The organism is Cupriavidus sp. 96C5-1 (genome assembly GCF_057798855.1).
Genome location: NZ_JBYOJU010000033.1, coordinates 1 through 57,362, shown reverse-complemented (window position 1 = coordinate 57,362; position 57,362 = coordinate 1). Strand labels below are relative to the sequence as shown.

The window sequence follows — 57,362 nt, the reverse complement described above, 5'->3', positions numbered from 1 at the left end:
TCGCGTCCATCTGAGCCAGGTCGGCGGCATTACCCCTGGCCGCAAGCTGCAGCTCTTCGCCGAGCAGTACGGCGTGCGTACCGCCTGGCACGGCCCTGGCGACATGTCGCCCTTGGCGCATGCGGCGAACATCCATATCGACCTGGCCGCACGCAACTTCGGCGTGCAGGAATGGTCGGGGACGGAGCCGCCGAACTTCGTCATTCAGGAGATCAAAGGACCGAAGGAGGCGCTGCTCGATGTGTTCCCGGGACTGCCGGAATTCCGCCAGGGCTACGTGTATGCGAACGACAAGCCGGGCCTGGGTGTCGATCTCGACGAGGTCGAGGCCGCCAGGTATCCCTGCGAACACAACGTCACGACATGGACGCAAACGCGGTTGGCGGATGGCACGTTGCAGACACCTTGATGCGGCCGCAATGAGACCGGAGCCTTACGAGTTCACTTTTCAGGTTCGGCTCGTAGAAGCTGGTGGCCGGCAACGGCAAGCTGCAGCCCATGGACGTGTACACACGGCGGAAGGCGACCGAACAGATCAGACAGGGGCGCGACCAGGCAATAGCGAGCCGCACCTTTGGGATCATCCAGCATCTGGTCTTCCTGAACTGTTCGCGCCGGCCAGCGTGACCCGTTCGCCATGCTCGACGCGATAGCAAGACGAGGTCGGACCGAACGTGTGAGAACCCGACGATTCTGTTGGTGAGTCATCCTGTTCCCAGGCTCAGTGACCAAGACCGCTCCTTGCGATCTGCTGCTCCACGAACTGGGCGAACAGTGCATGCAGACGCGTCGTCGGATGAAGCTCGTCGGCGAACATGTATGTCTGGTCGGCATTGGCCGTCACGTAGGTAGCCGGTGAGCACAGCAAGGCCGTGTCCTTGGGCGTCTTCACAGGGTCGCAGGCGACGCCGGTGTTTGACACGACGAAGCCATTGGCCTGAAAGTTCGCGATGATCTGGTTCTCCCATGTAAAAGAATCGATCTGGATGACCTTGCCTTGCAGGCCATCGGCCTGCAAGGCAGCGTTCAAGCTATCGTTGAACATTTGCGATAGTTGCGTCAGGTTTGCCCCGCCGTCGGGCGAGGCGAAGCCTTTGGGCGATAGTCCGATATTTGGAACATTGACCACCACGACATGCGTGGCGCCGTTCTGGACGATCTGTGCGACAACTTGAGCCAGGGTGGTTGCCGCTGTCTGCACGGTCTGTGCCGCGGCCGGCAGCGCCCCGGCGCGAAGCACGTCGTTCGAGCCAGCAAAGACCAGCACCAGTTGATTGGAGTTGAAGCTCCCGTGAGCGGCCAAATGGCTCGAAACCTGCTGGTTGACGGGCATTTCGACGTTGCCGATCACGTCCGCAAGAAAATCGTACAGGTTTGCCGGCGTTGCCACCGTGGCGCCGCCCTCCGCATAGCCGAGGCCGCCTTGCGCACTCAACGCATGAGTGACATCGATCGTAAACGCAGCGGTGAGCGTATCACCGTAGTATTGCGCAACATCCTGAGTCCACACCTGCCCCGGATTGGTCGTGAAACGCCCCCCGCCGACTGCGCTAGCGATCGGCGCAAAAGTCCCAACGTCCGACAGACTGTCGCCGAACGAGACGACTTGCAGGTGAATGCCGCCCGATGGGGCGGCCGCGCCACCCGAGCCGCCTCCACCCCCACCGCATGCGGTAAGCAGTGAAATCACCATGGCAAAAATTGCAACACGTACCTTGTCATTGCTTCCTTGCATAGCGCCTCCACCGTTGGTCGGCCGGGCAGATGCCCGCATGCGGCGAGCTTATCGCCAGCCTGCATATCGCCTTGCAACTCTGGGACCGGACTCAGGACACTCGCCAATTTTCATTGTAGTTGCGCTGATCCGCCTAGCTTAGGGCGCGGCAGCGTAGCAGATGCCGAACTGCGCTCGCATCTGGCCCAGTTGGTGGCCGCCAAGCGCACTCAGCGCACACCGAGCCGGTCGTCTGCGATCAGGCAGCGGCTGATCGACGCCATCAGGCCCGTGCGCGCCTTACTGGTGGCCGTCGCCAAGCTGCCCTGGCAAGCCACCGGCGAACACACCCGGGAATTGAAGCTCCGGGCAAGCTGTGCCACCTGTATGCGAATGCCGTTCGAGGTTTACCCGATGATGTGACCGCCCCTCGCCCAGGGCCAGCCTGGCTCGATGCGATCAGCGGTGCCGATCGCGAGCGCGCCTTCCGGGCACCTTCGATCCACCTTGAAGTCCAGCGCTCAGGAGACCGCGCCAAAGCGGGGCGGCGGCCGACAAGACATTTGAACGCAAATGAATTGTATGGAACAATTCGCTGACCATGCCGCCGCCGACCGCTGCGGACAAGGCAGCATGGCCCTGGGCGCAGCATATCGATGCCGACGATGCATATGCCGATGTCCCGAGTCCGCGCATTCTTGTGCCAATCGAAATACTGCCGCGAGGGCCGATCGATGAACCTGCCGGTGTTCGACTACGCTAACGCCGCCGATGTCCGTCAATTGTTCGGGGCGCCTGCGCTCCAGTCGAGCGAGCACAGCAGATGGGATGGGCTGTCCTTCGAGTTGCGCAGCGGCGAGGCTGCCTTCTCGACGGTCGAGCATGTTGTCGAGAACCACTACTTCATGGTCAAGCTCGATCCCGGCACGCGCGCCGAGCGCCGCCTGGATGGCAGGTGGTACCCGGAAACGCAGCGGCACGGGTTCACCGCCTTCGTCCCGCATGGCTGCCCACACGAGACCCGCTATCCTCACAAGCTCGGCAGCCTGTACATGATCACCGTCGGCCGCTCGGTCGTCGACTCAGTCTGCGCGGAACTGGGCATGCCCGGCTTCCAGGGCGTGCCGGCGCCGGCGCTGTGCGCCGACAGCCTGTTGCTGGCGACGGGACACCAGATTGCCCAGGAACTGGCGCGGGGCAACCCTTGCGGCCAGCTCTTCGCCGACATCACCGCCCAGTCGCTTGCGCTCTATCTCGTCTCCCGGCAGCTGCCCGCATCGCGCCCGCGCCTGCCGGTCGAGACCCTGGCGGCGCATCGCCTGCGCAGGGTCGACGAGTATATCGAGGCGAACATCGACGCCCAGATTACGCTGCAAGACCTGGCCGAAGTGGCGGGACTCAGCGTGTTCCACTTCAGCCGGGCCTTCAAGGCCGCGGCTCAACGCACGCCCTATCAGCACGTCCTGGCGAAAAAAATCGCGCGGGCCGAGCACCTGCTGGCGTTCTCAGAACTGCCGCTGGTGGAGATCGCGCTGGCAGTGGGCTTCGTCTGTCAATACACGTTTACAAGGCAATTCCGCAAGTCCACCGGCATCACCCCGGCCGCCTTCCGGCGCGGCGGAAAAATCATTCGCAAGATTTGAGTCTTTCAGCAAGATATGACATCTGCCTGATCCGGCGTCTCATCTAGACTGCTTCTGCATTCTATTCGCTCCATACACCAGCTTAGGAGACAGGAGGTGGCAATGACAGGCACAGCAGAGACGATCAAGGTCCGTGCAGCGCGGCACTCGGTGCAATCGGCCGAGGCCTTCCACCAGATGCCCAACGAGTACCAGGCGCTTGCCACGCATCTGATGCTGGTCCACACTGAAGGAGAGTTGACCGGCGCCGATGACTACACGCGCATCTTCTACCCGCTTGCGCCGACGGCGCTCGAGAAGTTCGTCTGCTGCGAGCGGGCCGCCGAGGAGATGAACCACTACATGCTCGGCGCCGCCGTGCTGCAGGAACTGGGCATCGACACCAGCCATATGCTCGGGCAGGACATGATGGAGCGCCCGCTCTACCCGAACGAGCTGGTGCGCGGGGTCGAGACCTGGATGGAACGCGGCATCTTCTCCTTCCTTGGGGAGGCGGTGGTGCTCGACCACCTGCTGGAGTTCGCCGAGTCCAGCTACCAGCCGTTCGCCAAGATATTCATCGACCAGATCATCAAGGACGAGCACATCCACGTCGCGCACGGCTATCGCATCGTCAAGCAGGCTTGCGAAGCGCCGGCGGGCCGCGCCGCGGCGCAGGAGGCCTTGAACCGCTTCTGGCCCATCGTGCTCGATCTCTGCGGCAAGACCGATTCGGTGCGCACTCCCCTCTACGTGGAGTGGGGGCTGCGCCAGACCACCAATGCGGAACTGCGCGACCGCTTCATCCGCAAGACCCGGCCCCGCCTGCAGTCGCTCGGCTTGGCCGTGCCGGACGACCTGGTCAACCGGAGATATCTGTGATGCCGGCGGATCCCGCGGACAAGAGCGGCGCGGCGGCGCGCACGGCCCGGCTGGAGCGCAAGCAATGGCTGGCGCAACGCCTGGAGACGCTGCTGGAAGGTGACCCCGCGCTGGAAAACCGGTTCAAGGCCGTCAGGGCCTTCGGCAGCGGCGTCAGGATCTCGGAATACCACCTCACCAATGCCTGCAATATCCGCTGCGACGGCTGCTGGTTCTTCGCCTTCGGCCATGACAAGGCCTCGACGGAAGCCAAGAGCCTCGCCGCGTGGGAAGACTTCATCGATGCGCAGCGGCAAAAGCGCGTCAATGCCGCCTTGCTGATCGGAGGCGAGCCGACGCTCTTCCTCGATCGCATCGAGGCCTTCGTGAAGCGGATGCGGTACGTCACCATCTCGACCAACGGATACAAGGCGCTGCCTAACGACGAGCGCTTTCGCAACGTGGGCATGCTGGTTTCCGTGTTCGGCGGCGGACCGCTGGATGACGAGCTGCGCGCCATCAAGCCCGGCGGCAGGCGCTTCACGGGCCTGTTCGACCAGGCCTTGCGCAATTATCGCTACGACCCGCGGCCCACCTTCGTGTTCGCTGTCACCGAACGCAGCGTTCCCTATGTGCGGGAGACCGTGCGGCGCATCCACGAGAACGGAAACCGCGTGACCATCAACTTCTACAGCGAATACAACACCAGCCACCCCTTGCGGGCCGCTAACCAGCGCCGGCTGCTGGATGAAGTGATGGAAGTGAAGCAGCGCTATCAGGACACCATCCTGAGCCATCCCGAGCATATCGCCGGCGTGCTGACCGGAAAGGCGTGGTGCGGCGAATTCTCGGGCCAGACCTGTCCGAGCGTGAGCAGCGACCACGCTGCGAACAGCGAGCGGGTCCGCAACGGGAACGCGGTGCTCCCCTTCTTCAATACCTACAAGCCGGACCTCGAAACGCTGGAGGTCTGCTGTACCTCGGGGCACTGCGACGGCTGTCGCGACAGCCAGGCGGTCTATAGCTGGCAGGTGGTCTCGCTGGAAAAGAGCCTGCAATCGAAGGAGAATTTGCAAACATGGATCGAAGTGGCAGAGAGCTACTGGAGCCAGTTCATCTGGACCCCGTTCCACTGGAGCAAGAAGGACGGCGCGAGGCTGCAGCGGCCAACGCAAGCAGCTGCCGCGGCGGCGCCACGGCACAGCGCGGTAGCGGCCTAGGCGAAGCCCCGGACCACGACGGCGGCGAGGAGCGCCCGCCGCCCGGCCCCGCCATCCGCTTCCCGGCGGTACCGGCAGAAAGGGAAAAGTGGCAGCGGACCTTCAATGAAGGCGCCATCATCCAGCACCTCGGTGCAACGGTCTGCCTGCGCGATGCCTACCGGGCGCGGCTCTCCGTGGCCAGGCCCGCGCTGTTCCATCAAGGCGGGCTCGGCACCGGCGCCATCAACGGCGCGACGATCGCCGCGCTGATGGACTGCGCGATGTCCATCGTCGGCATCGTCCACTTCAAGGGCCGGAAGTGCGGAACGGTAGACCTCTCGGTCCACTTCCTGGCGCCGCTGCGATTCGGCGCCTTCTCGGTCGACTGCCATGCGACGCGCAGGACGCGGGGCATGGTATACGCGGAGGCCGGCATCCTCGACGCACGGGGGCGCCTGGTGGCAAGAGGGATCGGGATCGTCAGCCGGGCCGACGAAAGCGACAGGGAACGCGAGCGGGGCGGGCGCGAGGACGGCATCTGGCACAGCCCAGACGGCCTGCTCAGGTAGGGGAGAACAACGATGCTGGTTTCAGACTACATTCTCGATGAGGTTGCCGTGCAATTCGGAAACACTGTCATTGCCCCAGGGCATACATTTCACCGCGATCTGTTGGTGACGCGCGAAGACATTGCCAAGTTCGCCGGACTCTGCGAAGACTTCAATCCTCTGCACCACGATGAGGACTATGCCAGGACGACGCGGTTCGGCTCGATCATTGCAGCCGGCCCGCACATCATGAGCCTGTTCACCTCGATGGTGGCGACGCACTTTTCAGAGATCACGCCGATGGTCGGCGTCGACTTCTCCTTCTCCTTCCTGTCTGCCATCCGCGCTGGGGACACGCTGCGCATGCACTGGACCGTATCGGCCCTGACACCGAGCGAGAAGATGAAAGGCACCCTGGCGCATCTCGAGGGCGAAGTCCGCCACGGCAAGGGCGTTGCCATCAAGGGGATGGGGCTGGTCCTGTTGATGGACAAGCTCTGAGCGCCGCCGGCGCAGGAGTCCGCTCCGGCCGGGGCGAAGCGCACGAAAGGCACGGACCGGTGGTGGACGCACACCGCCCATCTACCGCTCGCCACCGCCGGTGGGCGACGGCAAAGAGCCGCAACCTGGCGCGGTCTCGGTTTCGACCGCCATGGTTGACCACGGTCCGGTACCCGACGCAAAGGCGGCGACAGCGGTATCAAGGGCTTCGAGGCTCTCCTTGGCGTTGGTGACAGGGAAGCTGCCAGCCTCCACGGCGCTCGGCTTGCCTTGATCGTCGCGTACATGGACCAGTGACAGAACGGTGCGGCAGGCTTTGCCTGGCCAGACTGACGGCATCCGCGTAGCTCCCCATATCAGGAAGTCCGAGCGTGGATCGTGCGCGTAGGAATTCGTGTCAAAGATATCGACGACCGAAAGCTTGCCGATAGTCAGCGTGACGTTGTCCGTTTCCCTGTGACCGGCGAGGGGCCTTCGCCCTTGCTCTGACTCCAAATATTGGGAGGTCTCAACAGCGATTGAACCAGCTAGAATCGGGCTTCCCCATTCCACGGGGGCCTGAATCTGCACGTCTCTATCGATGTTGCCGCATGCAGCGATCTTTCCAAACCAGCCAGACGATGGCGAAGACTCCCACCGAGCGAGCAGGTTGGTTCGGGTGACCAGATCGGCGCTTGCCTATGCCATCGGCTCGCATCGGTAGTCCGGGCCGGACGGCCCTTTCGCTCCAATACAGCGATGGCGTTGGTATGCGTGCGTTTGGCGGTCCCAAACCGGCTGAAGCCTGCCCGAGCGGATCCTGTTCCGTGGCCAGCGTTGCTGCACACCAGCCTAAAGGAAAACGATATGGAAACACGAACTGCCTATCTCATTCTGACCGTACTTGGGGCCGCGCTACCCCTTTACTTCTTCATGCCCTTCCTGCTTGAGAACGGCCTGGATGTTCGCCTGTTCCTGGCGGAACTCTTCGCCAATGCCATTGGCAGGTTCTTCGCGATGGATGTACTGGTATCCGGGATCGTCACAATCGTCTTTACGCTGTCAGAGTCGCGTCGCCTGGCAATCAGAAGTGGTCCGCTGTGCCTGCTGGGGCTGCTCGTCGGTGTGTCGGTGGCACTACCATTGTTCCTCTTCGTTCGCCATCTGCATGTCGCAAGCCGGAGGTCCGCAGCGGCCCAGCGGACTGCCGATGCGGCGTCCTACAGGAACGATGGATAAGTGGTGGCGGGTTTTACACGACGCTCGTCTTCACAAGGTTGCGCCCGCTGGCCTTCGCCGCATAACACGCACTGTCCGCTGTCTGTATCCAGGCATCCCACGCCCCGCCCTTCCGGTCGCTCCAGGCCACACCAATGCTCGCGGTAACGCCAATGCGCACGCCGTCGATCGCAACGGACATTGCTTCGATTCGATGGCGAAGCCGTTCAGCGACCGCTCTGGCATCTTGCTCGCCGACGTTTGGAAGAAAGAGCACGAACTCCTCGCCGCCGTATCGCGCAAGGACGTCCCCCTCCCGCAGCCCATCTCGGACAGCTCTAGCAACCGACGCCAGCACGTGGTCCCCCACGGGATGTCCAAATCTGTCGTTGATCTGCTTGAAGTGGTCCACATCCAGGATCGCGAGAGCGCTGTTTGCGAGCGGCGCTGCGGGAAGGCGCCCGAGGAACCATCGGCGGTTGCCGATGCCGGTCAGCGCATCGGTATCCGCCGCAAGCTGAAGACCCGCCTCGCGCCGCTCCCTGACGAGCGTCACAACCAGCAGCGCAATCCAGAAGTTGAAGAAAATCTGAAGAAAAAAAGCAGTCGCAAAGTCAAGTTCCGATGGAATATCAAGAACGATGCAAACGAGGCGCACAGCATAGATCAGCGCACTCGCCAGGAGACACGCAGCCAACGGGCGACGCGCAGGCAGTAGCTCTCTATGTCGGTCCAGCCATATCTCGACTGCCGAAGCCGCCAGGGATATCACCGCGGTCAAGTGAAAGACGCTCGCCCGCTGAGCATTGACAAGGGGGAAATCCGACTCTATGCCAATGACGAACCATCCCACGGGCACCAGTATGAGAATCCAGTAAAGGCTCCGGCGGCGACCACTTAAGCGCCGCATGCCGTCCCAGAGCAGCGGATAGGCGACCATCCCCAAAAGAAGGCTCAAATGCGTCCACAGCCAAGACGGTAAGGCGGCTCGCTCCCCAAACGCAGCCAGCGCTGCACCGATTGCCAAAGCAATAAACGCAACGGCGAGACGACCTAAACCCATGGGCCGGGACGAACGCCTGCGGCTATGCAAGATCGCTGCGGCGCCTGCAATCAACGAGGTACTGTGCAGAAGAATAATGGTGCCTAGATCGAAAGTCAGGTACATACAGCCACTTCGGTTCCCAATATACGAATTATCGAAGAAGCATATTCCAAAAAGATGACTGGCGCGATTAAGATTGGCCCCAGCCCAAATCTCGCATGCCCGGTGGCTCGCAGCCAATCCGGTTAGCGATGCCTACCTCGGCATCGAAGATGATCTCATCCGCCGGTGATCGAGACCTGGTTGCAACAAAAACTCCGGCCAGCGTCCGTGGGCGTAAACTCTCGCGTCGTCGATGCGACACTGATACTCATCCTTGGTCGTCAACTCCTGGACGCAGGAGGCAACGACAGGGAGATGGTTCGGGTCGGCGAGGGGATGCCAGTGCGCACACCCAACGACGTCAACAGTGGGCGCAACGGCAACGAGGCGACCTTCCCTAACCAGGTTGTGCCCGCAACAACGTACTTGAAATGGATTGATCGTTTAAAATGGCCGGCATTGTCACTCAGTCAGCCGTCGGTCTCTTTTCATCCTCAGCGCGCTTGACGAAGTCCTTGCGATGGTTGTGCAAGCGAGGCACTTGAGTACCTCGACAAGCAAGCGCAGCGCCGTGCAGCCGCTTGGTCATGAAACGGCTGGCCACCCGACCGTTTCCTTGCACGGCAATGTCCTTCTGGCAAGGTGATGGTTGCCATCGGAACGCGCACCGATTGACCAATCTGTGCCTCACACATCAAAGGAAACCTGCCCTGTCGCTGCAACCATCCGTTCGACGTGATCTACTGATCCTGTGGCTTGCCATTGCCGCGGTCGCTCTCGTGCTGGGGTGGCTGCTGCTGATACTCAGCCGCCAAGGCGCCGGCCCCCAGATTGCGCATGCGCGCCAACTCGCCTCGACCAGCTGCCAAGCGCTGCAAGCGGGTGCGGCACGCGTTCGCCAGCAACTCCCGTCCGCGGACGATCGGCACCAATCCATGGCACCCGCAGCCGCACAGGCGGTGCTCGATCTGGTGCTGCGCGACCAGCCGGGCATGGAGGGCGGCTTCTGGCGCGCGGACGCGGGCGTGGTGGCCTACGCTTTCCCGACCTACGATGGCACCGGAATCAAGCGCGATGTACCGAGTGCCGAGTTGGAACGCATTGCCTCCACGGCCCAGCGCGCGCAGGATTCCGCAGGCCTCGTGACCGACGTCCGGCCGGGGTTGCGCGGAGCCGTGGCTTTCGCCGCTTGCCCCGTGCAGACCGATGACCGGCGCCTGATCGCCTGGACCCTGTTGCGCGTACCGCTGTTGGCCGCGGAAACGGTCAACACCTTGATCCTCGCGGTGAGTCTGCTGCTGGCGCTGGTCGTGGTCTCCGGCGCATGGCTGGGCTGGATGATTTCACGCTGGCAGCGCCAGTCGGTCCATCTGCGAGAGCAATTGGCCCAGTCCGAACGCCTGGCCACGCTGGGGCGCGTTTCCGCCGGGCTCGCGCACGAGATCCGCAACCCTTTGGGGACGATGCGCATGAAGGTGGAGAACGCGATGGTTGCGCCGGCGGACCTGCGCGAAGCCCGTGTGGCTGGCGCACTGGAAGCCGTGCTGTCGCAAACGGCGCGCCTGGAAACGCTGGTGTCGAGCCTGCTGGCGTTGACGCAACCATTCCGCGCCGAGCGCCAAGCAGTCGACCTGCTGGGATGGCTGGAGGAGCGGCGCAATGCCCACGCCGAAGCCGCGCAAAAAAATGGCGTACGAATCACACTGGCGGTTGAGCCGGAACTGGCCGCCAGCGCGAGGGGGGTTGCGCTGTTCGACCCGGCGCAGATGGCGCGGGTCTTTGACAACCTGCTGCTCAATGCAATGGCGCACACGGGAGAGAGCGGGCAGATCGAGCTTGGTGCGCGCCGCATGCGCCGCGGTGCACTGCTGCTGTGGGTGGCGGATGATGGTTCCGGCATTCCGGCCGACTTGCGCGATACGCTGTTCGAGCCTTTCGCCACCACCCGCGCTGGAGGCACCGGCCTGGGACTGGCGCTGGTGCGCGAGATCGTGCAGGGCCATGGTGGGCGGGCCTATCTCGCCGAGTCGGCCAAGGGAACGCGCATAGAGATGGAGCTGCCATGGCCCGCATCCTGATCGTCGACGATGACGCCGCGTTCCGCGGCAGCCTTGCAGAAATGCTGCAGGACCTGGGCCACGCGGTGCTGCAGGCCGAAGCCACCGATGCGGGCCTGCACAGGCTGCGCACCGAGGACGTGGATGCCGCCATCGTCGACCTGCGGCTGCCGGGAGAGGATGGCCTGGCGTTCCTGCGCCGTGCGGCGCGCATCTCGCAGGTGCCCTGCATCATGCTCACCGCCTATGCGAGCGGCGGCAACACCATCGAGGCGATGCGCCTGGGCGCGTTCGACCATCTGACCAAGCCCGTGGCCAGGGCCGCCCTGGTCGAAACGCTCGAGCGGGCCTTGCGGCGAGAAGCCGATACCCCGGATCGGGATCAGGCGGCCGGAGCGCCGCCTGCCGCAAGAGAGCCCGTGGATGGCACCGAACTGGTCAGCAGCAGCGAGGCCATGCGCCAGGTCTTCAAGCGCATCGGTCTGGCAGCGGGCAGCGATGCCACGGTGTTGGTGCTCGGCGAAACGGGCACGGGCAAGGAGTTGGTCGCGCGTGCCCTGCATCGCAACAGCGGCAGAGCCGCCGGGCCCTTCGTCGCGGTGAACTGCGCCGCGATTCCGGCCGAACTGATGGAGAGCGAGCTGTTCGGTCACGTCAAAGGCGCGTTCACCGGTGCCGTCAGCGAGCGCATCGGGCGCTTTCGCGAGGCCGATGGCGGCACCCTGTTCCTCGATGAGATAGGCGACATGCCGCTGTCCACGCAGGCGAAGATCCTGCGGGTGCTGCAGGAACGCGAGATCACCCCCGTCGGCGCCAACCGCGTCCAGCCCGTGGACGTGCGCATTGTCGCGGCCACGCACCGGGACCTGCCCGCCGCGGTCAAGGAGGGGCGCTTCCGGGAAGACCTGTGGTACCGCCTGCAGGTGGTGCCGCTGTGGCTGCCGCCGCTGCGTGAGCGCCTGGGCGACGTGCTGCTGCTGGCCGAACATTTTCTGCGCCTGCTGGGCGGTGACTCGCCCAAGCGGCTGAGCGCGGCGGCGGCCCGGCTGCTGCTGGCCCACCCCTGGCCCGGCAACGTGCGCGAACTGCGCAATGCCATGGAACGCGCGGCCATCCTCAGCCACGGAACCGTCATCGATGTCGAACACATCGGGTTGCAGACGCCAGCTGCGCCTGCCCCGGGTCTGGACATTGACTGGGACGGCCCTATGGAGCTGGCCGTCGCCCGCGTGGAACGCGAAATGATCGTGCGCGCTCTGGCAGCGACGGCCGGCAACCGCGCGGAGGCGGCAAGGCGCCTGGGGCTGTCTCGCCAGCAGCTCTACCGCAAGCTGGCCGAGTTCGACTTGGACTGAAGCTGACGCACGGAAGCCGGTGTCCGATTCCGTGACACCCTGGCGTCACTGGAGCGGACGGTGCACGACGTCCGATGCATGCAATTCATTGATTTCATGGGAAATCTGCTTAGGCATGGTGCTTGCGCCACAGGTTGGGTGTTCTTCCCAACCCAAGGAGTTTCTCCATGTCCAGGCATTTCATCGCCATGTCTGCTGCGCTCGCATTCGGCCTGTGCAGTCTGAGCGCACATGCCATGCCGCCCGGCCCGGCACCCGATCTGCCACCGGCACCGCCTCAGCGGCTGGATGCCCCCGGCCTGATGGGCCAGTACGCGGTGGAAGGCCAGGTCCAGCGGATGCTCATCAATCCCTACGGTGAGGTCGACGGGCTGCGCCTGAGCGACGGAACCATCGCCAAGTTTCCGCCGCACATGGCCGATGCGCTCACGGCCACGGTCAAGGTGGGGGACGCCGTCCGCATCATCGGACAGGCGCAAGCGCGAGGCACGATCAGGGCCGACGCCATCGTCCACACCGGCAGCGGGCGCACCGTGTACGTCCAGCCACCGCCGGTGGGCGAAGACCGAGTCCTGCCACCACACCTGCGCGCCCAGCGTCTGCAGCCCCAGCAGGTGGAAGGCCGCGTGGAGACCGTGCTTACCGGTCGGCGGGGCGAGGCCAACGGCGTCATCCTGAGCGATGGCAGCATCGTGCGCTTCCCGCCCGAGAGCCTGCGACTTTCCGTGCAGACAGGCGCGCCATTCGCGGCGTCCGGGCTGGGCACGCGCAATGCGTTCGGCACGTCCCTGGAAGCCATCAGCATGGGCACCAGCCTGTCCGCCCTGCAGCCGCTCTACGACCGCGCGCCGTAAGAACAAGCTCCCCATGCGCTGAGCCGGTGCGGCGGATGCCCGCACCGGCTCAGCGCAGCGTTCCCGTTGATTGGAATCTTCCCGATGCCTCCCAAGCTCTTGCCCATCGCCTTGCTTCTCGTATCCAACGCCTTCATGACGGTGGCCTGGTATGGCCACCTCAAGTTCGGCGACCGTCCGCTTTACCTGGTGGTCCTGGTGAGTTGGCTGATCGCCCTGGCCGAGTACTGCTTCGCGGTCCCCGCCAACAGGATCGGTCATTCCATCTACAGCGCGGCCGAGCTCAAGACGATGCAGGAAGTCATCACGCTGGTTGTCTTTGCCGTTTTTTCCGTCGTCTATCTCGGCGAGCGGCTCACGCTCAACCATCTGGTGGGCTTCGGCTTCATCTGCCTGGGTGCCTTCTTTGTGTTCAAAGGCCCTTTGAACTAGGAAACGATGATGGCGACGCGCTACATGCATGGACTGCCCTCTGCCGCGCAGGCTCCCGGGGCTCGCGTCCTCCTGCAGGCGGCGCTTGGCATCACGTTCTGCGCCGCGCTGGGTACGGTGCATGCGGGAAGCGAGGGCATGCCCGCGTCATTCCAGCCCGCACCCACGCCGGGAGCACCCTGGGGCATCGGCATGCCCGCGCCCAGTCCCCATGCGCCAGGCGCGCCTGTGCTGCCGCAGGGGCCGCAAACGCTGGCCACACTCAGCGTTCATGCGCTCATGAACCATCCCGCCACCCGCGCCGCCTGGGCCGGCGCGCTGGCGGACCTTGCCGCGGTTGAGGCCGCCCGCGCATTGTTCGCCCCCGTCGTAGATCTCAAGGCGCCCCTGTCCATCTCGCGCGATCCGGGCGCTGCCGACCCATCCGTTACGCGCAGCCTGTCGGCCACGCTGGGCCTCAGCTGGGTTCTGTTCGATTCGGGCAGCCGTGCCGCGGGCCTGGAGTCAGCACGATGGCAGGCCGCGGCCAGCCAACTCGCGTACAACCGCGAGTTGCAGCGGGTGGTGAGCGCGGTGGAACAGGCCGGCTACGCTTACCTGGGTGCCCGGCAATTGACGGTCGCGTTGCAGAGCAGCGTGGACGCCGCACAGGCCAGCCTGAGCGTGGTGCAAGCGCGCCGGCGGTCGGGCCTTGCCACCGTGGGAGAGTCCGCGCAGGCCGAGGCCGCGCTGGCCGATGCGCAGGTCCAGCTCATCCAGGCGCAAGCACAGGCACGCAGCGCGGCGGGAAGCCTTGCGCAGGCGGTGGGTATCCCGGTCGGCATCCCGATTGATCTGATCGACGACGTCGACGGTCCTTCATCCCAGGCAGATGCCGCGCCCCTGGCTGACGTCGACCGGTTGATGACGAGGGCGCGCCGGTCGCGAAGCGACCTCGGGGCGCTTGACGCGCAGGTCCTGCAAGGCCAGGCCCGGGTCGCAGCGGCGCAGGCGGCCGGCCGGCCAAGCCTGTCGCTCGGGGTCCAGGCGGCCCGACAGTGGAGCCATCCCTCCAGCGCCCGCAGCACGCAGCAGATCAGCCTCACGCTCAGCGTCCCGCTCTTCGACGGCGGCCTCGTCCGGGCCCAGACCGCGGCGGCGCGCGCGCAACTGGAGCGGCTGGTCGCCCTGCGAGAGGAGCAGGCGCAAGCCATCGACCTGGAGGTCTGGCAGAGCTTCCAGGAGGCCGATAGCGCCGGCGCGGTCATCACCGGCGCCCGCAGCGTGCTGCAAAGCGCGGCTGTGGCGGAGTCCGCCGCGCGCGAGCGCTATCGCGCAGGCGTGGGCAGCTTGCTCGAACTCATCGTGGCCCAGCGCACCAGCGCCCAGGCGCGCGTCGGTCTCGTGCAAGCCCGCTACGCAGCCCGGCTCGCGGTGGCAAAGCTGGGCTACGTGGTCGGCGTTGCCAGCGTTTCGGCCTTGCGCTGAATTTCCCAACGATCTTTCCCAAAAAAAGCCGCCATGACCGACAAGCCGATCGCAGAGACCGAGCCGCCCGACACTGCGCAGGGCCGGCGCACCTTTATCACCGCAGCGTTCCTGGCGTTGGTGTGTCTCGGCCTCGCCGTCGCCGCGGGGCTTTTCTTCAGGCCGGCCGCCAAACCAGCTCCCGCCGCGCCGCTGGCCGTGCAGGTTATCGCGGCTGCCGTTGCGCCAACACCAGTAGTGTTGCAGGCCGTGGGCAAAGTGACCGCGCAGGCATCGGTCGAGGTGCGGCCGCAAACGTCCGGCGTGCTGCGAAAGGTGTGGATCTCGGAGGGGCAGCGGGTCGTCGCGGGCCAGCGCCTGTTCGAACTCGACGCGCAGCCGTTGAAGGCCACGCTGGCCCAGGCCCAGGCGCAATACGCCCGCGATCTGGCCCTGGCCGACGACGCCGCCGCCGCGCAGGCGCGCCTCGAACCCCTCGCCAACCAGGAGTTCGTGACCGCGCGCGAGTACGAGTCGGCTGTCAGCAGCCAGCGGACTCTGCGCGCCGCCGCTGCGGCAACGCGCACGCAGATCGAACAGGCTCGGATCGCCCTGGGCTACGCGACCATCACGACGCCGATCGCAGGCCGTGCCGGCGCCGTGTTGGTCAAGCCGGGCAACCTCGTTTCGTCCGGCAACGGCACAGCGCTTGTCGTCATCAATGCCCTTAGTCCCGTCGATATTGCCTTCTCGTTGCCCCAGGACGATGCGCGGCGCCTGCGGCAAGCCATGAAGGCGGGCGACCTGGACGTTGAAGCGCGTGACAGCCGCACGCAGGCGCTGCGCGCCAAGGGCCGTCTCGTGTTCTTCGACAACGCGCTGAACGACGCTTCCGGGACCATCCTGCTCAAGGCAAGGTTTGCCAATGCCGACGAAGCCCTGTGGCCTGGCGAGTTCCATGCCGTGCGCATCGTGCTCGGCATGCAGGATGACGCGGTGCTGATTCCCGAACGGGCGCTGCAGCAGGGCCAAGCAGGCGCGTACGTCTATGTGGTGGATGGCAACAAGGCACGCATCCGGCAACTCAAGGTGGACCGCGTGCTGGACGGACAGGCGGTGATTGCCAGCGGGCTGCGCGGCGGGGAGATGGTGGTCCTTGCCGTGCCCGCGAGCCTTCGCGATGGCACCGCGGTCACGCCGCAGCGTGCCGCCTCACAGGCGACAGCAGCGGTCGCAACAGTGGCATCCGTGCCCACCACGCCATGAACTTCACCGCCGTCTTCATCCGCCGGCCGGTGCTGACCACCGTCCTCATGGCGGCGCTCGTCGTCTTCGGCGCCTTCTCGTTCTTCAGGCTGCCGGTGAATGAGTTGCCAAACGTCGAGTTCCCGACGATCAGCGTCGAGATCAGCCTGGCGGGCGCCAGCCCGGACACGATGGCCAACTCGGTTGCCACGCCACTGGAACGCAGCTTCGGCGCCATCCAGGGCCTGGATTCCATGTCGTCGACAAGCAGCACCGGCAGCACCCGGATCGTGCTGCAGTTCAAGCTCGACCGCAGCGTGGACGCGGCGGCCCAGGACGTGCAGGGCGCACTGGCGCAAGCCGCGCGTCAGCTGCCGCCGGGGATCGACGCGCCGCAAATCCGCAAGGCCAATCCCAGCGACGCGCCAATCATGCACCTTGCGCTCAGTTCGAAGACGATCGGCATGGCGCAGCTCAACCAGTTCGCCAAGGACCGGGTGGCGCTGCGCCTGCAGACGGTGAGCGGCGTCGGCCAGATCGACATCAACGGTGCGCAGCGTTACGCCGTTCGCCTGTACGTGGATCCGCAGGCGCTGGCCGCGCGAAAGCTGGGTTTCGACCAGTTGACGGCAGCGCTGCAGGCCGGCAACAGCAACCAGCCCACCGGTACCCTGGACGGGGCCGCACGGACCTATACGGTGCGCGCCGATGGCCAGTTGCAGGATGCCGCTGCGTTTGGCCGGCTCGTGCTCGCTTGGCGGGACGGGCAGCCCGTGCGGCTGGCGGGCGTCGGCCGCGCAGAGGACAGCGTGGAGAACCTCAAGACCTCCGCATTCGTCAACGACCAGCGGGCCATCGAGATCAACCTGAAGCGCCAGCCGGGTGCCAACACCGTCGCCGTCACGCGCGAGGCGAAGAAAGTCGTCGAGGAAATACGCGCCAGCCTGCCAGGCGACGCGCGCCTGGACGTCCTGTACGACCGCGGTGACTACATCCAGCACAGCGTGAGCGACGTCGAGTTCACGCTGGTCATCTCGCTGGTTCTGGTCGTGGCCGTGATCATGTTGTTCCTGCGCAATCTTTCGGCCACGCTGATCGTCGCGCTGGTCCTGCCGACGTCGCTGGTCGGCACCTTCGGCGTGATGGACCTGCTCGGTTTCAGCTTGAACAATGTGTCGCTCCTGGCGCTCACGCTGGCGGTTGGCCTGGTCGTTGACGATGCGATCGTGGTACTGGAGAACATCGTGCGCCACCTCGAGGCGGGCATGACGCGGGAGGAAGCCGCTTTCAAGGGCGCGCAGGAAATCGGCTTCACCATCGTCTCCATCACGCTTTCGCTGGCGGCAGTGTTTCTGCCTATCGTGTTCATGGGTGGCATTGTCGGCCGGCTGTTCTCCGAATTCGGCGTCACGATGGCGGTTTCCGTCCTGCTCTCCGGCCTGGTGTCGCTCAGCCTCACGCCCATGCTGGCCAGCCGCTTCATGGGCACGGCCAAAAGCGACCTGTTCATCTTCCGCTGGTTCGAGTCCGGTTTTGGCCGGCTGCAGCATGGCTACCGCCACAGCCTGGCATGGGCGATGTCTCACGGCTTGCTCGTCCTGGCCACTTCGCTGGCCGTGGTCATCGGCACCTGCGCCGCCTACGTCGCGGTCAACAAGGGATTCATCCCCAAGGTGGACTCCGGAAAAATTGACGGCAATACGCGAATGGCCGCCGGCACACCCTATGCGGATTTTCTGGCGCAGCAGCAGCGCGTGGCCACCATCGTCCGGCAGAACCCGAACGTGGCCGCGGTCATGTCCGTCGTCGGCAGCAACGGGGCGGTGGGCGCGAGCGGACGGTTACTCATCGGCCTCAAACCGCTGGGTGAACGAAGGGACTCGGCCGATGAAGTCATCCAGCAGGTGCGACAAAAAGCGCAGGCGGTACGCGGCATGGAGTTGCTGCTACGCAATCCGCCGGCCATCGAGATCGGCCCGGGGTCGAGCACGGCGTTGCAGTACGTGCTGCAGTCAGCCGACTCGGCGGCGTTGTACGCGGCATCGGACAGGTTCATGCAAACGCTTGCGAACCTGCCGCAGCTGCAGGATGTGAATACCGACCTACAGCTGCGCAACCCCGAAATTCGCGTGGACATGCTGCGCGACCAAGCCGCAGCCTTGGGCATTTCGCCTGCGCAGGTGCAAGACACCCTCCAAAGCGCCTACGGAGGCCGGAAAGTCGGCACCATTTCCGCCGCGACCGACCAGTACCCCGTGATCCTCGAAGTGGAAAAACGCTTCCAGTCGGATGTCAATGCGCTCAATTCGCTGTACCTGACGCAGTCAGGTGCCAGCGTCGGCAATGAGCCGGTGCCGCTCGCGGCCGTAGCACGCATCGGCGCCGGCGTGGGACCGGTGGCGGTTAACCACTATGGCGGTCTGCCCTCGGTCGCGCTGTCTTTCAACACGGCGCCAGGCGTGGCTCTGGGTGAAGCCGCCACCACCGTCAACGAGACGGCGCGCAAAGAATTAGGCGCCCAAGTGAGCGGGCGCTTCACCGGTAGCGCCAGGGCCTTCGAGGATTCGCTGCGCGACCTTCCGGTGCTGCTGCTGGTAACGGTGATATTGATCTATATGATCCTCGCGGTCCTCTACGAGCACTTCATTCACCCCATGACCATCCTGACCGCGTTGCCCATGGCTGTCTTTGGCGCTCTGGTGATGCTATGGGGCACTGGCGAGGAACTGAACCTTTTCAGCTTCGTCGGGTTGATCTTGCTGGTGGGGCTCGTGAAGAAGAACGGAATCATGATGGTTGATTTCGCTCTGGACCTGATGCGCGGGAAAGACAAAGCCAAGGCGGCCGACGCGATGCTGGAGGCCAGCGTCACCCGCTTCCGCCCCATCATGATGACTACGCTGGCAGCGTTGCTCGGCACCATGCCGATCGCTCTGGGCATCGGCGCGGGCGCGGAATCCCGGCGCGCGTTAGGTATTGCGGTTGTGGGAGGGCTGGTGTTCTCGCAGTTATTGACGCTCTACATCACCCCCGTATTCTTCGTCGCGATGGAAAAACTTCTCGCGCGTCGGTGATGACGTCACAAAGGAAACCTGACCTGTGGCTGCAACAGCTGGGTCGGACCGACCTTGCGGACGTCAATGCCTGGAACGAAGCCAGCACCGGGTCACGCAACAGCTTTCGGCAAGGGCACATCCGGCGATCAAGGCGCATTGCGCACGCATCCAGCTACGCAAATGACAGCAGGGTCTGCTGCTATCCCCCCGAAGCGCCGAAATGCACGCGAAGGGCCAGGTAGACAGCGGATATCGCCAGGGTCACGAGTGTGACCGGTACACCCACTGTCGCATGGCGACGCCAATCGATTCCGATGTTGCGCCTGGCGGCGGCATCCACGACGATGATGTTCGCGATGCTGCCGACAATGAACAGGTTGCCGGACAGCGAACTGACCAAGGCAAGGAGCGGTCCAGCCATCTCGTGATGCGCCAGCGGCAGTAGCAGCATCACGGCCGGCACATTCGATACGAGGTTCGACAGAGCAAAGGTGGCCCCGAATAGCGGCGCAAGCTGGTCGAGGTGAAGACCGGCAGCGGCGAGGTCGGCGATGACGGCGGCGGTGACGCCGGATTGCTGTAGCGCATGATTGACGACGAAGAGCGCCATGAACAGGATCAGGAGTTCCCAGTCGACGAGGCCAAGCGTCCGCGTGGAATGCATCTTGCGGCTCATCAACAACACGCCCGCGCCGATGAGGGCCACGTGCTCGCGCGGCCAGGGCCCGACAAGGAAGGCCACAAGTAGCACTGCCGCAACTGCGAGGCCCTTGGTAGTCTGCCAGCGGTCCAGCGGCACCTCGTCGGTACGCCGTGCCGCCTCGTCGAACGTGCCCGCAGCGCTTGCGGGCGCCGACCAGCGCCCCTTTACCTGCCAGGTAATCAATGCCCATGTTGCCAACAGGCCAAAGGTGACTGGCACCATTGCCTCGCCAACATAGGCGAAAAACGGCATGTGCAACGTCTGGCCGATCAGCATGTTCTGTGGGTTCCCGATCAATGTGGCGGCGGAGCCAATATTGGAGGCACAGGCAAGCGCCAGCAGATAGGGCATTGGCTCGAGGCGCCGCCGTTGGCAGGCATCGATCAACACTGGGGCGACGGCCAGGCAGACGATATCGTTGCTGAAGATGGCCGACAGCGCCGCGACGCCAAAGATAAGCGCCCCGAGCAGGCCGGGCGGGCTGAATGACAATGAGACGAACCGGTGCGTGACCCAGTCGTAGAAGCCACCCAGGCGCATCTGAGCTGACACCACCATGAAGGAGAACAGCAGGATCACCGTCGGCAGATGGATGGAGCCCGCTGCCTCTTCCAGACTCACGGCATCGACGCTGATCAAGGCAATCGCACCAAGCAGTGCCACTCCCGTCCGGTCCAGTTGCAGGAATGGGAGTCCACCGAGAATCATTCCCAGGTAAACGACGAGAAAGATGGTGACGATGGTGGCAGTCATTTGGTTGCGCGGGTCAGCCCCGTTGGATGGAATTGGAGCGCCAGGGTGGCCGCGCGCGGATCGATGTGGATGACATCGTCGATGCGCATCTGAGGGCGCGGGACGGCGGCGCGTACGCGCTGCGCCACGCCGACCGTGAATCGCAGACACTGCGGGCCGGACAGGGGTCGCCGCAGGTGTATACCGCTCACGCCGATAAAAGTCAAGGTCACGAGGGCGATCTTGCCCGGATGGCGAGCCTCGTTCACCTCGGCGCCGAACTTGCCCGCATTTCTCGGTTGTCTGTCCAGCGCTGTGATGCTGGCTGGCCCGTCGAGATCTTGTCCCCGTCTCGAACGCTGAGCACCGGTGCGCGGCTTGTCTTGATAAGAAAGACCGAACTCAACCGCTGACGCGGTAGGGGTAGTCGACGGCCCGCCGGCGCGGCGGCGCGCAGCGGGTGGGCAAGGAGATCCTCCGGCGCGCCCCCGAGTGCGGAACGCAGGCGGCATCTGATGCCCGTCGCCTAATTTGATTTCATTGCCCCCCATGGCCGAAAGGCCGTGGGGGGTTTTGTTCCCTATACAAGTCGAAGCAACTACCGCAGCTCGGTCTTGCGCTGGATGATGCGCGAGACCAGCCCGTAGTCGACCGCCTCTTCGGCCGACAGCCAGCGGTCGCGATCGATGTCGGCCAGAACCGTGTCGATCGGCCTGCCCGTTTCACGCGCGATCTCATGCGCGATGCGCTGGCGGGCCTTGATGATTTCCTGCGCCTGTATCGCGATGTCGGTGGCCTGCCCGCCCGCGCCGCCGCTGGGCTGGTGGATCAGGAAGCGCGTGTTGGGCAGGCACACACGCCGCTCGCTCGGTGCGGCAAGGTAGAGGTGCGTGGCGGCGCTGCCCACCCAGCCAGTGCCGATCATGTTCACCGGCGCGGAGATGAAGCGCACGATGTCATGGATGGCATCGCCCGACTCCAGGTGGCCGCCCGGCGAACTCACGAAGATGTCGATGGGCTTCTCGCCGCTGTCGGCGTCGAGCGCGATAAGCCTGCGTGTCACGTCGGCGGCCACCGCGTCGGTGATGGTGCCGAAGATCAGTAGCGTGCGAGACTTGAATGCCTTCTCCTCCAGGTAGGCGTTGTGTGGCTCGGCGGTGGCAGCGGACTTGCTGTCGTCGTTGGTTTCCATTGAGAACATGGGCAGCATTGAGAAAGCTCCTGTGGGTTGAAATGACTTGACGAACAAGCCCGCGGTTTCGTGACATCGCCCGCCATGTGGCAAACTGTGCCAATGCTCGATGAACACTATCTCTCTCAGTTTCCCGCCCTCCGGGCCCGGCTGGTTCGCATGGCGACGCGCATGCTCGGTGGCCGGGCGGACGCCGAGGACGTGGTGCAGGACACCTACCTGCGCGCACTGGAGGCGGGCGACAAGCCAGAACTCGCTGCGACGCAGGCGTGGCTGACCACGGTGATGCGGAACCTGGCGATCGACCAGTTGCGGCGGGACAACTGGATGCAGCGCTGGCTGTGCAACGCCGAAGCACAGGCCATCGCGACCGAAGCACCGTCGGCCGAGGCCGATGCGGCGCAGGCCGAATCCATCGAACGGGCGCTACGCCTGCTGGCCAGCAGGCTGGCACCGGCCGACGGCGCCGCCGTGCTGCTGCGCGAGGTCTTCGAGGCCAGCTTCAGAGAGATCGCCGAGGGTAGCGGCAAGACCGAGGCCGGTTGCCGGCAGCAGCTGCATCGCGCGCTGTTGCGGCTGCGCCAGGCGCAAGGCGGGCACAGGAGCGCAGAAGAAGCCGAATCGGAAGCAGTCTTCCATCTGTATCGGCAGGCGCTGCGGGACTGCGATCCGCGGGCGCTGTTTGCGATCTTGCGGCAACCGCCAACGCGTGCCCTGGGGGGGCCGGCCTCTGCGGCCGTTCAACCCGAGTCGCAACGCACGACGTGCCAGGTGATGCAGATCGGCGGCCGGCTCGCTCTTGTGCTGGCGCTGGGCGGGAAGGTGTTGTGCGTGCTGCCACTGGGTACGCAGCAGACACATTGCGCATTGGAAGCGGCCCCAGATTAGCTGGCGGCGGCACGATGCAAAGCACGGGCTCGATCATCAAGCGGCACCTCTCGGCCTGAAACCTCACAAGCGTGGGGATTAACGGTGAACCGTCCAGATAATCTATCAGGTAAATTATTTGCCGCTTGGATCACAATTCCCCCAAGACCATGCCGCACAAGTTGTGCCAGCGCCGCAAACAAAAAGAGCCACCGATCTGGTGGCTCCGTTCCCCCGCAAGAACAGTACGAATTCATCTGAAAGACGATCTCCCGGCACGCTAGGGTGCGCATCGAGATATTCTGTCTAAAAGATCACAGCCGGATCTCAGCGGTAGTCAAAAGTAATCGACGCCGCACCTTTGCATTCACATCCTATTCACTACAGGGATCCAGCGGCCGGCGAAGTATGCCGATGAATTGTGTCATTCAAGAGAAATGCTGGTGCGCTATACATTACTTGGATGCGTTGAAAATGTCGTTGGTTGGTCGTTCTACGGATCTGTTTCATTGTTCATTTATGACCGGGTCGTTATTGGCGATATTTCCTGCTCGATGCGCGCCGATGCCCGTACGAGCCGAGTGCGGCGACGCGGGCAACGTTTGCGCGGCGCCGCGCATGCGCTTCAGATCCGCGCGCTCGGTGCGGCCAGAGGCAAAGCGCGCGGTCGCGTGATCGGCCTCGTAGGACAGAGCAACCAGATCCTCTCCGCATGGATCATGCCCGGATCGAGCGCGCCCTTCACCCGGCCATAGAGCCCGTTCCAGGCGATCTGCGTCTGCGGCTATTGGCTGGCCCCCGCATGGCACGCTGCGCGCTACGGCGCGATTTCCCTGCGCAGCCGCTCGCCGCCCAGCGGCATGTCGCGCAGGCGCTTGCCGGTCGCATCGAACAAGGCATTGCCGATGGCGCCGGCGGTGGGCCCCATCGCCGCTTCGGCCACGCCCAGGAACGGCTTGCCCGGGCGGTCGATCAGGTGCACGTTGATGGTGGTGGGCACGGCGGAGAAGCGCATGATCGGGTAGGCACTCCAATCGAAGCTGCCGATGCCGCCGGTGTCGAAGCGCAGCTGCTCGTACAGCGTCCAGCTCGCGGACTGCAGGACGCCGCCCTCGATCTGGTTGCGCACGCCATCCGGATTGACGACCTGCCCGCAATCGACGACCACCTCGGCATGCTCGAGGCGCACCAGGCCCGTGTCGCGCACCACCGAGAGTTCCAGCGCGATCGCCATATAGCTCATCAGGTTCTTGTACTGGGCGAACGCAAAGCCGACACCGTGGCCTGGCTTGCGGCCGCGCCTGGGCCAGCCGAACTTGGCCGCGGCAAGCTGGATCACATCGCGCGCACGCGGGTCTTCCATATGCCGCAGCCGGAACGCCACGGGGTCGGTGTTGGCCGCGGCAGCCAGTTCGTCCATGAAGCTCTCTATCGAGAAGATGTTCATGTGCGCGCCCAGCGAGCGCATCGCCGAGGTGCGCAGTGGCATGGTTGGCGAGAAGTGGTTGACGATGTGCGAGGCCGGGAGCTTGTAGAGCGGAATCGCGTTGCGGTCGCCACCGCCCTCGGGCTGCAGCATCGGGACCGAGGGCGCGGGGGCGAAGGGCCTGGCCAGCAGCGTGGCGGGCAGCAGCCGGCCCGCGTTGACCACGCGCTCGTTATGCGAGCTGCTCCACAGCGCGTAGTCCCAGCCGACGATATGGCCGCCGGCATCGAGCGAGCCCTTGACCTCGGTGACCATGGCCGGCGTGTAGTGGTCCCACAGGTTCTCCTGGTCGCGCATCCACTGCACGCGCACCGGCTGCCCGGGTAGGCCGCGGGCCAGATAGGCTGCGTGCGCCGCGGCGTCGTCGGCGCCGTTGTGTCCATAGCAGCCCGAGCCTTCCCTGTGGATGCAACGCAGCTTGTCCTTGGGCATCGACAGCATCTCGGCCAGACCGTCGCGCAACGGGTAGACGCCCTGGGAGTGGGTCCATACGGTCAGCACGCCGTCCTGCATCAGGGCGACGGCGCACGACGGGCCGATCGACCCGTGCATCAGGTAGTGCTTGGAGAAGGTGGCGGTGAGGGTCTTGACGCCCGGCGTTGTTGCAGCACTGGAGTTAGCGATCTCGATGTGCTGCGTGGAGATCTGCTTGAGCTGCGCGATCACGTCGGCCGAGCGGGGCAACGTGCGCCCCGTGCTCCAGCGGCAAGCGGCGCTCAGCGCGCGCTGAGCCAGTACTGCCTGCCACTCGCCCTTGGCTACCACAGCAAGCAGGTTGCCGTCGCGCACGATGGCGATTACGCCGGGCATGGCCTTGACGGCCGCGTCGTCCAAGGCGAGCAGGGCGGCGTCATAGGCCGGCGGAAGCACGGCTCGCGCATGTACCATGCCCGGCATCTCCATGTCCTGGACATAACTTGGCTTGCCTGTGACCTTGCCGGGAATGTCGAGCCGCGGCATCGGCGTGCCGATCACGGAGAACGATTTCGGGTTGCGCAGCGGCGAAGCGGGCGTCGCCGCTCGGTGCAGGTTCAGCACCGGCAGCAGCTGCCCGAACGACAGCGAGCGCCCGTCGGGCGCGGTGATGCGTGCGTTGCCGACCGACAGCGACGCCGCATCGACACGCAGCTGCCGCGCGGCCGCGTCTGTCAGCAGCGCGCGCACCTGGGCTGCGGCGTTGAGCAGGGCGCTGCCACTGTCAGCCATGGTGTGGCTGCCGGCGGTCAGTCCTTCGTCCGGAGAAGCGCCGGTGTCGGCGGTCAGGAAAGTGATCAGCGCGGGCGCCATCTGCAGCTCTTCGGCCGCCACCTGGAGCAGCGCGGTGCGTACGCCGGTGCCCAGCTCGACCTTGCCGGTGTACACGGTGACCCGGTTGTCGGGGGCGATCTTGATCCAGGCGTCGAGATAGGGGTTGGTCTTCAGGCTGCCCGCCAGCGTCTGGTACTGCCGCGAGACCTGCACTGCCGCGCCCTCGTCGGCTAGCACCGTCTGCGCCATGGCCTTGCGGCCCGGCAGCAGCGTGAAGCCCACTAGCAGCGAGCCCGAAACCAGGAAGGCGCGGCGGCCCGTGTCGACGTCGTCATGGTCGCTCATCGCGCGCCCTCCTTGCTGCTCTCGGCCTTGTCCACTGCGCCGGGTATGCCGGCCACCGAGCGGATCGCTGCCAGGATGCGCATATGCGTGCCGCAGCGGCACAGGTTGGGCTCCATGTGCGCGCGCAATTCCGCTTCGGTGGGATGCGCATTGGCTTCCAGCAGGGCCTGCGCGCGCATAATCATGCCTGCGATGCAATAGCCGCATTGCGCCGCCTGGTGGTCGATGAATGCCTTCTGCAAGGGGCCCGGCCTGTCGGAGGTGCCCAGGCTCTCGATAGTGCGCACCGGGCGGCTGCCGATCGATGCCACCGGCACCAGGCATGAAAACACTGCCCGGTCGCCGACGATGACGGTGCAGGCGCCGCACTGGCCCAGGCCGCAGCCGAACTTGGCCCCGTGCAGGTGCAGTTCGTCGCGCAGGGCGTAGAGCAGCGGCATGGACGAATCGATGTCCAACTGGTGGCTGGCGCCATTGACGGTGAGCTTGATCATTGCGATTCGTCCCCTTTCCTGAGAGTCGCTATGGTGTCCTGCACCCCGGTCCACGGTGGCTGCCGGGAGTACGTGGCGCGCAGGTAGACTGCCAGGTCGGAGAGCTGCTGGTCGTTGAAGGCCTGCGCGAACGCCGGCATGTAGTGGATGGCGTCCTCGCCGTTCCACGGCACGCCCCGCAGCATCATCTGGATGGCATTGCGCGGCGTAGCGGCGTTGACCGCGGAACTGGTGGCCAGGCTGGGGCGGCCGCCCATGCTTTGCATCGGCGATCCGGTGCCGTGGCAGGAGGCGCATGCCCCGATGAACAACGCCGCGCCGCGCACGATTGCACCCCGATCAGGCAAGGCCGCCGCAACCGGTACCACCGCTGGCGCGGGCGCTGGCTTCTGCAGCGACATCAGATAGGTCGCGATGGCATCGATGTCCGTCTCCGGCACGGTGGCCAGTTCGCTCGTGACTGGCAGCATGGGCCCAGCGGCCGCGCCATGCGCGCCGGAGATGCCGGTGCGCAGGTAGGTGGCCAGCTGCGCCTTGGTCCAGGGCACGGGACCGTTGGCAAGGCGGTTCAGCGGCGGCGCCTCCCAATTGTCCACCACGCCGCCGTCGAAGGCGCGGCCCGGCTTTTCCCCGCCGATCGCGTTGAGCGGCGAGTGGCAGGCGGCGCAGTGGCCCAGTCCGTCAACCAGGAGGCGGCCACGGTTCCAGGCTTCGTCCTGGGCGGGATCAGGCTGCGTTTCAGCGGGCCGCAGGAACAGCACGTTCCAGAAGGCCACCAGCGGGCGGAAGTTGAGCGGGAAAATCAACGCGTTCTCGGGCGGCCTGGCGACGACCGGATCGCGGCGCATCAGGTAGGCATAGGCGGCCTCGATGTCGTGGTCCGACATCCTGGTGAAGTGGATGTACGGGAACGCCGGATAGAGCTGGTGGCCGTCGCGCGAGATGCCGTGACGCATGGCGCGCGCGAAGGCGTCAAGCGACCAGTTGCCTATGCCGGTTTCCGGGTCGGGCGTGATGTTGGTAGAGTAGATCGTGCCAAACGGCGTGACGAGCGGCAAGCCGCCGGCATAGGGTTTCCCGCCTTTGGCCGTATGGCACACGGCACAGTCTCCGAGCGCGACAACCCGCGCGCCCTGGAGGGTGCGTTCGCGATCGAACGACGACGGTGCCGGCGTCGAGACCGGCGCAATGGCTGGTTCCCACATGATGTACAGGACGACCAGCAAGGCGGCCAATGCCGCCCCCGCGACAGCGAGGATGAGCGGCCGGCGTGTCATGACAGCCCTGCCGGAAAGAGATGCCAGATCATTGCAAGGCGCCTTTATTGTGAGGGGAAGCGACCGGGCCAGTGCGCCGTGGTTGCCGTGGAGGGTGGACCACACAGGGGCAAGACGCACCGATTCAGAATAGCGAATGGCGTCCATGCCGCCAATTCAGCGGATCGTCTCGGGTGCACCATACCAAGGTATGAAAAGCGGGCCGCCTCGCTGCTAGTCATGGGCGGGCCGGCTGGGGCAGCAGACGCACGCCAAGCGCGGCGAGTGCCGACAGTGCGGACAGGCCTGCCACGCCGGCCCAGCCCACGTGGGCCAGGGCCATGCTGCCGAGCGCAGCACCGACGGCCATGCCGGTGAACATGCTGACGAACAGTACGGCGTTCAGCCGGCTGCGCGCACCGGGGTCAATGCCATAGACGATCGTCTGGTGTGCAACCAGCGTCACTTGCACGCCAAGATCGAAGCCGATTGCGCTGGCGCCGATCAGCCACAGCTGGGCATGTGACGACAGCAGCGGCGAAATCAGCATGCCCGCGAACGACAGCGCGGTCAGTGCTGCGCCGAGTCGCGTCACCAGTTCAGGTCCACGGCGGTCAGCAATCCGGCCGGCAAGCGGTGCGCCAAGTGCGCCCGCCGCACCCGCGAGCCCGAAGGCGCCGGCGGCTTCGCTGCCGAGGTGGAACGGGGCGCCGTGCAGCATCACGGCAAGGGTCGACCAGAAGGCGCTGAATCCCACCGACAGCAGCCCCTGGGCGACAGCAGCGCGGCGCAGCGCACCGTGTTGGCGCCACAGCGTCGCGAGCGAAGCGAGCAGAGCCCGGTACGGCATCGTGGTGGTCGGGGCGAAGCGCGGCAGTCCGCGTGCCGCGACGAGCGCGATTGCCGCGATGCTCGCGGCCGCGATCATGAACATCGTGCGCCAGCCCGCATGCTCGGCGACGAAGCCGCTGATCACCCGCGACAGCAGAATGCCGAGCAGCAGCCCGGTCATCACGGTACCGACGACCTTGCCCCGCTCCGCCGCGGGCGCCAGTGTGGCCGCGGCCGGCACGATGTCCTGCGCCATGGTGGCGGACAGGCCGATCAGCAGGCTGGTGCCGAGCAGCATGCCGATGCCGCTGGAGAGGCCCGCCAGCAGCAGCGCAAGGGCCAGCACGGCGGCCTTGGCCAGAATGATGCGACGGCGGTCGTGCCGGTCGCCCAGCGGGGCAAGCAGCAGGATGCCCATCGCATAGCCCAGCTGCGTCAGCGTGGGAATGAGGCCGACCGCCGAATTCGAAGCACTGAGGTCGCCGGCGATGGTGCCCAGCATTGGCTGGCTGTAGTAGAGGGAGGCTACTGACAGGCCCGCTCCGGAGGCGAGCAGCAGGACAAGCGATGCCGGCAGGGAGGCCGCCGGTGCAGCGGATGCCGATGCGCTGTCGGCCTGATTTGCGCTGAACGAGGTCATAGTGCGTGTTCCTGAGGGGAGTTCATTCCAGCCGGCGGATGCAGCAATGCCGGCATGCGGGTTCGGATCTGGGGGGGAGGTGTGCAGGACCGGATTCGGGACTGCGGTTGGCCCCGTGACTATGCGGCGGCTGTATAGTCGATGTAGCCGCCAGCGCCGCCGCCGAAGAACGAGTTGGTATCGGGCGAGTTCAACGGCAAGCCGTCGCGCAGCCGGGCAGGCAGGTCGGGGTTGGCGATGAACGGCCGGCCGAAGGCGATGATGTCGGCGCGGCCGCTGGCGAGCGCGTGCTCGGCGCTGTCTCGGCCGTAGCCGCCCGCCAGCATCAGCACGCCGCGGTAGGCCGCACGCAGTTGCCGGATGATCGCGTCCCAGCGCGGATCGGCATGCGCCTCCCTGACCGTGCCGACCATGGCCGGCTCGACCAGGTGCAGGTAGGCCAGGCCGCGCGTGTCCAGCTGGCCCACGATATGACCGAAGGTATGTTCAGGCGACTCGTCGCCCATGCCCATGAAACGCCCCATTGGGGTCAGCCGTACGGCAACGCGCCCGGGCCCGACCTCATCGGCGATCGCATCTACCACCTCCAGCAGCAGCCGCGCCCGGTTCTCGATGGTGCCGCCGTAGGCGTCGTCGCGCTGGTTGCTGTTGGAATTGATGAACTGGTCCAGCAGGTAGCCGTTGCCGGCATGGATCTCCACGCCGTCCATGCCCGCGGCGATGGCGTTGCGGGCGGCGCGCCGGTAGTCCTCCACGATCTCGCGAATGCCATCGAGCGTGAGCGCCTGCGGCACCGGTACATCGCCCCAGACGCCGTTGCCATCTGCATCCATGATGAAGGTCTTGCCGGGGGCGGGCAGTGCGCTGGGCGCCACGGGCAGCGCGCCGCCGGGCTGGAACACGGGGTGTGACACACGGCCTACGTGCCACAGCTGCATGAAGATGACGCCGCCTTGCTCGTGCACGGCATCGCTGACCGCCTGCCAACCCTGGACCTGCGCTTTGCTATGGATGCCCGGCGTCCAGGCATAGCCCTGGCCCTGCTGCGAGATCTGCGTGGCCTCGGAGATGATCAGCGCGGCGCCGGCACGCTGTCGGTAGTACTCGACGTTCATGGCCGTAGGCACGTTGCCGGGCTGGCCAGCGCGCGAGCGCGTCAGCGGCGCCATGGCGACGCGGTGTGGCAGGGTATGGCCGCCGATGCGGATGGGGGTGAAGAGGTGCGGGGTCATGGAGGTGTTCCGTCAGGTGCGATGGGTCGATCGGCGGAGGCTGGCTGGCTTTTTTTGCCGCGCTTGCTGTCTCGGAAGAGATGACCTGAAGGTTAGGCGTCCACGCACCGACGGAGAATGGGGCCGCCGCGCAACGTTGCGTTGCGCCGGTGGCAAGGGCAGGGCATAGCGGGAAGTGCGGATCAGCTGCCCGCTTCGTTCCGGCCCGTGGGACCGGGAATGCGCGAGAGAAAATCGAGGAACGCGGCGATACGCCGCGAGCCGCGCTGGTTGGGCAGGTAGAGCGCGGAGATGGCCGAGCTGGCGCGGTTGGGATTGACGGTCCAGTCGTCCAGGACGGCGGTCAGGCGCCCGCTCTGGACATCGTCGTCGACCAGCCAGTCGGGCAATAGGGCAATGCCGCCGTTGGCCAGCGCCAGTTCGCGCAGCACTTCGGCGTTGTTGCTCTTGAAGGTGCCCGGAACGGGCACCTGGATCTCCTCGGTGCCGCGCAGGAAAGTCCACATCTGCTGGCCCGCGCCGTAGGTGAAGCGCAGGCAGGTGTGCCCGGCCAGCTCCGCCGGCGCGGCCGGGATGCCGCTCTGCAGGAAATAGCCCGGACTTGCCACCACCCGGCGCTGGAATGTGCCGATCTGCCGTGCCACCACTTCGTCGTGCGACGCGGCGCTGCCCAGGCGGATGGATAGATCAATGCGCTCGCCGAGCAGATCGACGATCTCGTCGGTCAGCATTACCTCCAGCTCCAGCTTCGGATACTGCGCGAGCAGACTGCCGAGGAACGGCGCGATGCAGCGGCGCCCGTACGCTACCGGCAGCGACACGCGAAGCTGCCCCACCGGCGTATCGCCGCGGTCGGCTATGAGCGCATCGGCTTCCGCCACCGCGTCCAGGATCTTGCGCGCCCGCTGGTAGTAGGCCGCGCCGGCTTCGGACACCGTGACCTGCCGCGTCGAGCGGTTCAGCAGCACAGTGCCCAGTTCCTCCTCCAGGCTGTCCATCATGCGGGTCACGGACGACGTGGCCAGATTGACCCGGCGCGCGGCCGAGGAGAACCCCTTGGCGTCGACCGTCTCGACGAACAGCTTCAATGCCAGCAGCTTGTCCATGGGTAAGGCTCCAGCAGTGAGGGCATCGCCCGTCCCGGGCAGGGGTTCAGTGTTCGGACTCGCGCAAGGAACGCATGACGGCGGGCGCGCCGTGCAGGAACATGTCCACCTTGCGGCGGATCACCGCGGCCATGTCGGCGGGCACCTTGAGGCCGTATACCCACTTGCGTACGCCGAGATAGAAAATCGCCGCGTGCAGGCCCCAGATCATCTCGACCTCGGCTTCCAGTTCGGCCGCGTTGCGGGGCTCGGGGATGCCGTACTCGGCGCGCACCTCGGCCAGCACGGGCAGGAAGACCTTGCTGCGCAGCTTGTTGAGGTACTTGTTGTTGATGCCTTCGCGCGTGAGGCCGGCAAAGATGAAGACCCGGATCCATTCCTCGCGCAGGATCACGCAGGCGTAGTCGAGGTAGAACGCATACAGGCGTTCGGTCAGCGGCGTGGCGCGGTCGGCGATCTGGCGCTCCCAGTCGGGCCGCCACTGGAACACCTCGCTGTAGACGCGGTCTATCAGCGCCTCCTTGCTGGCGAAGTAGCGGTACAGCAAGGGTTGCGTGACGCCGATCTGCTTGGCGAGATCGCGCGTGCTGCCGGAAAAACCATTGCGCGTGAAGTGCTCGATGGCCTTCTGCACGATCTGCTGCTCCCGCTCTTCGGGGAGCAGCCGTTTTGCGGTCTTGGCCGGGGCAGGGGTCTCCGGCGGCGTTGCGTCTCGTTTCATTCGTTCACCTGTGACAGGCACGTCCCGTGCGGAGCGCTTGCGGCATTGTACCAATCAGGTGATAAATTGTGAGGCGCGGCCGTGCAGCCGGCAGTGCCGCCGGCTGCACAGGGCACGGGACCTACTGCGGCTTGACCAGCCCGAGCTCGCAATCGACCAGCTGATTGTTGAAGGCGCCGCGTTCGCGCGCGCCGCGCGCAGACCGGTCGGTGACGGAGAACACGTAGATACCCGCAAAGGCCACCAGCATGGAGAACAGCGCCGGATACTCGTAGGGGTAGATGGCGCTCGCATGGCCGAGCACCTGCACCCACACGGTCGGGCTCAGCACCGTCAGCACCACGGCGCTCAGCAGCCCGAGAGAGCCCCCCGCCACGGCGCCCCGCGTGGTCAGTCCGCGCCAGTAGATCGACAGCAACAGCACCGGGAAATTGGAGCTGGCGGCGATCGAAAAGGTCAGGCTGACGATAAAGGCAATGGTCTGCTTCTCGAACAGGATGCCCAGCAGGATGGACAGCAGGCCCAGCACGAGCGTGGTCATCCGGGAGACACGCATCTCCTCCTTGTCGGTGGCGTTGCCCTGGCGCAGGACCTTGGCATAGAGGTCGTGCGAGATGGCGGAGGAACCTGCCAGCGTCAGGCCCGCGACCACGGCCAGAATGGTCGAGAACGCCACGGCGCAGATGAAGCCGAGGAAGAAGTTGCCGCCGACGGCATGGGCCAGGTGCACGGCCACCATGTTGACGCCGCCGATCACCGCGCCGGAAGGCGTGTGGTAGGCCGGTTCGCGTGCCACCAGCGCGATGGTGCCGAAGCCGATGATGATGATCAGCGCGTAGCCGAGGCCGACGATGCCGGTGGCATACAGGATGCTCTTGCGCGCCGCCTTGACGTCGCCGACGGTGAAGAAGCGCATCAGGATATGCGGCAGGCCGGCGGTGCCGAAGATCAGCGCCAGGCCGAGCGATACCGCCGAGACGGGATCGGAGACCAGGCCGCCCGGACTCATGATGGCCGCGTGCTTGCCGTGGGCATCGATGGCCTGCGCGAACAGCGCATTCAGGCTGAAGCCGAAGCGGCTCATGACCATGAACGCCATGAAAGCGGCGCCCGCGAGCAGCAGCACCGCCTTGATGATCTGGATTCAGGTGGTGGCCAGCATGCCGCCGAAGAACACATAGACCACCATCAGCACGCCGACCAGCACGACTGCGGCGGTGTAGCTGAAGCCGAACAGCAGCTCCACCAGCTTGCCGGCGCCCACCATCTGCGATACCAGGTACAGCAGCACGATGACGATGGAACTGGACGCGGAGAACGCACGGATGGGGCGCTGCTGCAGGCGGTAGGAGACCACGTCCGCCAGCGTGAAGCGGCCCAGGTTGCGCAGCGGCTCGGCGATCAGGAACAGGATGATCGGCCAGCTGGCGAGGAAGCCGATGGAATAGATCAGGCCGTCGTAGCCACTGGTGAAGACCAGTGCGGAGATGCCCAGCAGGGAGGCCGCCGACATGTAGTCGCCGGCAATGGCCCAGCCGTTCTGCAGTGCGGTGATCTTGCCACCCGCGGCATAGTGGTCGGCCACGCTGTGGTTGCTCCTGGCGGCCCAGCGCGTGACCACCAGCGTGGCGGCGACGAACATCAGGAACATCGCGATGGCGATGACATTCATGCCCTGGCCCACCGAGCTTTGTGCCGCGAACGCTGGCAAGGCGGAAAGCAACAGGGCCGCGGCAGTGGCGGAAATGGAGAAAATGGCGGTTCGTTTCATTCTGCTGCCCCTTGCTTGATCTCGCCGATGCGCTGGTCGTACACGGTGTTGGTGCGATGCACGTACACCGCCACCAGCAGGAAAGTCAGCGCGAACATGCCGAAGCCCACGGGAATGCCCACGCTCATGGGCTGGCCCAGGGTCAGCTGGCGGCCCAGCAGCGCGGGCCGGAAGGCAAGCGTGAGGATGTAGCCGAAGTACACCGCCAGCATGATGGCGGTCAGGGCCCACGCGAACCTGCGCCGCGCGCGCACCAGGGACTGGAATGCCGGATCGGCGAGCAGGGGATTCGGTGGGGGCGCTGCGAGCGCGGCGCTTTCGCGGGCGGCAGCGGCAAAGGTGGGGGCGGTGTGTTCCAAGGTTGTCTCCGGTGGGGGCGGTTGTTCTGGCAGGGGGCGGTGGCGCGCTCAGAAGGGCGTCGACACTGCCGTCTCGCGCATGACGGCTTCCTGCGTGCGATAGCGCTCGGCCATCTGGCGGTCGGTCTCGTTCTTGAGCTGCGCCTGCATATAGGCGCCGAGGTGGCGCGCGTGCTGAACGATGGCCGCGCCGACCAGCACGCGCTCGGTGCTGTAGCTTTCGAGTGCGGCACTGACGCTGTCATGCGCCTGCAGGGCCTTGACCAGCGAAATGGCGTCGCCCGCTGCCTTGGTCACGCCCATGCCGCAGTGCGGGCGTGCCACGAAGGCGGCGTCGCCGAGCAGCGCCACGCGACCGAAAGCCATGCTCGGCACCTCGAGGTCGAAGATGGGCTGGAACAGCGGCTGCGCGGCCTTGGTCACGACCTCGCCGAACTGGGGCGCCAGGTTGGCCAGCGCGGCTTCCTCCATGCTCGCCAGCACGTCCGGGCGGATCAGCCCTGGCGGGATGCCGCCGGACCAGCGCTTGCCGCTGGCGTCGGTCAGCAGGTCGGGCAGGTCCACGTCTTCGCTGGTGGCGCGGTACCACACGAAGTTGTAGCGGCGCTCGCCAACCCGCGTGCTGTTGCCCTGGCCCGCCACCGGGTAGCCGAGGATCTGCTCGCGCGGCGGCAGGCAGAAGGCGAACTTCTCGAACAGCATGTCGCGCGTGGCTTCGCTCAGGCTGGTTTCGTCCACCAGGCCGCGCCAGGCGATGTACCCTGCGTACTGTAGCCGTGCCTCGGGCAACAGGCACTCGCGCAACGCGGAGCGGAAGCCGTCCGCGGCGACGACAAGATCGGCGTGGTGGATCGAGCCGTCGTCCAGCATCACCACGGCGTGGCCGGGCTCGCTGCGCACCGACACCACATTGGCGCCAGTGCGGTACGTGCCCCCGGTGAAGGCGGACCGCAGCACGTGGTACATCTTGCCCCATGCCGTCAGCGTTTGCGGCAGCTCGCGCTGCGACAGCACGCTGCCGTCCTGGCCCAGCGTCAGCCTGGACCTCACCTGCACGCCGATGGAGTCGTCCACCTCGACCCCGGCGGCGGCCAGCGCCTCGAACAATTCCGGATGCGTGACGATGCCCGCGCCGCGCCCGGCAAGGGCTTCGGGAACACGCTCGCATACTTCCACCTCCCACCCGCCGCGGGCGAGCAGGTTGGCCGCGAACAGCCCGCCCAGCGAGCCGCCCACGATGATGGCCTTCGGCCGTGTCGATAGGGTTGTCATGGTCAGTCTCCTTCCACTGCCGGGAAGGACGCACGCGCGCCGTTGCCCGGGATTTCAAGGCCCGCCACCTCGGCGGCGGGGTAGTTCAATTCGATGGTGACGCCGGAAGGGTCCTCGATGAACACCTGGTGCAGGCCCAGGCTGGGGACGGTGCGGTCGCGCCACGGGATGCCCTCGGCTTCCAGCTTTGCCCACATCTGCGCCACGCCGGTGGCCAGGAACGCGATGTGGTCGAGGGTGCCGGTGCCCGCCGCCGAGGGGGCGCGCTCGCCTAGGTAGGCGGACAGTCCGTCAGGGTTGTCGGGGTCGACACCGATGATGTGGACAGTGCCGAAGTCACCTTCGTCCCCGCCCATGTACAGCCATGCGCCGGGGAAATCGAAAGGCGGACGGTAGCCTTGCTTGAAGCCGAGAATGCGTTCGTAGAAGGCGCAGGATTGCTCGAGGTCCGTGGTGCGGATCGAGAAGTGCGCGAGCTTGCGGATTGTCATGGTTTCCTTCTTTATTGATCGATCGATTAGTGATCGTTTGATAAATTGTAGGGCAGCCGAATGGAAGGGCCAAGAGCCGGCAGGGGGAGTACTTACCCTGATCGGCGGGGGCGCGCAGGCTGCGCCACTTCTGCGCAGCGCAGCTCTGTGCTCTTAGTGCATTGCGATCCCCATGATGCGGTTACCCATGCGGATGCCCCACCGGATCATCTGCTCGCCTTGCGCGTGTTCGCCCTGCTGCCAGATCTCTAGCGCGTGGTCCGGGTCGGCGGTGCCGTCAAGCGCCTTGGCCAGCGCCACGGCATTGGCCGCGGCCTTGGCGGTGCTGCCGGCGGTATGGGGACGGGGAATGAAGGCAGCATCGCCAGTCAGCAGTACGCGGCCGAACACCATGCGCGGCACCTGCAGGTCCTGGATGGCCTGGACGAAGATCTGATCGGTGTTGTCGATCAGCGCGCGGAACGCCGGGTTGGCGCGCGCAGCCGCGGTCTGGCGAAACCAACGCTCCTGCTCAGCCGACAGCATGCCCGGCGGGATCGAATGGCTGCGGCGTTTTCCGTTGCGATCGGTGAGCACGGCATCGAGCGCCACGCCGGGCTCGGCCTTCAGGTACCACAGCCAGTTGAAGCGGCGCCGTCCGGACGCCGTGGCGCCGTCGGCACCGGGAACCATGTACTGCAGCATCATCGAGTCGCGGTCTTGCTGGAACACGAAGTTCTCGTGCAGCAGCGGCCTGGCCGCGGCGGGCAGGCGGCATTCGTCGACCAGGCCGCGCCAGACGACATAGCCCGCATAGCTCGGGGCGACACCGGGCAGCATGAGCTGGCGCACGGTAGAGCCGGCGCCATCGGCGCCGACCAGCAGGTCGCCGTGTGCCTTGCGTCCGTTGGCAAACGTGGCGTGCACAGTGTGCTCGTGCTGCTCGATTCCGCTGAGCGCTGCGCCGCGGTGATAGTGCTCGGCCGGAAAGTGATCGAGCAGGGCGGCATACAGCGTGTTCCACGAGGTCTGCGTTTGCGGCATCAACTGTCGGTCGAGCACCTCGCCGCCGTGGTCGAGGAACAGCCGGTCGTGCGAGCGCACGCCGAGCGCACCGTGCGCGGAGATGCCTGCGAACGAGAACGCGCGCAGCACCTCCGGCTGCAGGACAATGCCGCCGCCGCGGCTGTCGAGGTCCGCTGTGGAGCGCTCGAACACATCGACCTCCCAGCCAACGGCGCGCAGCGCGGTGGCTGTGAACAGGCCGCCCAGCGAGCCGCCTATGACCAGGGCTTTGCGCGGGGTGGGGGAGGATTTGCCGTTGGTGTCCATGTGCAGCTCCGGATCGACAGGGGATGGACAGCATCGTAGAAGGGCGTTGGCCGCAGGAGAATGCACGTCGGAAGCAAGGCAGCTTTGCGTGGACAGCAACGGGAAGGGCGGCGGCGCCCCGCGAAACTGGCGTTGCGCTGCCGGCAACGCTGGTTTGCGCGGGCATGCCATTCCGGCAGTGCGGCCCCGTGCCTACACTCGCTTCATCTTCAACGCAAGGAGCCGTCATGAAGCCCGTCGACATCCAGATCACCTATGACTTCATCTGCCCGTGGTGCTGGATCGGCCATCGAAACCTGAAGGCCGCCATCGCCAACATGGCGCCCGAGGCCGCACCCGCGATTTCCTTTCTGCCGTACGAACTCAATCCCGGCATGCCGGTGGAAGGCGCCGATCGAAAGGCCTACCGCACCGCGAAGTTCGGCAGTTGGGCGCGCTCGCAGGCCATGGACGCCGAGGTGGCGATGGTGGGCCGGCGTGCCGGCCTGGATTTCCACTACGAGCGGATCTCGGTCACGCCCAACACCCGCTTGGCACATCGGCTGATGGCGTTTGCCCAGCAAACTGGCGACGCTGCCAAGGCCGATGCGCTGTTCGAGGCCGTCTTCGCTGCGTACTTTGCGCGCGGCGAGCACATCGGCCTGATTGATGTGCTCGTGCAACTGGCGGAATCGGCCGGCTTCGATGCGCAAGCGGTGCGGGCCTATCTGTCAGGCACCGATGGCGAAGCGGAAGTCGCGGCTGCCGAGGCGCTGGCGCAGCGCGAGGGCGTCCGCTCCGTGCCGGCCATCCGGATCGGCCGCACCGCTATCGGCGGGGCTCAGCCGCCTTCGTTCCTGGAGCAGGCGTTGGGCGCGGCCGTGGGCGAGGCCCTTTGAATGGGATAGCTAGTGGGCAGCACGAAGAACCTGGAGAAGATTGAAATGGACAAGCAAGCGACCCTTCATTATGTCTACGACCCGTTTTGCGGCTGGTGCTACGGGCTTGCGCCGCTGGTGTCGGCGGCTGAAGAAGCCGGCCTGAAGGTGGTCCCGCACAGCGGCGGGATGCTGGCGGGAGAGCGGGCGCAGAAGATGTCCACCGAATGGCGCGATTTCGTTCGCCCGCATGAGGAGCGCATCACCGCGCTCAGCGGGCAGCCGTTCAGCGAGACATACCAGCAGGGCACGCAGTTCGACTACGACGTCAAACTCGATTCCGGCCCCCCGACCGCGGCGATGCTGGCCGCGGAGTCCATCGCAGGTGCCGGACTGAAGATGCTCGAGCGCCTTCAGACCGCGTACTACGTCGAAGGACGGCCGATCGCCGAGCGTGCGGAACTGCTGCGCATCGCCGACGAACTGGGCCTCGATGCGGCGTCGTTCGCAACCGCCTACGACCAGGCAAGTCCGACGCTGAACGGCCACTTCGAGCAGACGCAGGCTTTCCTCGGGGAGATTGGCGGACGCGGCTACCCAGCACTGGCTATCGAGCAGGACGGCAAGGTTTCAAGGCTGCGCCTGGGGCGGTATTTCGGGAAGCCGGAGTTGTTCCGGAAGGCAATGGAGGAGGTCTTGGCGCAATGAGAAGGGGCTGGAATTCGTCATTTCCATCGAGACGCCGAGCGACTTGCCACCGCTGTTTCGCGAGAACGTCGAGGCGACAAGCGCAGCTGTTTGCCTATGCCGTCCGGGACCTGGCGTCGGCGCGTATGGTGTCCGGCCGAGTCGTGATCCTGGGCGGCGCAGCATCGCTACCTCGGCCCCACACCGCGGCAAGTACGCCGTGGCTCCGGCCTTGTCGTCGCGCGGTCTCCATTCAGCGGTCAGATTTGCCGGGTGCCTGGGAGGATGTTCAAAAAATATGAATTATTTGTCCGAAATAAGTATCGGGAAGTGATTGGGTCGTACATTAAAGTACGCAAAATGGAAGGCGTAGCAACGAAAACGCCGCGCCTGAAAAATTCAATTTTTTTAATTAAAAAGGATGTGATCATGACCAAAGCCAAGCTCGAAGTGCTGACCCCGCAGAACAGCCAGCTGATCTTCATCGACCAGCAGCCGCAGATGGCCTTCGGGGTACAGTCGATGGACCGCCAGGCATTGAAGAACAACGCGGTCGGGCTGGCCAAGGCCGCCAGGATCTTCAACATCCCCACCACCATCACCACGGTGGAGAGCGAATCCTTCTCCGGCTTCACCTACCCCGAGCTGCTCGACGTCTTCCCCGGCCAGAAGACCCTGGAACGCACCTCCATGAACTCCTGGGACGACCAGAAGGTGCGCGATGCGCTGGCCGCCAACGGCCGCAAGAAGGTCATCGTCTCCGGCCTGTGGACCGAGGTCTGCAACACCACCTTCGCCCTGTCGGCCATGCACGACGCGGACTACGAGATCTACATGGTGGCCGACGCCTCCGGCGGCACCAGCAAGGAGGCCCACGACTATGCCATGCAGCGCATGGTCCAGGCCGGCGTCGTGCCCGTGACCTGGCAGCAGGTGCTGCTCGAATGGCAGCGCGACTGGGCCCATCGCGACACTTATGACGCCGTGATGAAACTGGTCAAGGAGCATTCCGGCGCCTACGGCATGGGCGTGGACTATGCCTACACCATGGTCCACAAGGCGCCCCAGCGCACCGCCACCCCGCACGAGTCCATCGCCCCGGTGCCGGCGCGCTGAGCGGCGAGGCGCACGGCCGCCCCGGGGGGAGCACCGCCCCGGGGGCGGTGCTCCGTGGTTCCGGATCCGCTGCAGGCAGGTCTCGGATATCGACGGCACCCCGCGGCGAACATCTGAGCAAGGCTTTCGGCGGCGCGGTCCAGCGCCAGGCCGGGTAGGTGAATCCGCGGCACGATGCTGCTGGCTCGCCTAAGATACGGAGGGGGCGGCCGGTTGGTGAAATGTGCTACGCCTTGCTTACTGCGGCAGCGCGCTGCCGGAGCGACAATGTCCTGGTAAGCCTGCTATCCTCCAAGCACTGGTCGATTTCATGCTGCCATGCACCAGAAAGCGGTTCATCGCCTCGTCAAATTATGCCCGCCAATACAACTGACACTGTCGCGAAGGCGCTTTCCATTCCACTCGATGCTTTCGGCTGCGCCGCGGAGAAGCTCGCGGAGGACCAGTCGCTGGCCGGCAGCGACGTCCAGTTCTTCCGCAAGCGTTCCGCCAGCGAGCGCATCAGCCAGGTGGTGATGCCCGCTGCCGAGCGCGGTTTCCTGGTTGGCGTCTCGCTGCGAGGTGGACACTGCCGGCGTATCTTCCGCGGCCCCCGCGCCAGCACGCATGACTTCGAGGCAGGCTCCGTCTATGTACGCAACTTGTTCGAGGACTACAAGGCCGACTTCCGCAGCGGCTTCGACTTCGTCCTGATGGAGCTGCCGCGCGCTTTCGTCGAACGCATCGGCGCGGAACTAGGCCAGGCATCGCTGCGGGAGCTGCGCGGCGCGGCGGGGGAAGCGGATCCGGTGCTTGCCCATCTGGCGCTGGCGCTGGTGCCGGCGTTCCGGCAGCCTGGACAGGCTTCCCGGCTGTTCGTGGATCAGCTTGGCATGGCAATCGGGACCCACCTGGTGGGGCGGTACGGCAAGGAGGGCGCGGCGGCGGACATGGCAGGCTGGCAGTTGTCGCGTCGCGGCCTGGCCAGGGCGCAGGAGATGCTGATCGCCAAGATCGATGGCGACGTGTCCATCGCCGACGTCGCCGACGCGTGCCAGTTGTCGCGAAGCCATTTCACCCGTGCCTTCCGCGCCAGCACCGGCCAGACTCCCTACCAGTGGCTGATGGGGCAGCGCCTGGAGCGCGCCCGTACGCTACTGCGCGACAGCACGCTGCCGCTGGCTCAGGTGGCCATCACTTGCGGCTTCTCCGATCAGAGCCATTTCACCCGCGTGTTCTCGCGCGCGGTGGGTACGGCTCCGGGCATCTGGCGCCGCCGCATGTGCGGCTGAGCGCTGCAGCGCGCAATGCGGTCGTGGCCGGGGGGGCTGGCAGGTTAGGTCGGCACTAGGCGCGGCCGGCTCGCACCGCCATCATCCGATGGTATGGGTAGACACCCTATCCCTGTCTCGACACAATGCAGCGACCGACTGGCGGCTCCGCCGCTCTCCTTGTGGGCTTTCCCTGCCGCCGGCCACGCGGTGGTCGGTCGGCAGGGGCCTCGGGCCAACCAACGATTTTTCCATGACCCAATCCCACGCCGCCACCGCCGCCTCTCCGTGGAGCCCGCTGCGGCACCGCGCCTTCCGCATGCTGTGGATCGCCACCGTGGCCTCCAATGTAGGCACGTGGATGAACGACGTCGGTGCGAGCTGGATGATGACCTCGCTCGATCCCGACCCGCTGATGGTGGCGCTGGTGCAGGCCGCCGGCAGCCTGCCGATGTTTCTGTTCGCGCTGCCGTCCGGCGTGCTGGCCGATATCGTTGACCGCCGTCGCTACCTGATCTTCGCGCAGTTGTGGACGCTGGCAGTGGCGCTGGCGCTGGGCGTGCTCGCGCTCGCGGGGCTGGTCAACACACATCTGCTGCTGCTGTCCGCTTTCCTGCTGAGTACGGGCGCAGCCATGAGCTCACCGCCGTTCCAGGCCATCGTGCCGCAATTGGTGGACAAGGCCGACCTGCCGCCGGCGATCGCGCTGAACTCGCTTGGTATCAATATCAGCCGTGCCATCGGTCCGGCGCTGGGCGGCCTGATCCTGTCCCTGTCCGGTCCGGCCGCAGTGTTCCTGCTCAATGCGCTGTCGGTGCTGGGCGTGGTACTGGTGCTGTTCTGGTGGAAACCGGAGCCGACCCGACGCAACCTGCCGCCCGAGCACTTCTTCTCGGCGGTTCGCGCGGGCTTGCGCTATGTGGAGGCTGCGCCGCTGCTGCGGGTCGTGCTGGTGCGGGCGGTGGCATTCTTCCTGTTCGGCAGCGCCGGCTGGGCACTGCTGCCGCTGGTGGCGCGGCAGGAGCTCGGGCTGGGCCCGGGCGGCTACGGCGGACTGCTGACCAGCATCGGCCTGGGCGCGGTCGGCGGCGCCCTGCTGCTGCCCAGGCTGCAGGGACGGCTGTCTCCCGACCGCCTGACGGTGCTGGCCAGCCTGTTGTTCGCGCTGAGCCTGCTGGCGCTGGCCTATGTACGCAACGTCTGGCTGCTGGCGGGGGCGCTGCTGTTTGCAGGGCTGGCATGGATCGCAATGCTATCGACTTTGAATGTGGCGGCCCAGCGCAGTGCGGCGGGCTGGGTCAAGGCGCGCGCGCTGGCCGTCTACCTGATGGTGTTCTTTGGCGCCATGACCGCTGGTAGCGCATTGTGGGGCAGGACCGCTGGCCTGCTCGGCGTTCCCACGGCCCTGGCGATCGCCGCCGCCGCGTTGGTGCTGGCCAGCACCACGGCACTGCGCTGGCGCTTGGGCCTTTCGCCCGGGCTGGACCTGTCGCCGTCGGGCTTCCTGCGTCACGGCTCGCTGGAGGTATCGCCGGACCAGGGACCGGTGATGATCTGCGTGGAGTACGACGTCGCGCCGGAGCAGGCCGCCGAGTTCGCCAGAGAGGTGCAGGAGATGCGCCGGATCCGCCGGCGCGGCGGGGCATTATCCTGGGGCGTGTACGAGGATTTGGCCACACCCGGGCGCTTCATCGAGACCTTCCTGGTGGAGTCATGGCTCGAGCATCTGCGCCAGCATGAGCGACACACCATGAACGATATGGCGATCCAGACGCGTGTGCAGGCGTTTCATCGCGGGGCGCAGCCCCCTGCCGCACGGCATCTGGCCGCGCCGCAATGAAGGCCGCGGCCGCGCCAGCCCATTGACCGGCCCTCGCGACGCAGCGATGCCGGTATAGCGCGGCGCGCCGATGCCATGCACGGCGATGATGGCGCCGGCCGTTCTTCGCGGCCGGAGGAATCAGCGAGGCCGCCAGGCCACTGCGTCTCCGTGACAGGCCGGCGGGCAGGCGGCTATACTTCCCGGCTCGGACCTGCCAGGACAGATCGCCTGCACTTGAACTTCGATGACGCCCCCTCTGGATCGGTGAATCCGTTGCAGCACTACCAGTTCACCTATCTGCTGGACAGTGACGTCGCCTTGCTGCGTGGCACTGCGGCGGGATGCGAACCGCTGCTGCTGGCGATGGTGGGCACCTCTGCCGACGTGAGTGCGGTGCAGCGACGCCTCGAACGTGAATATGCCTTGCGGCAGATGCTGGCTTTGGGATGGGCGGTAGTGCCAACGGCGCTGACACGTTACGAGGGCCGGCCAGCCCTGGCGGCGGCCGACCCGGGCGGCGTACCGCTTGCCCTGTCGATGGGCATGCCGTTCCAGACGGGGGACTTCCTCGACACTGCCGTCGCCGTGGCGGAAGCCATGGCGGCGATGCACGACGCGGGCCTGATCCATATGGACATCAAGCCGGCGCATCTGCTGGTGGCGCCCGACCGACAGCGCGCCTGGATCACCGGTTTCGGCCTCGCTACGGTGGCATCGTCCGGCAAGGTAGGGACGGGGCCGGCTCCTGTTCTGGCAGGTACGCTTGCCTATATGGCGCCGGAACAAGTCGGCCGCGGCGAGTTCGCCGTCGACGCACGCGCGGATCTCTACGCGCTGGGCGTGACCTTCTACCAGATGCTGACCGGTGCGCTGCCGCTGGAGGCCAGCGAGCCGGTCGCCTGGGTGCACAGCCATCTCGCGCGACAGCCGGTGGCCCCGGCCGAACGAAATGCCGGCGTGCCGGCAGCGCTGTCGGCCATGGTCATGCGCCTGCTGGCAAAGATCCCGGCGGAACGCTATGCGCGCGCGTCCGCGCTCGCCGCCGATCTGCGCTTCTATCGCGACACTTGGCACGCGTGCGGCAGCCTGAATGTGCCCGCTGACGCCTGCACCTTGCCGCGCGCGTCCGGACTCGCTGTACCGACCTCGCTCGACGGGCGCGGGCGCGAACCGGACGGGCTTCGCCGCTTGCATCGCCACGCCATGGCGCCGGATTCACGGGCACCGATGGCTGGCTGCGCACCGGCCGGCGGCTCCGCCGGCAACGGCAACCCCGCCCTGGCCGACGCCTTCTGCCTCGGTGAGGCGCTGAAGCGCTTGCCGCGCGACGCGCAGGCAACGCTGAGTGCACTGTCTTGCCTAGGTAGCGCCGTTTCCTGGGCGACCGCAGCGGAAGCCTTGGGGACCGGGCAGGCCGATCTCGCCGGCCTGCTGGCGCCGGCGGTGGCGGCGGGCCTCGTGGTAGCCGTCGACGACGGCTACCGGTTTGCCGACGACCAGATCCAGGAAGCCGCCTACGGCGCGCTGCCCGCCGCCGCAGCCACGCTGGCCAAACTGAGCGCCCGCGCATCGGCGCCGCAGGAGCTGGCCGCCGTCGCGCGCCTGCGGGTGGCCGTGCATAGCGCGCTCGATCAGCCCGACCAGGCCATGCAGGCCGGGCTGGCGTTTATCCGCACCATGGGGCTGGATTTCCTGTCCGACACCGAGGCGCAGGTAGAACATGAGTACCTGCGTTTCATGCGGATGCTGGGCGACAGGCCGATCGAGGCGCTGGGCGATCTTCCGCGCATGCAAGACCCGGCATGGCGTGCCACCATGGGCGTCCTGACCGAGATGATGCCGCCAGCGTCGCTGATGGATCGCAATCTGCGCGATCTGATCCCGATATGGATGGCCGCCATCAGCTTGGTGCACGGCAACGAAGAAGCCTCCTGCTTGGCATACGTGCACCTCGGGATGTCGCTCGGGCCGCGCCTGGGCGCCTACGCGCAGGGCTACCGCCTGGGCCGGGTCGGCCTGGCGCTGGCGGCACAGGAGGGCATGGGCCGATTCCGCTCCAAGGTGCAGCTTTGCTTTGGTGCGCTGCTGCTGCCCTGGACTCAGCCGCTGCGCGGCGGTCGCCGGCTGATCGAGTGCAGCCTCGACGAGGGACGGCAGAGCGGCGATTTGCCCTTCGCGGCCCACTGCCACAGTCAGCTCGTCACCCACATGCTGGCCTGCGCGGAGCCGCTGGCCGACATCGAGGCCAGGATCCGCACCGGCCTGACCTTCGCGCAAGGGCGCGTGGCGGACATTCTGAGCGCCCAGGGCCGCTATGTGGCGGTATTGCGCGGCCACGTGCCGGGCTGGGTGACGCGGGAAGCCGACGAACCGTCGCCCCGGGAGATCGAGGCGCGATTGAATGATGCCCCCTGCCTGTCGTCGGCGGCCTGCTGTTACTGGATCCGCAAGCTGCAGGCCTGCTTCGCGGTGGAAGACTGGGGCGGTGCGCTGGACGCCGCGGCCAAGGCAGAACAGCGGCTGTGGGCGGTGCCGTACTGCCTGGAGGTCGTGGATTATCACTTTTTTGGCGCGCTGGTGCTGGCGTGGGCGCCGCATGCCATGGGCGCCGCGCAGGCTGAGCGTATGGCTGCCTTTGCTCAGCACCGGCAGCAGATCGATGCATGGGCGCGACAGAATCCAGCCAATTTCGGTGCGCGCTCAGCCATGCTGGCGGCCGAGGATGCACGCATGGCGGGCGATCCGCTACTGGCCATGCGCCGCTACGAACAGGCCGCGCACTTGGCGCGCGAGCAGGACCTGCTGCACGATGAAGCGCTGGCGTACGAATCGTGCGCGCGCTGCGCCTTCGAGCAGGGGCTGTACGCCTTGGCCATCGCCTACCTGCGCCGGGGCAGCGATGCCTACTGCCGCTGGGGAGCGGGAGGGCTGGCGGAGAAGCTCGAAGCGCGCGCGTGCGCATTCGACACCGGCGGCCGGGGCCTCGAGCGCGGCGCCCAGCGGCGCCCCCATGTCGCGGCCGCCCCGCCCGTCACGTATATCGGGCCGCCCGGGCAGCTGGACCTGGACACCGTCATCCGCGCCAGCCAGGTGCTCGCCGGTGAAATGCGGCTCGACAGCTTGATCGAGGCTTTGCTGACCACCACACTGGAGCATGCCGCCGCACAGCGCGCTCTGCTGTTCCTATGGCAGGACGGCGCGCTGCAGCTGGCCGCACAGGCGTGCACGCTGCCCACAGGCATCGCGGTCGATCGGGATCCCGGCGCGGCCGCCTATCCCCACACTATCGTCGAGGCGGCACTCGTGGCGCGCGCGGACCTGATGCTCGACAACGCCAAGACGCATGCGCGCTTCGGCCAGGACGCGGACGTGCAGCAGCGCTGCGTGCGCTCGGCGGCCTGCCTGGTGCTGGTCAAGCAGGGCGAGCTGTTGGGGTTGCTCTATCTGGAGAACAATCTTGCCGATGGGTTGTTCAGCGGGCTCCGCGTCAATCTGCTGGCGATGCTGGCTTCGCAGGCTGCCATCTCGCTGGAGAATGCGCGGCTGTATGACGAGCTTCTCAGGCAGAACCAGGAGCGCGAGCGCGTGCAGGCAGAGCTGGCGTACATGTCGCGTGTGACGACCCTGGGCGAGCTGGCCGCGTCGATCGCACATGAGGTCAACCAGCCGCTGACCAGCATCGTCACCTACGGCGGCGCTTGCCTGCGCTGGATCGATCGTGCCGAGCCCGACATGGGCGAGGCGCGCAATGCGGTGGAGAACATGATCGCCGAGGGGCTGCGCGCGAGTGAGGTGATCCGGCGCATCCGCGCACTGGCGCGCAAGGACGATGTCCGCCCGCTGCCTTTCGCGCTCGGCGAGCTGGTGGACGAGACGCTGTCGATGGTGCGGCACCAGGCTGCGTCGTATGGTGTCGCCATTGTCCAGCAACGGGCGCCTGGACTTCCCGATGTGCTTGGGGACCGCATTCAGGTGCAGCAGGTGATCATCAACCTGCTGGTCAATGCAATCCAGTCCATGTCGACGTGGCCCGAGCGTGAGCACGAGCTGCTGGTCAGCCTGGCGCGGCACGACGATGACAAGGTGCGGCTGCGGGTGGAAGACAGTGGTCCAGGCATAGAGCCGGGCCAGCTCGACAAGGTGTTCGATGCGTTTTACACCACGCGCAAGGAGGGGCTGGGCATGGGCCTGTCAATTTGTCGCTCGATCCTGGAGGCGCACGGCGGCAGCATCTGGGTGGAATCGCCGGTGCACGATGGTATGGCAGGCGGGCAGCGGAGCGGCGCGGCCTTCTGCTTCACGCTGCCGGCGCATCAGGCCGAGCCATGATCGCTGCCGGGGACGCGACGACGACGGCTTCGCGCATAGGCCCGAACACGTTGCAGGCGTGGCTTGGCGCACGACCCGGAAGCGCGAGTGCGCCGGCGGTGGCCAAGATGCCTGCGCGGAGTGCCCTCGTGCACTGCCGCGTCGAAGGAGCGGCTGCCGGCCAGTTCCCGTCAGGTCACCGGCATGGACCGGTATTCGCGGATGTATTCGCACGACAACTGACCTTGGTATGACTGAATGCGCGACGCGCGGCGGCTAGGATGGCGGCATGCCGCCCGGGGGCACGTGCCAGCACCGCACAAGGAACTGCGTGTCTTCACCGAAGCCGAGGGAGGTGCCGCGCGCGTTCAGCTCGACCGTCCCGAGCCGGCGTTTGCTTTCGCCCGTGCGCAACGATGTCCTTCGTGTCTGGGTACGGCATGATCGTGGTCGCTTATGCGCAAGGCCGGCCGGTCGATCCGCGCACGATCAGTTCCGGCGTCAGTTCGACAGTGACAGCTTCCGATGCCGGCGCGCCGATCTGTTGCAGCAGGAGCCGAGCGGCGTCTTCTCCCATCTGGTGCGCGGGGATGCGGACCGTCGTCAGCGGCGGCGTCAGCGCGTCGACGAAGGGCATGTCGTTGTGGCCGACCACCGAAATGTCGTCGGGGCAGCGCAAGCCCTGCTCGCGCAGGAAGTCATAGCATCCCATGGCAATGAGGTCGTTGCCGGCGGCAATGGCGGTTATGCCGGGGAGGCTGTCGATCAGATGCGCGCAAGCCTGCCGGCCCGCCTCCCGTGAATAGCTTCCGGCTTCGATCACCTGCCATTCCTCACGGCGCAGGCGGTGTCGCCGGACAGCCTTGAGGAAGCCCTCGCGGCGCTGGAAACCGGTAGACAGGGCTGCCGGCCCCGCGATGTGCCCGATCCGGCGGTGGCCCTGCGCGATCAAATGGTCGACGGTGAGGCGCATGGCCAGCAGGTTGTTGCTGACCACGCACGATGCCCGTCCGGTGTCTTCGCCGCGGTTGATCATGACCACCGGGATGCGCTGCTTGAGACAGTAGGCGAGGATGGGATCGTCGCGCTCGGCCGTGGCCAGCAGCAATCCCTCGACCTGGCGGCCGATCAACTGGTCGATCACGAAACGCTGGCGAGCCTTGTCGATGCCGACATTGACCACGATCGGCACATAGCCCTGCTGGGCCAGCACGGCTTCGATACCAGCCAGGATAGGTGGGAACACCGGGTTTGCGATATCGGGCAGCACCACGCCGACGAGCCCGGAGCGCTGCGTGCGCAACCCCGCCGCGATCCGGTTGGGACGGAATCCGCGCGCTTCGGCCACCTCCAGGATGCGCGCTGCGACTTCGTCGGCCACCAGGTGCCGCGTGGCCGGATTCATCACCCGTGAGACGGTGGAATAGTGGACATTGATCTCAGCGGCCAGGTCTTTGAGTGTGAGGCGTTTGCGTTCGGTCATGACGACGGGATATGGAATCGCAGTGCAGGGGATGGAGAAGATGTCATTCTATTCCGCGCCTGGATTCGCCCCGCGGCGGCGCGGACCTGCCAGCCTGCGACCCCGCCGGCGTGCGTTGGCTATTGCCCCCCTCGAATGCCGGCCTGCCGAACCACCGGTGCGAGCTTCGCGACCTCCGCGCGGATGTAGGCGTCGAAGGCCTGCGGCGTGGAGCCTTTGGCGTCGGCGCCCTGCGCCGCGAGCCGCTCGCGCACGTCCGGTGCCGCTAGCGCCTTGCCGATCTGTGCGTTGAGCGCGTCGACGATCTCCCGTGGCGTCCCCGCTGGCGCGAGGATGCCGAACCAGGAATCGAAGGCATAGCCGGGAAGGCCGGATTCGGCCACGGTGGGGATGTCCGGCAGCGTGCCGGCGCGTTGAGCGGTGGCAACGGCAAGTGCCCTGAGTTTGCCTTGCTTGACGAAGGGCATGGCCGACACCGACGGCGCGAACATGAAATCGGCACGGCCGGCCATGATGTCTGTCAGCGCCTCGCCGGTGCCCTTGTAGGGAATATGGAGGATGTCGATAGCGGCCAGCATCTTGAACAGTTCGCCGCTCAGGTGGGTGGAGCTGCCGGATCCGGCGGAGTCGAAGTTGACGGTGCCTGGTTTGGCCTTGGCCGCGGCAAGGATGTCGCGCACCGAGTGGTAGGGGCCGGTGGCGCTCACCACCAGCACGTTGGGTACGGTCGCCACCATGGATACCGGGGCGAAGTCCTTCAGCGTATCGTAGGGCAGGCGCGGATAGAGCGTGGCGTTAATGGCATGGCCGACGGACACCAATGCCAGCGTGTAGCCGTCCGGCGCGGCCTTGGCCGTGTTGGTGGCGCCCAAGGTACCGCCGGCGCCGGGTCGGTTCTCCACAACGATCCGGTAGCCGCTTTCGCTCAGCTTGGCGCCGATGATGCGCGCCAGGATGTCGGTTGCGCTTCCCGCGGAAAAGGGAACCACCAGCCGGATGGGCTTGCTCGGATAAGGTCCTTGCGCCTGGGCAGCCGTCACAGGCGCCAGCAGGGCGGGCGCCACCGTGGCCAGGACGAGGGCGGTGCCAGTCGCGCGGATCTTGGATGAGAAAAAGCGTAGCATTGTTTGTCTCCTCATTATGTTTGTTCGTTGCCAGGCCAGGCCAGGCCAGGCCAGGCCCGGAACGGAATGCCGGCGTCTGCCCGCGGCCGTGTTACGCGTAGGGCATGGCAAGCAGCAGCATGGCCGGCCGGTTCGACGGGTTCGAGACCTCGCGCGCCTCGCCCGGCGCGAGCCGGACCGAATCAAACTGCTGCAGCGTGACGGTCTCCTCCGGCGTGCTGATGCAGACCTCGCCTTCGAGTACAACGTAATGCTTTTCCAGCGGCGAGGCGTCCATCGACGTATGCCCGCCGGGCAGCAGCACCGAGACGCCCATCCACAGCGCGGTTGAGGGACCGGCCTCGTGTCCCTGCAGCCGCAGGCAATGCATGCCATCGTGATGCGGCGGGAAGTAGGCCGGCGCCTGCGCGAAGCGGGTCGTGTTCATGGCACCAGCACCACGCGCTCGGGCGCGCCCAGCAGCACCGCGCGATAGGCGTCCTTGGCCTGGGCGAGTGCGTAGCGGTAGTCCGGCAGCACCGGGAACGGCTTGAGCGCGCCGCTCGCGAACAGCGGCGCCAGGTGGTCGAGGATGGCTGCGCAGGCGATGCTGTCCAGCGCTAGCGTATCGACGCCGACATAGGTGTGCTGGCCGCGGTAGAAGGCGAAGATGTCGAAGGGAACCGGGCGCTCGATCGTGGAGATGAAGATCTGCGCGGCGCCGATCGCCATGGCCTGGTTGGCCTGCTCGAAATAGGGGCTGCCGACGGTGTTGTAGACGATGTCGGCCCCATGGCCGCCGGTCTCGGCGCGCACTACCTCGGCGATGGACTCGCGGCTGGCGTCGATCATCCGCACCGGGCTGCTGGTGTGGCCACGGTAGGCCGCGGTGGTGCGTTCGACGGCGAACACGCGTGCGCCCAGCGCGGTGGCGATCTGGATCGTGGCCTGGCCGACTTTGCCGTTGCCGCCGCAGACCAGCACGATGCTGCCTGCGCCCGGCATGCCCGCGCGGCGCAGGCCTTCATAGGCGGTGATGAACGGCACGCCGACCGCGCCGGCTTCCAGCAGCGAGACGGTCGCCGGCTTCTCGCGCACGGCCTGCGCGGCCAGGCGCAGGTAGCGGCCGTGCGTGCCATCGCGGCGGATGCCCAGTTCGCCGCCGCTGCCCCAGACCTCACGGCCGAGCAGTGCGGCGGGGCCGTCGACCACGGTGCCGGCGAAGTCGCGCCCGGGCGTGCGGGGCCAGATGGCGTGCGGCATCAGCCCGAGCGTCGCCTTGACGTCGCTCGGGTTGACGCCGGCGCTGGCGACCTCGATCACGCACTGGCCGTCTTCGCAGGCCGGGCGCGGCAGGTTGAGCAACTCGAGTTGCAGGGTGTCGATATCGGGAGCCTTGCGGCTGACTTGGATCGTGTTCACGTGATGTCCTGTGGTGTCGTTGATGAGGGAGGGGGCGCGGCTCACGCCTCGCGCAGGCCGAGGGTGTGGCGGGCCTCGTCCGCCGAGGCGATCTCACCGCCCAGCGATTTGACGATGTCGCGCGCCTTGGCGACCAGCGCGGCGTTGTCCGGCGCCAGCACGCCCTTTTCCAGGAAGATGTTGTCTTCCAGCCCGACCCGCACATGGCCACCCGCGAGCCATGCCTGCGCGACAATGGGAAACTCGGCGCGGCCGATGCCGAAGGCGGACCAGTGTGCGCCGGCCGGCAGCATGCTGCGGGCATAGAAGAGGGCTTCCGGCGTGGCCGCGAAGCCGTATTTGACGCCGAGTACGAAAGTCCACAGGCCGGGGCCGTCGAGCACGCCCTCGCGCAGGAAATCCAGCGCCATGTTGAGATCACCGGAATCGAAGATTTCCAGCTCAGGCATCACGCCGGCCTCGCGGATCACCTTGGCCATCTTGCGCACATTGGCCGGCGTGTTGATGACGACATCGGCGCCGGAGTTCATGGTGTTCAGGTCCAGCGAACAGACATCGGGCCGCAGCGCGGCGATGTGCTCGACACGCTTGGCGGGGTGCAGCAGCGTGGTGCCTGCTGCCGCCACGCGCGGCTCGTCCTCGCTCGGCACGAAGCGGCCGCCCGGCCCGGTGGTGAGGTTGATGATCAGGGTGCGGTTGCGCCGGCGGATGCGGTCCATGACGTCGGCGTAGTAGTCGAGCGACATCGAGGGCCGGCCGGTCTCGGGGTCGCGCACGTGGATGTGCGCGGCGGCAGCGCCGGCCTCGGCCGCCTCCAGTGCGGCGTCGGCGATCTGCTCCGGCGTGACCGGCAGGCCGGGATGCTGTCCGGGCGTGACGATATTGCCGGTCACGGCGCAGGTGATGATGGTTTTGCGTACGTGCATGGGTGTGGGTGTGGAAAGGTTGACTGTGAGGTAAAGGCGGGGGCGGTGGCCCTGCTAGCCGAGATGGCGCCCGCCGTCGACCACGATGGTGGTCCCCGTGGTGAAGCGCAGCGAGGTGGCACAGGCGGCGATGGCGTCGGCGACGTCCTGCGCCTGCCCGATGCGGCGCAGCGGCGTGGTCTTCGCCGCGCGCTCGTTGAAGGCGGCGTCGCGGCCGGGAACGAACTCGGTGTCGACCACGCCGGGCGAGACGTTGAGCACTCGGATCTCGGGTGCCAGCGCGCGGCCCAGCGACATGGCCATGACATCGAGCCCGGCCTTGGCCGCGCAGTAGGCCACGTTGCTGCCTTGCCCGGTCCGCCCGGCGATCGATCCCACGTTGACCACCAGCCCGGCTCCGCTGGCGCGCAGATAGGGGGCGAAGGCGCGGATGGCGGCGAACTGGCCGCGCCAGTTGATCGCGAACAGTTCGTCGATCATGGCATCGTCTAGCGCATCGAGGTCGGAGTGCGGGACCGCGCGCGTGAATCCGGCTGCGTTGACCAGGATGTCGACCCGGCCGTAGTGATGGTGGACCGCCTCGGCCAGTTCACGCAGCGACGCGCTGTCGCCGATGTCGGCGACGCCCGCCAGGTGGTTGCCGGCCGGCAGCGCCGCGGCGGCGCTGTCCGCGCCATCCTGGTGGCGGCCGGCCAGCACGATGCTGGCGCCGAGCTGGGCCAGCGTATTGCCGGCCGCGAAGCCGATACCGCCGGTGCCGCCGAGAATCACGGCGACCTTTGCGGAAAGAGGGGAGAGATTCATGGTGTCGTAGTGGCTTGGTGCCAAAGGAAGAAGTCAGGGCTCAGTCGATCGGCGGCTTGGGGAAGGTCTGCTCCCCGGGCTCGAGCGTGAAATCGAAATCCAGCGTGTAGTACGGTGCCGGCAGGTCACCCCAGGGGCTGTCTCCGTGCTCCACCCGTTCGAGCTGGCCGACCAGCTGGCGATGCACGCCGAAAGTGACGTCGGATTCGAGCGCTTGCGGCTCGTCGGCGAAGACCTGGGTGACCAGCGTGCGGTAGCCGGGCGCCGCGACGATGAAGTGGATGTGGGCCGGCCGGTATGGGTGGCGCCGCTGCGCGGCCAGCAAGGTGCCGACCGGGCCGTCGGTCGGCACCGGATAGCCGGCAGGCCGCACGGTACGGAAGTGGTAGCCGCCCTGTGCGTCGGTGTGGAAGCGACCGCGCAAATTGTGGTCCGGCTGGTTCGGGTCCTGGTTGTCGTAGAGGCCAACGGTCGAGGCTTGCCAGACCTCGACCAAGGCGCCGGCGAGCGGCGTGCCGTCGGTGGCCCGCACGGTGCCGCGCACGAACAGCGGCAGGCCCGGCGCGTCGTCCCGCACGACGCAGTCGCCACAGTCGTAGCCCGGTGCATTGGCGCGGTAGAACGGCCCTAGCAGCGCGCCAGGCGTGCAGCCGTCCCGCGTGCTGTTGTTCATCACCGTGACCAGGGTCGATAAGCCGAACACGTCCGCCGCCAGCACCACCTCATTGTTGGTGGCATGGGTGGCATGGCCCAGCGCGGCGAGGAATTCGAGCCCTTGCTCGAACTCCTCGTCGCTCGGCCGCACTTCGCGCAGGAAGTCATGCAGGTGCCGGACCAGCGCTTCCATCATGATGCGCAGGCGCGGATCGGATGTCCGCGCCATGGCGGCTTGCACGATCCGCGTCACCGAGTGCTCGTCTTCGATCAGCGCCAGCGGCCCATTGACGCCGCGCATCTTGTCCTTGTCTTCTGTCTCCATCTCCACTCCTTGCAAACGTTTGCAGCAAACGTTTGCAATTATGGTTCAGAAATGAGTTTGGTCAAGAGAAATCTGCGACCTGGCTTTGCCGAATGCGGCCCGCTATAGGCAGGCGCTGATAGCGGCTCCCGGATTGCTCGTGGCGCTTGGGGGCGACCAGCAGCGTCGGTCAACCGCGAGATGCGGCGCTGTCAGGCGGCGATTCAGTACACCTGCCTGAATGGATCGGGGCAAACTGGATCGAGCGGTGGGGTCTTCTTACATTCGGCGTTCCTCCGCCCCGGTGGGCACGCCACTCAGACGCCTCGCACGACCCTGTCCAGGCAGGCCTGTATCTCCGCGCCGTCCACCGGCTTGCACAGGAAGCACAGCGCGCCGTTCTCCATCGCCTGCTTGCGGATCGCCTGGGTGCAGAACGCTGTAATGAAGATCACCGGCACCAGGATGCGGTTGGCCGCCAGCCGCTTCTGCATCTCCAGGCCTGCCATGCCGGGCATCTGGATGTCCGAAATCACGCATGCAACCTCCGCCGCGCAACCGGAATCGAGGAACTCGATCGCCGAAGCGAACAGGCGGACCTCCCAGCCAAGAGACCGCACCAGGCTCGACGTGGCAAGCCGGACCGATTCGTCGTCGTCAACGATGGCGACCAAACGATGCTTGTGCAAGCGACTACCTCGACCTGACCGCGCGCAAAGCGCCGTGCGTCCGCATAGGGTGTCCTCGCCCCGGTGAGCTCATCCTGTGGTCGCTGCCGCCCTGTCGGAGTCAGATGCACGCATCTATCCGTGCCGGGCGCCGCGCGCAATCGTCCTGCCGGCCCTGCGCCACCGATGGGCGCCAGAGGACCGCATGCCGCCATCCTAGTCGCTGCCAGGCGCGCGGTCAGTCATACCAAGGTCTGATGTCCCTGCGTGCATGCGCTAGGTGTGACAGATGCCGAGTTGTTGCGCCATCAGCACCAGGCCGGCAAAGGTACGCGCCTTCATCTTGCGCATGGCCTGTCCGCGGTGGATTTTCACCGTGACCTCGCTGATGCCCATCCGACCGGCAATCTGCTTGTTCATCATGCCCGACACCGCCATCGACATCACTTCCGACTCGCGCGGCGTCAGCGTCTCGAAGGTGGCGCGCAGCGCTTGCTCGCGGCGCCTGGCCTCGCGGTGGCGGTGGTCCTTCTCAAGCGCCCCCGATACCGCATCGAGCAGGTCCTGGTCGCGGAAAGGCTTCGTTATGAAGTCTTCGGCGCCGGCCTTCATGGCTGCCACCGTCATGGCAATGTCGCCATAGCCCGTCATGAAGATGATGGGCACGTGGATGCCCCGCTGCGACAGGCGCCCCTGCAGGTCAAGTCCGCTCGGGCCGCGTAGGCGGACGTCCAGCACCAGGCAGCACGGCACGTCGGGCATGCTGAACTCGAGCACCTCCGCCGCCGAGCCGAACAGCGCGACATCCATGCCGACCGAGCGGAAAAGGCTGCCCAGCGCATGGCGCAGCATTGCGTCGTCATCAACGACAAGCACCAAGGCATCGTCGCGGGCATCCAGTTCGACCGGCTCCAGGATTTGCAGTGACACGATCCCTTCCTCCCTTTCCCTCTCGCTTGCGGCAACGGCTACCGCTTCTGCCGGCCGCTGAACAGGGCTGCTCGGCGTCTACGCGTGGAATCTACCCCATGCGCGCGCGATTGCCTTGTCAATTTGTGCTGCGCTTTGTTTTATTGCGCTTTTCCATCGCGCACATGGAAATCGCATGCCCCTCAATTGCCACCTTCGCCGCCATTGACCCCGGTCGCTGCTCATAAGCGCTCAAGCTAAACTCAAAAAAATTGAATGATTTATCCGTAACAACCTGCATTCCATCACTGAACCACCTCTTATAGTTATGCACATGAACGGCGCGCTACGAAAACGCGATGTTCTACAAAACTCAACGAATATAGAAGCTGGAGAGAAATCATGACCAAGGTCACCGCCCTCAAGATCGCTTCCACCGTGCTGCTGTCGCTGGCCACCTTTGGCGCGGCGCAGACTGCCGGCGCACGTGAATCGAGTGCCGCCGACACGTACGGCTACACGTTCCGCAGCCATGACGTCTATACCGGCGGCGCGCGCAACGGCAAGTTGGACACCTTCACCGAAGGCACCCGCGGCAAGGCCGATTCGTTCACCGATGGCGCTCGCGTTGCGGGCCTGGATCGTGCCGGCGTGTCTGCTGCCCCCGCCCGCAGCTTCGACCCGTACAGCGACGGCGCCCGCAGCGGCAAGCTGGATCCCTTCAGCGAAGGCGCCAACGCCTGAGTCGGTACCGGCAGGCGGCCGCGCGACCTGGCCGTCTGCGGCATCGCACCATCGCTCGACGTGCCGGCCGGGCGCGTCGCAGAGCGTGACACCCGCCGCCCACACTTTCGCGGCAAGCGAATAATACGAATGGACAATGGCCGCAGCGAATCCGCGGGTTTAGCCTTCTGTCGGGTTGCTCGAGCAAGCGTCTAACGCGCATTACCGCGCGTCGCGAGCCGCATGGCGGCAGCGGCCGCACCTTGCAGCAACCGGCCCGCGCTAGCCGTCAGGTGCCACCCGGCGCCGAGGCAGCACAGGTTCCGCCCCCCCAAACTTCAGGATTCAGGAAGACATCATGACCAAAGCCAAGCTCGAAGTGCTGACCCCGCAGAACAGCCAGCTGATCTTCATCGACCAGCAGCCGCAGATGGCCTTCGGGGTACAGTCGATGGACCGTCAGGCACTGAAGAACAACGCGGTCGGGCTGGCCAAGGCCGCCAGGATCTTCAACATCCCCACCACCATCACCACGGTGGAGAGCGAATCCTTCTCCGGCTTCACCTACCCCGAGCTGCTCGACGTCTTCCCCGGCCAGAAGACCCTGGAACGCACCTCCATGAACTCCTGGGACGACCAGAAGGTGCGCGATGCGCTGGCCGCCAACGGCCGCAAGAAGGTCATCGTCTCCGGCCTGTGGACCGAGGTCTGCAACACCACCTTCGCCCTGTCGGCCATGCACGACGCGGACTACGAGATCTACATGGTGGCCGACGCCTCCGGCGGCACCAGCAAGGAGGCCCACGACTATGCCATGCAGCGCATGGTCCAGGCCGGCGTCGTGCCCGTGACCTGGCAGCAGGTGCTGCTCGAATGGCAGCGCGACTGGGCCCATCGCGACACTTATGACGCCGTGATGAAACTGGTCAAGGAGCATTCCGGCGCCTACGGCATGGGCGTGGACTATGCCTACACCATGGTCCACAAGGCGCCCCAGCGCACCGCCACCCCGCACGAGTCCATCGCCCCGGT

50 protein-coding genes and 1 pseudogene (1 of these 51 running past the window's edge) are annotated in these 57,362 nt (G+C 66.1%); 25 read left to right on the top strand and 26 right to left on the bottom strand.

Going from position 1 to position 57,362, the window contains the following annotated elements; all coding sequences use genetic code 11:
• A protein-coding gene (locus tag AC3FOF_RS29675) for an enolase C-terminal domain-like protein (RefSeq protein WP_488728624.1) crosses the window boundary here: on the top strand, positions 1-409 show its final stretch. The gene continues 839 nt to the left of window position 1, outside the view; the window shows 409 of its 1,248 coding nt (coding positions 840-1,248); its start codon lies beyond the left edge, outside the window; it ends in the stop codon at positions 407-409.
• 312 nt (positions 410-721) lie between these two features.
• On the opposite strand, the gene AC3FOF_RS29670 is transcribed toward AC3FOF_RS29675, so the two are convergent.
• Positions 722-1,735, bottom strand: a complete 1,014-nt coding sequence (locus AC3FOF_RS29670) for an SGNH/GDSL hydrolase family protein (protein ID WP_488728623.1) — start codon at positions 1,733-1,735, stop codon at positions 722-724.
• Positions 1,736-2,448: 713 nt separating this feature from the next.
• Here AC3FOF_RS29670 and AC3FOF_RS29665 point away from each other — a divergent pair.
• The 5 genes from AC3FOF_RS29665 to AC3FOF_RS29645 all read left to right on the top strand — a co-directional run bounded on the left by AC3FOF_RS29665 (position 2,449) and on the right by AC3FOF_RS29645 (position 6,448).
• Positions 2,449-3,357: a helix-turn-helix domain-containing protein gene (locus AC3FOF_RS29665; protein WP_017230139.1), complete on the top strand. Its 909-nt coding sequence runs from the start codon at positions 2,449-2,451 to the stop codon at positions 3,355-3,357.
• Between the two features lie 102 nt (positions 3,358-3,459).
• Complete coding sequence (locus AC3FOF_RS29660) at positions 3,460-4,218, top strand: Phenylacetic acid catabolic protein (protein ID WP_017230138.1); 759 nt, start codon at positions 3,460-3,462, stop codon at positions 4,216-4,218.
• Positions 4,218-5,417, top strand: a complete 1,200-nt coding sequence (locus AC3FOF_RS29655) for a 4Fe-4S cluster-binding domain-containing protein (protein ID WP_488728622.1) — start codon at positions 4,218-4,220, stop codon at positions 5,415-5,417. The genes AC3FOF_RS29660 and AC3FOF_RS29655 overlap by 1 nt, the downstream gene beginning before the upstream one ends.
• A gap of 176 nt (positions 5,418-5,593) precedes the next feature.
• A complete protein-coding gene (locus AC3FOF_RS29650) occupies positions 5,594-5,968 on the top strand; it encodes a PaaI family thioesterase (protein WP_017230135.1) in 375 nt (124 codons plus the stop codon).
• A 12-nt stretch (positions 5,969-5,980) separates the two neighbouring features.
• Positions 5,981-6,448, top strand: a complete 468-nt coding sequence (locus AC3FOF_RS29645; protein WP_017230134.1) for a MaoC family dehydratase — start codon at positions 5,981-5,983, stop codon at positions 6,446-6,448.
• Positions 6,449-6,529: 81 nt separating this feature from the next.
• Here the strand turns inward: AC3FOF_RS29645 and AC3FOF_RS29640 are convergent, their stop codons facing one another.
• Entirely contained in the window at positions 6,530-7,018 is a 489-nt protein-coding gene (locus AC3FOF_RS29640; RefSeq protein WP_488728671.1) for a hypothetical protein, read from the bottom strand.
• A 276-nt stretch (positions 7,019-7,294) separates the two neighbouring features.
• Between AC3FOF_RS29640 and AC3FOF_RS29635 the strand changes: the two genes are divergently transcribed.
• Complete coding sequence (locus AC3FOF_RS29635; protein WP_017230133.1) at positions 7,295-7,666, top strand: DUF2834 domain-containing protein; 372 nt, start codon at positions 7,295-7,297, stop codon at positions 7,664-7,666.
• A gap of 13 nt (positions 7,667-7,679) precedes the next feature.
• Here the strand turns inward: AC3FOF_RS29635 and AC3FOF_RS29630 are convergent, their stop codons facing one another.
• Positions 7,680-8,813, bottom strand: coding sequence for a GGDEF domain-containing protein (locus tag AC3FOF_RS29630; RefSeq protein ID WP_488728621.1), 1,134 nt, complete (start codon positions 8,811-8,813; stop codon positions 7,680-7,682).
• Between the two features lie 914 nt (positions 8,814-9,727).
• Here AC3FOF_RS29630 and AC3FOF_RS29625 point away from each other — a divergent pair.
• From AC3FOF_RS29625 to AC3FOF_RS29595, 7 genes are all read left to right on the top strand, one after another.
• Positions 9,728-10,870, top strand: coding sequence for a sensor histidine kinase (locus tag AC3FOF_RS29625; protein WP_276266187.1), 1,143 nt, complete (start codon positions 9,728-9,730; stop codon positions 10,868-10,870).
• Positions 10,855-12,204, top strand: coding sequence for a sigma-54-dependent transcriptional regulator (locus tag AC3FOF_RS29620; protein ID WP_017230130.1), 1,350 nt, complete (start codon positions 10,855-10,857; stop codon positions 12,202-12,204). Before AC3FOF_RS29625 ends, AC3FOF_RS29620 begins: the two co-directional genes overlap by 16 nt.
• A 167-nt stretch (positions 12,205-12,371) precedes the next feature.
• Positions 12,372-13,058, top strand: coding sequence for a hypothetical protein (locus tag AC3FOF_RS29615; protein WP_276266189.1), 687 nt, complete (start codon positions 12,372-12,374; stop codon positions 13,056-13,058).
• Positions 13,059-13,142: 84 nt separating this feature from the next.
• Positions 13,143-13,490, top strand: a complete 348-nt coding sequence (locus AC3FOF_RS29610) for a DMT family protein (protein WP_017230128.1) — start codon at positions 13,143-13,145, stop codon at positions 13,488-13,490.
• A 9-nt stretch (positions 13,491-13,499) separates the two neighbouring features.
• A complete protein-coding gene (locus AC3FOF_RS29605; RefSeq protein ID WP_488728620.1) occupies positions 13,500-14,957 on the top strand; it encodes a TolC family protein in 1,458 nt (485 codons plus the stop codon).
• Positions 14,958-14,990: 33 nt separating this feature from the next.
• A complete protein-coding gene (locus tag AC3FOF_RS29600; RefSeq protein ID WP_488728619.1) occupies positions 14,991-16,202 on the top strand; it encodes an efflux RND transporter periplasmic adaptor subunit in 1,212 nt (403 codons plus the stop codon).
• On the top strand, positions 16,199-19,255 hold the full coding sequence (locus AC3FOF_RS29595) for an efflux RND transporter permease subunit (RefSeq protein ID WP_488728618.1): 3,057 nt from the start codon (positions 16,199-16,201) through the stop codon (positions 19,253-19,255). Before AC3FOF_RS29600 ends, AC3FOF_RS29595 begins: the two co-directional genes overlap by 4 nt.
• A gap of 181 nt (positions 19,256-19,436) precedes the next feature.
• Here the strand turns inward: AC3FOF_RS29595 and AC3FOF_RS29590 are convergent, their stop codons facing one another.
• Entirely contained in the window at positions 19,437-20,693 is a 1,257-nt protein-coding gene (locus tag AC3FOF_RS29590) for an anion transporter (protein ID WP_017228249.1), read from the bottom strand.
• A gap of 26 nt (positions 20,694-20,719) precedes the next feature.
• Between AC3FOF_RS29590 and AC3FOF_RS29585 the strand changes: the two genes are divergently transcribed.
• A complete protein-coding gene (locus AC3FOF_RS29585; RefSeq protein WP_488728617.1) occupies positions 20,720-21,085 on the top strand; it encodes a hypothetical protein in 366 nt (121 codons plus the stop codon).
• A 185-nt stretch (positions 21,086-21,270) separates the two neighbouring features.
• Here AC3FOF_RS29585 and AC3FOF_RS29580 read toward each other — a convergent pair whose 3' ends face one another.
• Entirely contained in the window at positions 21,271-21,882 is a 612-nt protein-coding gene (locus AC3FOF_RS29580; RefSeq protein WP_488728616.1) for an ATP-dependent Clp protease proteolytic subunit, read from the bottom strand.
• Positions 21,883-21,966: 84 nt separating this feature from the next.
• Here AC3FOF_RS29580 and AC3FOF_RS29575 point away from each other — a divergent pair, with 84 nt between their 5' ends.
• Both AC3FOF_RS29575 and AC3FOF_RS29570 read left to right on the top strand, forming a co-directional pair.
• Positions 21,967-22,752, top strand: coding sequence for a sigma-70 family RNA polymerase sigma factor (locus AC3FOF_RS29575; RefSeq protein ID WP_276264078.1), 786 nt, complete (start codon positions 21,967-21,969; stop codon positions 22,750-22,752).
• A 416-nt stretch (positions 22,753-23,168) separates the two neighbouring features.
• Positions 23,169-23,486 carry a hypothetical protein gene (locus tag AC3FOF_RS29570; RefSeq protein WP_488728615.1) on the top strand — a complete coding sequence of 106 codons (318 nt, stop codon included), beginning with the start codon at positions 23,169-23,171 and terminating at the stop codon, positions 23,484-23,486.
• A 62-nt stretch (positions 23,487-23,548) separates the two neighbouring features.
• On the opposite strand, the gene AC3FOF_RS29565 is transcribed toward AC3FOF_RS29570, so the two are convergent.
• The 12 genes and pseudogenes from AC3FOF_RS29565 to AC3FOF_RS29510 all read right to left on the bottom strand — a co-directional run bounded on the left by AC3FOF_RS29565 (position 23,549) and on the right by AC3FOF_RS29510 (position 37,294).
• On the bottom strand, positions 23,549-25,810 hold the full coding sequence (locus AC3FOF_RS29565; protein WP_488728614.1) for a xanthine dehydrogenase family protein molybdopterin-binding subunit: 2,262 nt from the start codon (positions 25,808-25,810) through the stop codon (positions 23,549-23,551).
• Positions 25,807-26,304: a (2Fe-2S)-binding protein gene (locus AC3FOF_RS29560; RefSeq protein WP_488728613.1), complete on the bottom strand. Its 498-nt coding sequence runs from the start codon at positions 26,302-26,304 to the stop codon at positions 25,807-25,809. Before AC3FOF_RS29560 ends, AC3FOF_RS29565 begins: the two co-directional genes overlap by 4 nt.
• Complete coding sequence (locus AC3FOF_RS29555) at positions 26,301-27,581, bottom strand: c-type cytochrome (protein WP_488728612.1); 1,281 nt, start codon at positions 27,579-27,581, stop codon at positions 26,301-26,303. The genes AC3FOF_RS29560 and AC3FOF_RS29555 overlap by 4 nt, the downstream gene beginning before the upstream one ends.
• Before the next feature lie 217 nt (positions 27,582-27,798).
• Entirely contained in the window at positions 27,799-29,031 is a 1,233-nt protein-coding gene (locus AC3FOF_RS29550) for an MFS transporter (protein ID WP_488728611.1), read from the bottom strand.
• A 119-nt stretch (positions 29,032-29,150) separates the two neighbouring features.
• On the bottom strand, positions 29,151-30,263 hold the full coding sequence (locus tag AC3FOF_RS29545) for an alkene reductase (RefSeq protein WP_488728610.1): 1,113 nt from the start codon (positions 30,261-30,263) through the stop codon (positions 29,151-29,153).
• A 182-nt stretch (positions 30,264-30,445) separates the two neighbouring features.
• The gene (locus AC3FOF_RS29540) at positions 30,446-31,369 is read right to left on the bottom strand and encodes a LysR family transcriptional regulator (protein WP_276264085.1); all 924 of its coding nucleotides are present in this window, start codon (positions 31,367-31,369) and stop codon (positions 30,446-30,448) included.
• Positions 31,370-31,415: 46 nt separating this feature from the next.
• Positions 31,416-32,090: a TetR family transcriptional regulator gene (locus AC3FOF_RS29535; RefSeq protein ID WP_017228258.1), complete on the bottom strand. Its 675-nt coding sequence runs from the start codon at positions 32,088-32,090 to the stop codon at positions 31,416-31,418.
• Positions 32,091-32,211: 121 nt separating this feature from the next.
• Positions 32,212-33,861: pseudogene (gene actP, locus AC3FOF_RS29530) on the bottom strand (cation/acetate symporter ActP).
• Positions 33,858-34,220: a DUF485 domain-containing protein gene (locus AC3FOF_RS29525; RefSeq protein ID WP_017228260.1), complete on the bottom strand. Its 363-nt coding sequence runs from the start codon at positions 34,218-34,220 to the stop codon at positions 33,858-33,860. Before AC3FOF_RS29525 ends, actP begins: the two are co-directional and overlap by 4 nt.
• A 48-nt stretch (positions 34,221-34,268) precedes the next feature.
• The gene (locus AC3FOF_RS29520) at positions 34,269-35,492 is read right to left on the bottom strand and encodes an FAD binding domain-containing protein (protein ID WP_488728609.1); all 1,224 of its coding nucleotides are present in this window, start codon (positions 35,490-35,492) and stop codon (positions 34,269-34,271) included.
• Positions 35,493-35,494: 2 nt separating this feature from the next.
• Positions 35,495-35,983 (bottom strand): VOC family protein, encoded by a 489-nt coding sequence (locus AC3FOF_RS29515; protein ID WP_488728608.1) that lies wholly within the window; start codon positions 35,981-35,983, stop codon positions 35,495-35,497.
• Between the two features lie 153 nt (positions 35,984-36,136).
• Positions 36,137-37,294: an FAD binding domain-containing protein gene (locus tag AC3FOF_RS29510; protein WP_488728607.1), complete on the bottom strand. Its 1,158-nt coding sequence runs from the start codon at positions 37,292-37,294 to the stop codon at positions 36,137-36,139.
• A 227-nt stretch (positions 37,295-37,521) separates the two neighbouring features.
• Here AC3FOF_RS29510 and AC3FOF_RS29505 point away from each other — a divergent pair, with 227 nt between their 5' ends.
• The 6 genes from AC3FOF_RS29505 to AC3FOF_RS29480 all read left to right on the top strand — a co-directional run bounded on the left by AC3FOF_RS29505 (position 37,522) and on the right by AC3FOF_RS29480 (position 47,355).
• On the top strand, positions 37,522-38,172 hold the full coding sequence (locus AC3FOF_RS29505; protein WP_488728606.1) for a DsbA family oxidoreductase: 651 nt from the start codon (positions 37,522-37,524) through the stop codon (positions 38,170-38,172).
• 12 nt (positions 38,173-38,184) lie between these two features.
• Complete coding sequence (locus AC3FOF_RS29500; RefSeq protein WP_488728605.1) at positions 38,185-38,859, top strand: DsbA family protein; 675 nt, start codon at positions 38,185-38,187, stop codon at positions 38,857-38,859.
• Positions 38,860-39,267: 408 nt separating this feature from the next.
• A complete protein-coding gene (locus AC3FOF_RS29495) occupies positions 39,268-39,954 on the top strand; it encodes a hydrolase (RefSeq protein ID WP_276265669.1) in 687 nt (228 codons plus the stop codon).
• A gap of 353 nt (positions 39,955-40,307) precedes the next feature.
• On the top strand, positions 40,308-41,225 hold the full coding sequence (locus AC3FOF_RS29490) for a helix-turn-helix domain-containing protein (RefSeq protein WP_488728604.1): 918 nt from the start codon (positions 40,308-40,310) through the stop codon (positions 41,223-41,225).
• 232 nt (positions 41,226-41,457) lie between these two features.
• Positions 41,458-43,044, top strand: a complete 1,587-nt coding sequence (locus AC3FOF_RS29485; protein ID WP_488728603.1) for an MFS transporter — start codon at positions 41,458-41,460, stop codon at positions 43,042-43,044.
• Between the two features lie 216 nt (positions 43,045-43,260).
• The gene (locus tag AC3FOF_RS29480; protein WP_488728602.1) at positions 43,261-47,355 is read left to right on the top strand and encodes an ATP-binding protein; all 4,095 of its coding nucleotides are present in this window, start codon (positions 43,261-43,263) and stop codon (positions 47,353-47,355) included.
• Between the two features lie 433 nt (positions 47,356-47,788).
• Here AC3FOF_RS29480 and AC3FOF_RS29475 read toward each other — a convergent pair whose 3' ends face one another.
• The 9 genes from AC3FOF_RS29475 to AC3FOF_RS29435 form a co-directional block, all read right to left on the bottom strand.
• Positions 47,789-48,817 (bottom strand): LacI family DNA-binding transcriptional regulator, encoded by a 1,029-nt coding sequence (locus tag AC3FOF_RS29475; protein ID WP_488728601.1) that lies wholly within the window; start codon positions 48,815-48,817, stop codon positions 47,789-47,791.
• 119 nt (positions 48,818-48,936) lie between these two features.
• On the bottom strand, positions 48,937-49,941 hold the full coding sequence (locus AC3FOF_RS29470) for a tripartite tricarboxylate transporter substrate binding protein (protein WP_017225507.1): 1,005 nt from the start codon (positions 49,939-49,941) through the stop codon (positions 48,937-48,939).
• Between the two features lie 91 nt (positions 49,942-50,032).
• Positions 50,033-50,368, bottom strand: coding sequence for a cupin domain-containing protein (locus AC3FOF_RS29465; RefSeq protein ID WP_017225506.1), 336 nt, complete (start codon positions 50,366-50,368; stop codon positions 50,033-50,035).
• Positions 50,365-51,342, bottom strand: coding sequence for a quinone oxidoreductase family protein (locus AC3FOF_RS29460; RefSeq protein ID WP_488728600.1), 978 nt, complete (start codon positions 51,340-51,342; stop codon positions 50,365-50,367). The genes AC3FOF_RS29465 and AC3FOF_RS29460 overlap by 4 nt, the downstream gene beginning before the upstream one ends.
• Positions 51,343-51,383: 41 nt before the next feature.
• Entirely contained in the window at positions 51,384-52,268 is an 885-nt protein-coding gene (locus tag AC3FOF_RS29455) for a beta-keto acid cleavage family enzyme (protein ID WP_488728599.1), read from the bottom strand.
• A gap of 54 nt (positions 52,269-52,322) precedes the next feature.
• Positions 52,323-53,072, bottom strand: a complete 750-nt coding sequence (locus AC3FOF_RS29450) for an SDR family NAD(P)-dependent oxidoreductase (RefSeq protein ID WP_488728598.1) — start codon at positions 53,070-53,072, stop codon at positions 52,323-52,325.
• A 40-nt stretch (positions 53,073-53,112) separates the two neighbouring features.
• Positions 53,113-54,051, bottom strand: coding sequence for a dioxygenase family protein (locus tag AC3FOF_RS29445; protein ID WP_488728597.1), 939 nt, complete (start codon positions 54,049-54,051; stop codon positions 53,113-53,115).
• Between the two features lie 296 nt (positions 54,052-54,347).
• Entirely contained in the window at positions 54,348-54,719 is a 372-nt protein-coding gene (locus tag AC3FOF_RS29440; protein WP_017231111.1) for a response regulator, read from the bottom strand.
• A gap of 255 nt (positions 54,720-54,974) precedes the next feature.
• Complete coding sequence (locus AC3FOF_RS29435) at positions 54,975-55,628, bottom strand: response regulator transcription factor (RefSeq protein ID WP_488728596.1); 654 nt, start codon at positions 55,626-55,628, stop codon at positions 54,975-54,977.
• Between the two features lie 381 nt (positions 55,629-56,009).
• Here AC3FOF_RS29435 and AC3FOF_RS29430 point away from each other — a divergent pair, with 381 nt between their 5' ends.
• Positions 56,010-56,351: a hypothetical protein gene (locus AC3FOF_RS29430; protein ID WP_488728595.1), complete on the top strand. Its 342-nt coding sequence runs from the start codon at positions 56,010-56,012 to the stop codon at positions 56,349-56,351.
• Between the two features lie 337 nt (positions 56,352-56,688).
• Positions 56,689-57,362, top strand: a 674-nt coding sequence (locus AC3FOF_RS29425; RefSeq protein WP_488728594.1) for a hydrolase, incomplete at its 3' end; no start/stop codon positions are given.

Excerpts from the sequence above, each read along its gene's own strand:
- AC3FOF_RS29560 (WP_488728613.1), bottom strand. The coding sequence starts at position 26,304 with ATGATCAAGCTCACCGTCAATGGCGCCAGCCACCAGTTGGACATCGAT.
- AC3FOF_RS29490 (WP_488728604.1), top strand. The coding sequence starts at position 40,308 with ATGCCCGCCAATACAACTGACACTGTCGCGAAGGCGCTTTCCATTCCA.
- AC3FOF_RS29660 (WP_017230138.1), top strand. The coding sequence starts at position 3,460 with ATGACAGGCACAGCAGAGACGATCAAGGTCCGTGCAGCGCGGCACTCG.
- AC3FOF_RS29670 (WP_488728623.1), bottom strand. The coding sequence starts at position 1,735 with ATGCAAGGAAGCAATGACAAGGTACGTGTTGCAATTTTTGCCATGGTG.
- AC3FOF_RS29600 (WP_488728619.1), top strand. The coding sequence starts at position 14,991 with ATGACCGACAAGCCGATCGCAGAGACCGAGCCGCCCGACACTGCGCAG.
- AC3FOF_RS29580 (WP_488728616.1), bottom strand. The coding sequence starts at position 21,882 with ATGCTGCCCATGTTCTCAATGGAAACCAACGACGACAGCAAGTCCGCT.
- AC3FOF_RS29630 (WP_488728621.1), bottom strand. The coding sequence starts at position 8,813 with ATGTACCTGACTTTCGATCTAGGCACCATTATTCTTCTGCACAGTACC.
- AC3FOF_RS29495 (WP_276265669.1), top strand. The coding sequence starts at position 39,268 with ATGACCAAAGCCAAGCTCGAAGTGCTGACCCCGCAGAACAGCCAGCTG.
- AC3FOF_RS29555 (WP_488728612.1), bottom strand. The coding sequence starts at position 27,581 with ATGACACGCCGGCCGCTCATCCTCGCTGTCGCGGGGGCGGCATTGGCC.
- AC3FOF_RS29545 (WP_488728610.1), bottom strand. The coding sequence starts at position 30,263 with ATGACCCCGCACCTCTTCACCCCCATCCGCATCGGCGGCCATACCCTG.
- AC3FOF_RS29635 (WP_017230133.1), top strand. The coding sequence starts at position 7,295 with ATGGAAACACGAACTGCCTATCTCATTCTGACCGTACTTGGGGCCGCG.
- AC3FOF_RS29655 (WP_488728622.1), top strand. The coding sequence starts at position 4,218 with ATGCCGGCGGATCCCGCGGACAAGAGCGGCGCGGCGGCGCGCACGGCC.
- AC3FOF_RS29570 (WP_488728615.1), top strand. The coding sequence starts at position 23,169 with ATGCTGGTGCGCTATACATTACTTGGATGCGTTGAAAATGTCGTTGGT.
- AC3FOF_RS29575 (WP_276264078.1), top strand. The coding sequence starts at position 21,967 with ATGCTCGATGAACACTATCTCTCTCAGTTTCCCGCCCTCCGGGCCCGG.
- AC3FOF_RS29550 (WP_488728611.1), bottom strand. The coding sequence starts at position 29,031 with ATGACCTCGTTCAGCGCAAATCAGGCCGACAGCGCATCGGCATCCGCT.
- AC3FOF_RS29465 (WP_017225506.1), bottom strand. The coding sequence starts at position 50,368 with ATGAACACGACCCGCTTCGCGCAGGCGCCGGCCTACTTCCCGCCGCAT.
- AC3FOF_RS29590 (WP_017228249.1), bottom strand. The coding sequence starts at position 20,693 with ATGACTGCCACCATCGTCACCATCTTTCTCGTCGTTTACCTGGGAATG.
- AC3FOF_RS29625 (WP_276266187.1), top strand. The coding sequence starts at position 9,728 with ATGGCACCCGCAGCCGCACAGGCGGTGCTCGATCTGGTGCTGCGCGAC.
- AC3FOF_RS29595 (WP_488728618.1), top strand. The coding sequence starts at position 16,199 with ATGAACTTCACCGCCGTCTTCATCCGCCGGCCGGTGCTGACCACCGTC.
- AC3FOF_RS29505 (WP_488728606.1), top strand. The coding sequence starts at position 37,522 with ATGAAGCCCGTCGACATCCAGATCACCTATGACTTCATCTGCCCGTGG.
- AC3FOF_RS29645 (WP_017230134.1), top strand. The coding sequence starts at position 5,981 with ATGCTGGTTTCAGACTACATTCTCGATGAGGTTGCCGTGCAATTCGGA.
- AC3FOF_RS29610 (WP_017230128.1), top strand. The coding sequence starts at position 13,143 with ATGCCTCCCAAGCTCTTGCCCATCGCCTTGCTTCTCGTATCCAACGCC.
- AC3FOF_RS29485 (WP_488728603.1), top strand. The coding sequence starts at position 41,458 with ATGACCCAATCCCACGCCGCCACCGCCGCCTCTCCGTGGAGCCCGCTG.
- AC3FOF_RS29475 (WP_488728601.1), bottom strand. The coding sequence starts at position 48,817 with ATGACCGAACGCAAACGCCTCACACTCAAAGACCTGGCCGCTGAGATC.
- AC3FOF_RS29665 (WP_017230139.1), top strand. The coding sequence starts at position 2,449 with ATGAACCTGCCGGTGTTCGACTACGCTAACGCCGCCGATGTCCGTCAA.
- AC3FOF_RS29535 (WP_017228258.1), bottom strand. The coding sequence starts at position 32,090 with ATGAAACGAGACGCAACGCCGCCGGAGACCCCTGCCCCGGCCAAGACC.
- AC3FOF_RS29565 (WP_488728614.1), bottom strand. The coding sequence starts at position 25,810 with ATGAGCGACCATGACGACGTCGACACGGGCCGCCGCGCCTTCCTGGTT.
- AC3FOF_RS29620 (WP_017230130.1), top strand. The coding sequence starts at position 10,855 with ATGGCCCGCATCCTGATCGTCGACGATGACGCCGCGTTCCGCGGCAGC.
- AC3FOF_RS29540 (WP_276264085.1), bottom strand. The coding sequence starts at position 31,369 with ATGGACAAGCTGCTGGCATTGAAGCTGTTCGTCGAGACGGTCGACGCC.
- AC3FOF_RS29515 (WP_488728608.1), bottom strand. The coding sequence starts at position 35,983 with ATGACAATCCGCAAGCTCGCGCACTTCTCGATCCGCACCACGGACCTC.
- AC3FOF_RS29520 (WP_488728609.1), bottom strand. The coding sequence starts at position 35,492 with ATGACAACCCTATCGACACGGCCGAAGGCCATCATCGTGGGCGGCTCG.
- AC3FOF_RS29470 (WP_017225507.1), bottom strand. The coding sequence starts at position 49,941 with ATGCTACGCTTTTTCTCATCCAAGATCCGCGCGACTGGCACCGCCCTC.
- AC3FOF_RS29430 (WP_488728595.1), top strand. The coding sequence starts at position 56,010 with ATGACCAAGGTCACCGCCCTCAAGATCGCTTCCACCGTGCTGCTGTCG.
- AC3FOF_RS29510 (WP_488728607.1), bottom strand. The coding sequence starts at position 37,294 with ATGGACACCAACGGCAAATCCTCCCCCACCCCGCGCAAAGCCCTGGTC.
- AC3FOF_RS29585 (WP_488728617.1), top strand. The coding sequence starts at position 20,720 with ATGGAATTGGAGCGCCAGGGTGGCCGCGCGCGGATCGATGTGGATGAC.
- AC3FOF_RS29615 (WP_276266189.1), top strand. The coding sequence starts at position 12,372 with ATGTCCAGGCATTTCATCGCCATGTCTGCTGCGCTCGCATTCGGCCTG.
- AC3FOF_RS29455 (WP_488728599.1), bottom strand. The coding sequence starts at position 52,268 with ATGCACGTACGCAAAACCATCATCACCTGCGCCGTGACCGGCAATATC.
- AC3FOF_RS29445 (WP_488728597.1), bottom strand. The coding sequence starts at position 54,051 with ATGGAGACAGAAGACAAGGACAAGATGCGCGGCGTCAATGGGCCGCTG.
- AC3FOF_RS29450 (WP_488728598.1), bottom strand. The coding sequence starts at position 53,072 with ATGAATCTCTCCCCTCTTTCCGCAAAGGTCGCCGTGATTCTCGGCGGC.
- AC3FOF_RS29605 (WP_488728620.1), top strand. The coding sequence starts at position 13,500 with ATGGCGACGCGCTACATGCATGGACTGCCCTCTGCCGCGCAGGCTCCC.